This is a genomic window from Pedobacter petrophilus, assembly GCF_009674725.1.
GTDB classification, from domain to species: domain Bacteria; phylum Bacteroidota; class Bacteroidia; order Sphingobacteriales; family Sphingobacteriaceae; genus Pedobacter; species Pedobacter petrophilus.
Map to the genome: position 1 here is coordinate 57672 of NZ_WKKH01000010.1, position 57671 is coordinate 115342.

Annotated in this window: 57 protein-coding genes (2 of these 57 cut by a window edge); 35 read left to right on the forward strand and 22 right to left on the reverse strand. The window is 38.1% G+C overall.

What is annotated here, in order from left to right; translation table 11 throughout:
* The 8 genes from GJU39_RS08635 to GJU39_RS08670 form a co-directional block, all read right to left on the reverse strand.
* Positions 1-653: the 5' portion of a serine hydrolase gene (locus GJU39_RS08635; RefSeq protein ID WP_154280389.1), read on the reverse strand. The gene continues 928 nt to the left of window position 1, outside the view; 653 of the gene's 1581 nt are visible here — the first part of the coding sequence; its start codon is at positions 651-653; the stop codon falls past the left edge of the window.
* A 58-nt stretch (positions 654-711) separates the two neighbouring features.
* Entirely contained in the window at positions 712-1653 is a 942-nt protein-coding gene (locus GJU39_RS08640; protein ID WP_154280390.1) for a hypothetical protein, read from the reverse strand.
* 65 nt (positions 1654-1718) lie between these two features.
* Entirely contained in the window at positions 1719-2903 is a 1185-nt protein-coding gene (locus GJU39_RS08645; RefSeq protein WP_154280391.1) for a M20 metallopeptidase family protein, read from the reverse strand.
* On the reverse strand, positions 2890-3330 hold the full coding sequence (locus GJU39_RS08650) for an SPOR domain-containing protein (protein ID WP_245227739.1): 441 nt from the start codon (positions 3328-3330) through the stop codon (positions 2890-2892). The genes GJU39_RS08645 and GJU39_RS08650 overlap by 14 nt, the downstream gene beginning before the upstream one ends.
* A 108-nt stretch (positions 3331-3438) precedes the next feature.
* Positions 3439-3825 carry a type II toxin-antitoxin system VapC family toxin gene (locus GJU39_RS08655; protein WP_154280392.1) on the reverse strand — a complete coding sequence of 129 codons (387 nt, stop codon included), beginning with the start codon at positions 3823-3825 and terminating at the stop codon, positions 3439-3441.
* Positions 3816-4028 carry a hypothetical protein gene (locus tag GJU39_RS08660; RefSeq protein WP_154280393.1) on the reverse strand — a complete coding sequence of 71 codons (213 nt, stop codon included), beginning with the start codon at positions 4026-4028 and terminating at the stop codon, positions 3816-3818. Before GJU39_RS08660 ends, GJU39_RS08655 begins: the two co-directional genes overlap by 10 nt.
* Positions 4029-4098: 70 nt before the next feature.
* Positions 4099-4476, reverse strand: coding sequence for a PEGA domain-containing protein (locus tag GJU39_RS08665; protein ID WP_154280394.1), 378 nt, complete (start codon positions 4474-4476; stop codon positions 4099-4101).
* A gap of 282 nt (positions 4477-4758) precedes the next feature.
* The gene (locus tag GJU39_RS08670; protein ID WP_154280395.1) at positions 4759-8235 is read right to left on the reverse strand and encodes a preprotein translocase subunit SecA; all 3477 of its coding nucleotides are present in this window, start codon (positions 8233-8235) and stop codon (positions 4759-4761) included.
* 215 nt (positions 8236-8450) lie between these two features.
* Between GJU39_RS08670 and GJU39_RS08675 the strand changes: the two genes are divergently transcribed.
* From GJU39_RS08675 to GJU39_RS08710, 8 genes are all read left to right on the forward strand, one after another.
* A complete protein-coding gene (locus tag GJU39_RS08675; RefSeq protein WP_154280396.1) occupies positions 8451-9560 on the forward strand; it encodes a sensor histidine kinase in 1110 nt (369 codons plus the stop codon).
* The gene (locus tag GJU39_RS08680) at positions 9557-10264 is read left to right on the forward strand and encodes a LytR/AlgR family response regulator transcription factor (protein WP_154280397.1); all 708 of its coding nucleotides are present in this window, start codon (positions 9557-9559) and stop codon (positions 10262-10264) included. Before GJU39_RS08675 ends, GJU39_RS08680 begins: the two co-directional genes overlap by 4 nt.
* A gap of 128 nt (positions 10265-10392) precedes the next feature.
* A complete protein-coding gene (locus GJU39_RS08685) occupies positions 10393-11115 on the forward strand; it encodes a dioxygenase family protein (protein ID WP_154280398.1) in 723 nt (240 codons plus the stop codon).
* 64 nt (positions 11116-11179) lie between these two features.
* The gene (locus GJU39_RS08690; RefSeq protein WP_154280399.1) at positions 11180-11686 is read left to right on the forward strand and encodes a hypothetical protein; all 507 of its coding nucleotides are present in this window, start codon (positions 11180-11182) and stop codon (positions 11684-11686) included.
* 3 nt (positions 11687-11689) lie between these two features.
* Positions 11690-12388 carry a pirin family protein gene (locus tag GJU39_RS08695; protein WP_154280400.1) on the forward strand — a complete coding sequence of 233 codons (699 nt, stop codon included), beginning with the start codon at positions 11690-11692 and terminating at the stop codon, positions 12386-12388.
* A gap of 263 nt (positions 12389-12651) precedes the next feature.
* Positions 12652-13749 carry a vWA domain-containing protein gene (locus GJU39_RS08700; RefSeq protein ID WP_154280401.1) on the forward strand — a complete coding sequence of 366 codons (1098 nt, stop codon included), beginning with the start codon at positions 12652-12654 and terminating at the stop codon, positions 13747-13749.
* Between the two features lie 156 nt (positions 13750-13905).
* Positions 13906-15393, forward strand: a complete 1488-nt coding sequence (locus tag GJU39_RS08705; protein ID WP_154280402.1) for a sigma 54-interacting transcriptional regulator — start codon at positions 13906-13908, stop codon at positions 15391-15393.
* Positions 15394-15487: 94 nt separating this feature from the next.
* Positions 15488-16732, forward strand: a complete 1245-nt coding sequence (locus GJU39_RS08710) for a metallophosphoesterase (protein ID WP_154280403.1) — start codon at positions 15488-15490, stop codon at positions 16730-16732.
* 90 nt (positions 16733-16822) lie between these two features.
* Here the strand turns inward: GJU39_RS08710 and GJU39_RS08715 are convergent, their stop codons facing one another.
* The 3 genes from GJU39_RS08715 to GJU39_RS08725 all read right to left on the reverse strand — a co-directional run bounded on the left by GJU39_RS08715 (position 16823) and on the right by GJU39_RS08725 (position 21175).
* A complete protein-coding gene (locus GJU39_RS08715) occupies positions 16823-17512 on the reverse strand; it encodes a response regulator transcription factor (RefSeq protein WP_154280404.1) in 690 nt (229 codons plus the stop codon).
* A 105-nt stretch (positions 17513-17617) separates the two neighbouring features.
* Positions 17618-19285 carry a sensor histidine kinase gene (locus tag GJU39_RS08720; RefSeq protein WP_154280405.1) on the reverse strand — a complete coding sequence of 556 codons (1668 nt, stop codon included), beginning with the start codon at positions 19283-19285 and terminating at the stop codon, positions 17618-17620.
* 3 nt (positions 19286-19288) lie between these two features.
* On the reverse strand, positions 19289-21175 hold the full coding sequence (locus GJU39_RS08725) for a S9 family peptidase (protein ID WP_154280406.1): 1887 nt from the start codon (positions 21173-21175) through the stop codon (positions 19289-19291).
* 268 nt (positions 21176-21443) lie between these two features.
* Here GJU39_RS08725 and GJU39_RS08730 point away from each other — a divergent pair, with 268 nt between their 5' ends.
* A complete protein-coding gene (locus GJU39_RS08730; RefSeq protein ID WP_154280407.1) occupies positions 21444-23267 on the forward strand; it encodes a tetratricopeptide repeat protein in 1824 nt (607 codons plus the stop codon).
* Positions 23268-23412: 145 nt separating this feature from the next.
* Entirely contained in the window at positions 23413-23715 is a 303-nt protein-coding gene (locus tag GJU39_RS08735) for a DUF4286 family protein (RefSeq protein WP_154280408.1), read from the forward strand.
* Positions 23716-23743: 28 nt separating this feature from the next.
* Here the strand turns inward: GJU39_RS08735 and GJU39_RS08740 are convergent, their stop codons facing one another.
* The gene (locus tag GJU39_RS08740) at positions 23744-24070 is read right to left on the reverse strand and encodes a nucleotide pyrophosphohydrolase (protein WP_154280409.1); all 327 of its coding nucleotides are present in this window, start codon (positions 24068-24070) and stop codon (positions 23744-23746) included.
* Between the two features lie 96 nt (positions 24071-24166).
* On the opposite strand from GJU39_RS08740, the gene GJU39_RS08745 reads away from it, so the two are divergent.
* Positions 24167-25576 carry a hypothetical protein gene (locus GJU39_RS08745; protein WP_154280410.1) on the forward strand — a complete coding sequence of 470 codons (1410 nt, stop codon included), beginning with the start codon at positions 24167-24169 and terminating at the stop codon, positions 25574-25576.
* Positions 25577-25580: 4 nt separating this feature from the next.
* On the opposite strand, the gene GJU39_RS08750 is transcribed toward GJU39_RS08745, so the two are convergent.
* From GJU39_RS08750 to dtd, 4 genes are all read right to left on the reverse strand, one after another.
* On the reverse strand, positions 25581-26069 hold the full coding sequence (locus tag GJU39_RS08750; RefSeq protein WP_154280411.1) for a hypothetical protein: 489 nt from the start codon (positions 26067-26069) through the stop codon (positions 25581-25583).
* A 15-nt stretch (positions 26070-26084) separates the two neighbouring features.
* Positions 26085-27266, reverse strand: coding sequence for a hypothetical protein (locus GJU39_RS08755; RefSeq protein WP_154280412.1), 1182 nt, complete (start codon positions 27264-27266; stop codon positions 26085-26087).
* 107 nt (positions 27267-27373) lie between these two features.
* Positions 27374-28909, reverse strand: coding sequence for a glycosyltransferase family 39 protein (locus GJU39_RS08760; RefSeq protein ID WP_167515668.1), 1536 nt, complete (start codon positions 28907-28909; stop codon positions 27374-27376).
* A gap of 91 nt (positions 28910-29000) precedes the next feature.
* Positions 29001-29453 carry a D-aminoacyl-tRNA deacylase gene (gene dtd / locus GJU39_RS08765; RefSeq protein ID WP_154280414.1) on the reverse strand — a complete coding sequence of 151 codons (453 nt, stop codon included), beginning with the start codon at positions 29451-29453 and terminating at the stop codon, positions 29001-29003.
* Between the two features lie 30 nt (positions 29454-29483).
* On the opposite strand from dtd, the gene GJU39_RS08770 reads away from it, so the two are divergent.
* Complete coding sequence (locus GJU39_RS08770) at positions 29484-30509, forward strand: hypothetical protein (RefSeq protein ID WP_154280415.1); 1026 nt, start codon at positions 29484-29486, stop codon at positions 30507-30509.
* Complete coding sequence (locus GJU39_RS08775) at positions 30475-32919, forward strand: hypothetical protein (protein WP_154280416.1); 2445 nt, start codon at positions 30475-30477, stop codon at positions 32917-32919. The genes GJU39_RS08770 and GJU39_RS08775 overlap by 35 nt, the downstream gene beginning before the upstream one ends.
* A gap of 110 nt (positions 32920-33029) precedes the next feature.
* Here the strand turns inward: GJU39_RS08775 and GJU39_RS08780 are convergent, their stop codons facing one another.
* On the reverse strand, positions 33030-34082 hold the full coding sequence (locus tag GJU39_RS08780; protein WP_154280417.1) for a 3-oxoacyl-ACP synthase III family protein: 1053 nt from the start codon (positions 34080-34082) through the stop codon (positions 33030-33032).
* A gap of 145 nt (positions 34083-34227) precedes the next feature.
* Here GJU39_RS08780 and GJU39_RS08785 point away from each other — a divergent pair, with 145 nt between their 5' ends.
* Genes GJU39_RS08785 through GJU39_RS08795 form a run of 3 tightly spaced genes read left to right on the forward strand, consistent with a single transcriptional unit; the run spans position 34228 to position 35081 of the window.
* Entirely contained in the window at positions 34228-34509 is a 282-nt protein-coding gene (locus GJU39_RS08785) for an ATP-dependent Clp protease adaptor ClpS (protein WP_154280418.1), read from the forward strand.
* A gap of 46 nt (positions 34510-34555) precedes the next feature.
* On the forward strand, positions 34556-34762 hold the full coding sequence (locus GJU39_RS08790; RefSeq protein WP_154280419.1) for a hypothetical protein: 207 nt from the start codon (positions 34556-34558) through the stop codon (positions 34760-34762).
* The gene (locus GJU39_RS08795) at positions 34752-35081 is read left to right on the forward strand and encodes a type II toxin-antitoxin system RelE family toxin (RefSeq protein ID WP_154280420.1); all 330 of its coding nucleotides are present in this window, start codon (positions 34752-34754) and stop codon (positions 35079-35081) included. Before GJU39_RS08790 ends, GJU39_RS08795 begins: the two co-directional genes overlap by 11 nt.
* Here GJU39_RS08795 and GJU39_RS08800 read toward each other — a convergent pair.
* Positions 35071-35682 carry a thioredoxin family protein gene (locus GJU39_RS08800; RefSeq protein WP_154280421.1) on the reverse strand — a complete coding sequence of 204 codons (612 nt, stop codon included), beginning with the start codon at positions 35680-35682 and terminating at the stop codon, positions 35071-35073. The two genes, GJU39_RS08795 and GJU39_RS08800, sit on opposite strands and share 11 nt — an antisense overlap.
* 499 nt (positions 35683-36181) lie before the next feature.
* Positions 36182-36967 carry a 16S rRNA (adenine(1518)-N(6)/adenine(1519)-N(6))-dimethyltransferase RsmA gene (rsmA, locus tag GJU39_RS08805; RefSeq protein WP_154280422.1) on the reverse strand — a complete coding sequence of 262 codons (786 nt, stop codon included), beginning with the start codon at positions 36965-36967 and terminating at the stop codon, positions 36182-36184.
* Between the two features lie 180 nt (positions 36968-37147).
* Here rsmA and pdxA point away from each other — a divergent pair, with 180 nt between their 5' ends.
* The 19 genes from pdxA to ade all read left to right on the forward strand — a co-directional run bounded on the left by pdxA (position 37148) and on the right by ade (position 54956).
* Positions 37148-38227 (forward strand): 4-hydroxythreonine-4-phosphate dehydrogenase PdxA, encoded by a 1080-nt coding sequence (gene pdxA / locus GJU39_RS08810; protein WP_154280423.1) that lies wholly within the window; start codon positions 37148-37150, stop codon positions 38225-38227.
* 219 nt (positions 38228-38446) lie between these two features.
* On the forward strand, positions 38447-39595 hold the full coding sequence (locus GJU39_RS24190; protein ID WP_209437610.1) for an MFS transporter: 1149 nt from the start codon (positions 38447-38449) through the stop codon (positions 39593-39595).
* A complete protein-coding gene (locus GJU39_RS08820; protein WP_154280424.1) occupies positions 39589-40428 on the forward strand; it encodes a sulfurtransferase in 840 nt (279 codons plus the stop codon). The genes GJU39_RS24190 and GJU39_RS08820 overlap by 7 nt, the downstream gene beginning before the upstream one ends.
* Positions 40429-40689: 261 nt before the next feature.
* Positions 40690-41220 carry a YceD family protein gene (locus tag GJU39_RS08825; protein WP_154280425.1) on the forward strand — a complete coding sequence of 177 codons (531 nt, stop codon included), beginning with the start codon at positions 40690-40692 and terminating at the stop codon, positions 41218-41220.
* 15 nt (positions 41221-41235) lie between these two features.
* Positions 41236-41427 carry a 50S ribosomal protein L32 gene (gene rpmF, locus GJU39_RS08830; protein ID WP_010600130.1) on the forward strand — a complete coding sequence of 64 codons (192 nt, stop codon included), beginning with the start codon at positions 41236-41238 and terminating at the stop codon, positions 41425-41427.
* Positions 41428-41527: 100 nt separating this feature from the next.
* Positions 41528-42466, forward strand: a complete 939-nt coding sequence (gene plsX, locus GJU39_RS08835) for a phosphate acyltransferase PlsX (RefSeq protein WP_154280426.1) — start codon at positions 41528-41530, stop codon at positions 42464-42466.
* Positions 42467-42477: 11 nt separating this feature from the next.
* The gene (locus GJU39_RS08840) at positions 42478-43476 is read left to right on the forward strand and encodes a beta-ketoacyl-ACP synthase III (RefSeq protein ID WP_154280427.1); all 999 of its coding nucleotides are present in this window, start codon (positions 42478-42480) and stop codon (positions 43474-43476) included.
* Between the two features lie 151 nt (positions 43477-43627).
* The gene (accB, locus tag GJU39_RS08845) at positions 43628-44095 is read left to right on the forward strand and encodes an acetyl-CoA carboxylase biotin carboxyl carrier protein (RefSeq protein WP_154280428.1); all 468 of its coding nucleotides are present in this window, start codon (positions 43628-43630) and stop codon (positions 44093-44095) included.
* 105 nt (positions 44096-44200) lie between these two features.
* Positions 44201-45541, forward strand: coding sequence for an acetyl-CoA carboxylase biotin carboxylase subunit (accC, locus tag GJU39_RS08850; protein ID WP_154280429.1), 1341 nt, complete (start codon positions 44201-44203; stop codon positions 45539-45541).
* A 96-nt stretch (positions 45542-45637) separates the two neighbouring features.
* Positions 45638-45835, forward strand: coding sequence for a DUF2683 family protein (locus GJU39_RS08855; protein WP_154280430.1), 198 nt, complete (start codon positions 45638-45640; stop codon positions 45833-45835).
* Positions 45826-46092, forward strand: a complete 267-nt coding sequence (locus GJU39_RS08860; RefSeq protein WP_154280431.1) for a Txe/YoeB family addiction module toxin — start codon at positions 45826-45828, stop codon at positions 46090-46092. The genes GJU39_RS08855 and GJU39_RS08860 overlap by 10 nt, the downstream gene beginning before the upstream one ends.
* Before the next feature lie 106 nt (positions 46093-46198).
* The gene (gene tatC, locus GJU39_RS08865; protein WP_154280432.1) at positions 46199-47083 is read left to right on the forward strand and encodes a twin-arginine translocase subunit TatC; all 885 of its coding nucleotides are present in this window, start codon (positions 46199-46201) and stop codon (positions 47081-47083) included.
* Between the two features lie 46 nt (positions 47084-47129).
* Positions 47130-47567, forward strand: a complete 438-nt coding sequence (gene rpiB, locus GJU39_RS08870; protein ID WP_154280433.1) for a ribose 5-phosphate isomerase B — start codon at positions 47130-47132, stop codon at positions 47565-47567.
* 26 nt (positions 47568-47593) lie between these two features.
* Complete coding sequence (locus tag GJU39_RS08875; protein WP_154280434.1) at positions 47594-49228, forward strand: M28 family peptidase; 1635 nt, start codon at positions 47594-47596, stop codon at positions 49226-49228.
* 89 nt (positions 49229-49317) lie between these two features.
* A complete protein-coding gene (locus GJU39_RS08880) occupies positions 49318-50706 on the forward strand; it encodes a LutB/LldF family L-lactate oxidation iron-sulfur protein (RefSeq protein WP_154280435.1) in 1389 nt (462 codons plus the stop codon).
* Between the two features lie 63 nt (positions 50707-50769).
* Complete coding sequence (locus GJU39_RS08885; protein ID WP_154280436.1) at positions 50770-51003, forward strand: DUF4160 domain-containing protein; 234 nt, start codon at positions 50770-50772, stop codon at positions 51001-51003.
* On the forward strand, positions 50993-51235 hold the full coding sequence (locus GJU39_RS08890) for a DUF2442 domain-containing protein (protein WP_154280437.1): 243 nt from the start codon (positions 50993-50995) through the stop codon (positions 51233-51235). The genes GJU39_RS08885 and GJU39_RS08890 overlap by 11 nt, the downstream gene beginning before the upstream one ends.
* A gap of 19 nt (positions 51236-51254) precedes the next feature.
* Positions 51255-53231: an alpha-ketoacid dehydrogenase subunit alpha/beta gene (locus GJU39_RS08895; RefSeq protein ID WP_154280438.1), complete on the forward strand. Its 1977-nt coding sequence runs from the start codon at positions 51255-51257 to the stop codon at positions 53229-53231.
* Between the two features lie 87 nt (positions 53232-53318).
* Positions 53319-54956 carry an adenine deaminase gene (ade, locus tag GJU39_RS08900; protein WP_154280439.1) on the forward strand — a complete coding sequence of 546 codons (1638 nt, stop codon included), beginning with the start codon at positions 53319-53321 and terminating at the stop codon, positions 54954-54956.
* Positions 54957-55048: 92 nt separating this feature from the next.
* On the opposite strand, the gene GJU39_RS08905 is transcribed toward ade, so the two are convergent.
* The 3 genes from GJU39_RS08905 to GJU39_RS24100 form a co-directional block, all read right to left on the reverse strand.
* Complete coding sequence (locus tag GJU39_RS08905; RefSeq protein ID WP_154280440.1) at positions 55049-55657, reverse strand: SprT-like domain-containing protein; 609 nt, start codon at positions 55655-55657, stop codon at positions 55049-55051.
* Positions 55658-55704: 47 nt separating this feature from the next.
* Entirely contained in the window at positions 55705-56082 is a 378-nt protein-coding gene (locus GJU39_RS08910; RefSeq protein ID WP_154280441.1) for a GxxExxY protein, read from the reverse strand.
* Between the two features lie 313 nt (positions 56083-56395).
* Positions 56396-57671: the 3' portion of a helix-turn-helix domain-containing protein gene (locus GJU39_RS24100; RefSeq protein ID WP_154280442.1), read on the reverse strand. 992 nt of this gene lie beyond the right edge of the window; only the last 1276 of its 2268 coding nucleotides appear in the window; its start codon lies beyond the right edge, outside the window; the stop codon is at positions 56396-56398.

The window sequence follows — 57671 nt, forward strand, 5'->3', positions numbered from 1 at the left end:
GTTTTTGTCATGCCCAAGGGCTTTATAATTCTACTTTCAATAAAATTTTCATAAGTTGTTCCTGAAACCCTGGCTACAACATCTCCGGCAACGATGTACATCAGGTTATCATAATCGAATTTAGTACGGAAAGATGAAACAGGTTTTAAATAACGAAGGTTATGAATCAGTTGCTTTTTATCTACCGTTGATGAATCTGGCCAGATCATTAAATCCCCTGCTCCAAGCCCTAAACCACTTCTGTGTGTAAGCAGATCGCGAATGGTGAATTCACTGGTTACATAGGCATCGTACATTTTAAACTCGGGGATAACATCAGTCACTTTCGTATCCCAGGTAATTTTTTTCTCATCCACGAGCATACCGAGTGCAGCCGCTGTAAAGGCTTTCGTGTTCGAGGCAACACCAAAAAGTGTATTTTCGTCTACCTTCTTATTTGTTTTGATGGAGCTTACACCATAACCCTTTAAATGAATGATTTTTCCATCTTTGATGACAGAAACCGCAATACCGGGTACATTAAAGGTTGTGAGTGTTTTCTCTACAACGCTATCAATCTGTTTCGAGGTGAGGATTTGCGCCTGCAAATTGATACTCCAGCAGAAAACAAGGATTACGCTAATCTGAAGCTTAAAATAGGAACAGGATTTCATTTTTTCTGGTTTAAATAATCGCTTTAAAGATAGTAATCTTTTGAACGCGATTAAATCCTTACTTACCCTTCTCCAGCTTATAATCTTTATGTACAATTAGAAAACTGGCACGCTCCTCTTTTTTAAATGGATAATCCCAGTTTCCCTGGTAAGTAATTTTTGTAGGCAGCTTATCATCTCCAAAATAACCCATCTCAATATTCATCTGTACATTGAAATCAAACAGCATATTGCCGTATTTCATATCTACATAACGCCCGAGGATATTGAAATTTCGTTTATCAAATATGGTAACCAGTTCTTTGATCATTATCCCATCTTTTGTCCAGCTGCTTAGATCTGGCTTCACAGAAACTTTAAAGCGGTAAACGGGAATAGAATCCAGGTAAGTTCCGCTGGTAAAAGCGTAATCATAATACTGACGCATATTCGCCGTAAAAATTTCTGTTTTACTGCCGATAAAAGGAACCTTTACCGGACGGCCTGGATTAAAGATTAAAGTTTTCAGTTTGTCTTTATAACTTTCATTGGTTCCCCCCTTGCCGTCGCCGCTTGGCGCATTAGGTACAAAATCAGTGTTGTAGGCATTCATAAAAATATAATCGAACATTTCTACGGTATACAACTGGTATTTCCCGTTCTTTTTATACACCTTACCGGTATCTTGTTTAACCAGGTATTCCATTTTGTAAGGCCCGCTGTTGTTATGCTTTATTTTACGATAAATTTTTCCATCTACCTTATTTTTTTTATCATACGTATAGATCCTGTTTTCGGCGATAAAACTGTAACGTTTCATATCCCTGAAGGATTGATAAAAGGACGTATCGTTAATAACCTTATTGATAAAAGTTTCGATATTTAGCTTTTCCGCCTTAATGTTAACCGCAGAGTCTAAGGTGATGGTCTTAATCGTATCAGGATTGAAACGTGGAATCTCCTGGGCAAAACCCCTATAAAAAAAAGAGGAGATGATCAGGACTAATAATATTTTTTTCATGCTGGTGTAGCTTGGCAAAAACGATGCCTTGTTTATTTTTAGATGCAATGTCCGGATATCAGGAATCAATTACCCAATTGTTTTAAGGCAATGTAGGCCATTAATCCAGTAGAGATTTTCAACGCATCTTCATCAATATCGAACTTTGGTGTATGAACAGAATATTGGGTATCCTTTGCGGCATTGCCCGTGCCTAAACGGTAAAAGCAGGCATCTGTTAGCTGCGAGTAAAATGAAAAATCTTCAGCAGCCATCCAGATATCCAGATCAACCACATTATCCTTACCTAAAAAATCTTCTGCAAATAACCTTGCATTGGCCGTTAGTTTCTCCTCATTAATTAAAAAGGGATAGCCTTTATGGATATCAAAATCGCAACTCCCGCCCATGCTTTCAGCCATTCCTTCTGCCATTTTTTTCATACGCTGATGCGCTTCCGCCCGCCAGTCTTCATCAAGTGTTCTGAAGGTACCCTCAATTTTCACTTCATTCGGAATAATGTTTGTGGCTCCATTGGCGGTAACCTTACCAAAAGATAAAACAGAAGGGATGCGTGGATCAGCATTGCGACTAACGATTTGTTGCAAGGCGACAATGATATGGGAAGCAATTACCACCGGATCGATATTCTGATGTGGCTGCGCGCCGTGACCGCCTTTTCCGGTTACTGTAACATACAATTCATCTGTAGAGGCCATATAAATTCCAGATCGAAAACCAACTTTCCCGGCATCGATCAACGGCATTACATGCTGGCCAACGATATAATCTGGCTTTGGATTTTCTAATACTCCTTCTTTTATCATGATACTTGCACCACCGGGAAGTAATTCTTCAGCAGGTTGGAAGATAAATTTAATGGTACCCCCAAATTCTGCTTTCAACTGGTTTATAATATATGCGGTTCCCAATAACGAAGATGTATGTACATCATGACCGCAGGCGTGCATTACGCCTGTGTTTTTAGATGCATAAGGTTTATCGCTGATTTCAGTGATTGGTAATGCATCCATATCACCACGTAAAGCAATTACTTTATCTGATGGAAGATCTCCTTTAATTAAAGCAACAACACCTGTATTTGCACAACCGGTAAATTCGATGCCCCACTGTGTTAGTTTTTCTTTAACAAATGCGGAAGTTTGAAATTCGTGATAGGATAATTCCGGGTTTGCATGTAAGTGTTGGCGATAGCCAACCACATCGTTGAAAATGGCGCCTGCTAAGTCCTTAATTTTATCTTTGATCATTAGTGGTAATATCTAGTTGTGGTGCATTAATTTTCTCCCTGAAGATAAATAACGTAGGGAAGGTTGATCTTATTTCACTCATTAACCGCTGGGCCTCTAATCTTGTCCTGAAATCGCCTACCCGAACATAATAGTTTGGCTCTTTATAAATTAGATAAGTATTAAGTTTTGGATATAATGTTTTAAAACGAGCCTGCTGATTAAAAACTTCCCGTCTATCAGAACCATAAAAAATTTGTACGCGGTAACCATAAGAGGAAACGATGGGTTTTCCTGGCTTTACTTCTCCGGATGTTTTATATACTTCCATTCGTTTGGCTATTAAGCTGTCTATTAATGGATCTTTAATAACTATAACCTCTCCCTTTTGTGCAAAAGATGCTTTGGATAATAATAAACAGAAGATTAACGAATAAAATATTTTCATGATGGTATTAGAGCGGGCAAACGAAAAATTGTTTTTAAAACAAGAATGCCGGATTGGCTACAAAATTCGGCATTCTTTATGGGTTGTGCAAATGTATCTGATCACCTATTAAAATGGATTTGATAGATGAAGGTTTGATATTTTATCGAAGTCTTTAACGTTTCTTGTGATGAGTGTAAGTTTATTTACCAGGGCCGTTGCAGCAATGATTGCATCTGGTAATTTCAGGTTGTGATGCTTCCGCAACTCGGCAGTTTGATCCTTGATTTCCCGATTAAGTTCGTAAACGTAAGAATCACCGATAAAATTTCTCAAAAGTTTTAAATCGTTTTCACCCGCTGTTCTCCAGCAAAGCAATTCGATTTCTGTGATCGCTGATATGGCAGGTTGTGTGGTTAGCAGAATATTATCAATAAGCTTCTCAGCATCTTCACTTAATAAACCTTGCAGATAGTATATTACGGTGTTAGTATCCCATAGATAGTTTATTTCCATTCGTTACGAATATCATTTATCTGCTGATCTATTTCTGATAGTGATTGTTTCTGCATTGCGCCCTTATACTTTGAAATCAGATCCCCATTAGATGATTGAATATTGGCACTATCTTTCCGGAAACGGATTATATTAAGCAACTCTAAATCCTTTAACAAATTTATTGCTTTGTCATTTAAAATATCCAGGGTTACCGTTCTCATATATCAAAAATACTAAAATAAAACAACAAAAGAAAAGCCGAACTTCTTTCTGAAATTCGGCTTAGCAAAATTAATTAGACTTTTTCTTATCCAATTGAATCTCATAAACTTTGGGATCGTACTTCATCATTGCACCAGTTGCGGCATCAACGCCCCAACCTATCAAACCAATAAAGTTCAATACTGCTACAGCATTGAAGTCTGTTGTAGGTTGAAACATTTTAGTTTCATAACCATCTAATTTAAGCGTTACCGTTTGGCCGGTAAATCCCTTCTTCAAAGATACAGCCATTGGTGTAATACCTACTTTAATACCATCAACTTCGATATCTGCAGCTGGTGGAGAAGTGTTAATTTGAACATTTTGCCTTGTACCAGTAAAGATTGTTGCGCAGCTTGAAAACATCAACGTTGTAGAAACAGCGACTACGGTAAAAACTTTTTTCATTTGTGTGTGTGATTTATTTGTGTGTCTTACTCTTATGGCTTTTCAGTTCCGCCCTGTTTTAATGGTTTCAGCTCCAGTTCTCCATTAAGAGATCAATGATAAATTGCCTACCAATTTATTTCGATCGAGTTAATTCTTATGGAGTTACTTGGTTAAATTAATTGGAAATAGTGGTAAATCTTCCATCAATAAATATAGACATATTTACCACTATTAAAAATATGGCCGCAAAAAAAGGCCTTAACTAAAGTTAAGGCCTTAATAATGTATGATATAATTATTTTATAAATTTGCGCCGTGGCAGTTTTTGTATTTCTTACCACTTCCACAAGGGCAAGGTTCGTTACGACCTACGGTTGCTTCCTTGCGAACAGGTTGTTGCGGAACTGCTTCACGGGTATCACCAAATTCAATGCCTGGTTCTTCCCTGCCAAACTCTTGCTTAGTCGTTTGCAACTTAGGTTGTTTTACAGGCGCTGGTGCTTCTCTTAAATCTTCGGCCTCTTGCTGAACCGGAATACCACCTTTATATAAGAAACTCACTACCTCTTTATTCACCGCATTAAGCATGTTTTTAAATAAGTTGAAAGCTTCCATTTTATAAATTACCAATGGATCTTTTTGCTCGTAAACCGCATTTTGAACAGATTGTTTCAAATCATCCATCTCACGTAAGTGTTCTTTCCAGCTATCATCAATTAACGCAAGAACAATGGTTTTTTCGAATGAACGAACTACTTCTTTTCCTTTGTTATCAATCGCTTTCTTTAAATCAACAGCCACCTGAATACCACGAATACCATCGGTAAACGGAACAACGATTTGTTCGATATGCTCACCGCGTTCTTCGTAAACCTGGGTTAACACGGGTAACGACTGCTGAATTACTGCTTCTGATTTACGGGCATAGAAAGCTTCAGCTTCTTCAAATAACTTTTCAGTTAACTGTGCAATATTGGTTGATGCAAATTCCTTTTCAGTAATGGCAGTATCCAGAGAGAAGTTTTTAATAACCTCTAATTTAAATCCGTCATAATTTGCTTCTTCTTTGTATTCGGTTACGATATCTTCTGCAACATCATAAACCATGTTATTCATATCTACATCTAAACGTTCGCCAAACAAAGCGTTTTTACGCTTAGCATAAATTACAGTACGCTGCGAGTTCATCACATCATCGTACTCCAATAAACGTTTACGGATACCAAAGTTATTTTCTTCTACTTTTTTCTGTGCACGCTCAATAGACTTGGTAATCATAGAGTGTTGAATTACTTCACCATCTTCAATTCCCATACGCACCATAATGCCTGAGATTCTTTCCGAACCGAATAAACGCATTAAGTTATCTTCCAATGACACAAAGAACTGAGATGATCCGGGATCGCCCTGACGACCAGCACGACCGCGCAGCTGTCTATCTACACGACGAGACTCATGACGTTCTGTACCTACGATTGCTAAACCACCTGCTTCTTTTACACCAGCACCTAATTTAATATCCGTACCACGGCCAGCCATGTTGGTTGCAATGGTAACAGTACCTGCCTGACCAGCTTCGGCAACAATATCGGCCTCTCTCTGGTGCATTTTAGCGTTTAATACGTTGTGTTTAATTCCGCGAAGTTTAAGCATCCGGCTTAACAATTCAGAAATTTCAACTGAGGTAGTACCCACCAACACCGGGCGACCAGCTTGTGGTTCTATCTGACCAGTTTGAGGATTTACGGCTGGAATTAATGCCCCTTTAGCATCAAGCCTTGGCACAACTCTGCCTGTTGCATCAAATTTAACAACTGGTTTACCTTCTTTCTGCTTAACCTTACCATCTTTATCAAGCTCATATTCAGGCTCATAATGGGTGTAAGGGAAAACTAAGAATTGAATTTCGGCAGCAACGGCATTGTATTTTTCACGAACGGTACGATAAACATAATCCTGATCATCTTTTCTTGAAATATTTCTGTTAGTTGGAATTTCTACAACATCTAGTTTGTAAATCGACCAGAACTCACCTGCTTCAGTCGTTGCAGTACCCGTCATACCGCAAAGTTTGTGGTACATACGGAAATAATTTTGCAGGGTTACGGTAGCATAAGTTTGGGTAGCATCCTCAACTTTAACGTTTTCTTTAGCTTCAATCGCCTGGTGTAATCCGTCAGAATAACGACGGCCATCCATAATACGACCTGTTTGCTCATCTACAATTTTGATCTTTCCTTCATCGATGATGTATTCCACATCAATTTCGAACAAAGTATAAGCTTTTAATAACTGATTTACGGAGTGGATCCGTTCTGCTTTAACAGAATAATCGCGCATTAAAGCATCTTTGGTTGCAACTTTTTCATCTAAAGGCAAGTCAGATTTTTCTAATTCTGCAACTTCTGTACCCACATCTGGTAATACAAAGAAAGTTGGATCTTCTCCGGATTGGGTAATTAATTCAATCCCTTTTTCTGTCAACTCCACCTGATTGTTTTTCTCATCAATATAGAAATACAACTCTGAATCTACCTTAGGCATGTTCTTAGACTGATCTGCCATGTAGTAGTTTTCTGTTTTCAACAATAAACCACGAACACCGCTCTCACTTAAGAATTTAATTAAGGCTTTATTTTTCGGTAAACCACGGTAAGCACGTAATAATGCTAAACCACCTTCGCCTTCTTCGGTACCACTGTTACCGGCATTAATTAATTTTTTGGCTTCATTTAAAGCTTGGGAAACATAAGCTTTCTGAGCATTAACCAACCGCTCAATGCGTGGTTTTAACTCGTAAAATTCGTGCTGATCTCCATGCGGAATCGGGCCTGAAATAATCAAAGGTGTACGGGCATCATCAATTAAAACTGAATCGACCTCATCCACCATCGCAAAGTGTTGCTTACGTTGCACCAATTGGTCAGGAGTTTGCGACATATTGTCACGCAGGTAATCAAAACCAAATTCGTTATTGGTACCGTAAGTAATCCCTGCAGCATAAGCTTTTCTTCTTTCTTCAGAATTTGGCTCATGTTTATCAATACAATCAACACTAATTCCATGGAATTCGAACAATGGGCCATTCCACTCACTATCCCTGCGTGCCAGGTAATCATTCACGGTAACGATGTGTACACCTTGTTCTGCTAATGCATTTAAATAAGCTGGCAATGTACTCACCAGGGTTTTTCCCTCACCGGTAGCCATCTCGGCAATTTTACCGCTGTGTAAAACGATACCGCCAATTAACTGCACATCGTAGTGAACCATGTTCCATACCACTTCAGTTCCGGCAGCGTCCCAACGGTTTGCCCAAATTGCTTTATCACCCACAATTTTAACATTGCTTTTGCGTGCTGCATAATCCCTGTCATGTTGTGTTGCGGTAACTTCCAGAAATTCGTTTTCACTTAAACGGCGGGAAGTTTCTTTCACTACGGCGAAAGCCTCAGGAAGAATTTCTAACAATACTTTCTCTAATTCCGTATCACGGTCCTTGCCTAAAGCATCAACCTGATCGTAAATAGCAGTTTTTTGATGAAGATCTAAGTCATTGCTTTCAGCCTCAGCTTTCAATGCAGAAATTTTACCATCAATATCAGTTAAAAAAACAGAAATTCTACCTTTAAACTCTATCGTTTTTGCACGCAGTTCATCATTACTGATCGAAGATAACTTAGCGTACTCATCGTTTATCTTAACAACCAGCGGCTGTATCGCTTTTATATCTCTATCTGATTTACTTCCGAAAACTTTCGCTAAAAATCCTAACATTATATTTTAATCGTATTTATTAATAAAAACCGTTGTGTTACAACAACCAAGCCATTGTCTTGCTTAAGTCAGTTTGGCAGTTGCCAGCGGCTAAAATTAAGGATATATTCTAAATTATCACCCATCTTGATTGAGGATAAATGAAATCACCTACACAAAAGCCTAAATTATCGGTACTTCGAAGATAAATTGCAAGCGAATCGCTTAATTTGTTTATGTCAAGAAAATTAATGATTAAGAATTCTATTCAAGTCGTTACAGCGCTGTTCTTGCTCAGCTTACCGCTATTTATGATTTCCGATCAGAATCTTAACTACATGACCAGCACTACAGGTATCATCAAATACCTGATATTCTGCATAGTTTTCTTATTTCTTTATCTGGCGCATACCTATTATCTCTTCCCCAAATTTTATGAAAAATCGAATGTCTTCTACTTTACAAGTATTGGATTGGCTTTAGTTTTAATATTGTGGCTACGGCCATTTGATAGATTTGTATTTTCTTACCGGAATTTCAGAAATGAAAGCCGTGATTTTGAACGCTCATTGCCACCAGACAGTCGACAACAACCGCAATTTAATCCAACAGATTTTCGGCCGCCCTCAGGCAGGAGATTAGGAGAAGGGCCCAGATTAGATATTGCAAGTGTATTTCTATTCTTTCTCACCTTCATCATCGGCTTTACAAAACAAACCAATATACAGTTAAACCTCACCACGCAACGGGCACTACTTGCCGAAGCAGAAAAGGTACAAGCCGAATTATCATTCTTAAAAGCACAGGTAAATCCACATTTCCTGTTTAATACGCTAAATAATATTTATACGCTTGCCATTATTAAAGAAGACAATACCGGCCCATCAATCATGAAGTTATCAAACATGATGCGTTACATTACCGATGAGGCCGGGCATGATTTTGTTGATTTGCAACAGGAAATTGATTGTATTACTGATTTTATAGATCTACAAAAACTGAGGCTTACTAAAAAGACATTGCTTATTTTTGAATTGGAAGGAGATTTTAAAAACAAAACGATTGCACCTTTATTACTGATGGCTTTCGTGGAAAACGTATTTAAATACGGCGTGAGCAACCACAATGAAAATACCCTGATCATTAAATTATTCAGCAAGCAAAATTCTTTGATATTGTTTTGCCAGAATACAATTTATCCTGAGAAGGTAACCGCAGAAAGAAGTGGTATCGGGATGGAAAACACGAAAAGACGATTGAACTATCTTTATAAAGACCATCATATTTTATATATTGATACAAAAAACCAACTGTTTACCGTAAACTTAACCATTCAACTATTATGAGCAAGAGTTTAAAATGCGTAATTGTTGATGATGAACCGCTAGCCGCAGCACTGATTAAAAGTTATGTGGATGCATCTGAAGAACTGGAGATTGCAGGAGTTTTTGAAGATGCAATTGCGGCATCAGAATTTTTAAATCATCACCATATTGATTTGCTTTTCTCTGACATAAACATGCCGGATATTAGCGGAATAGACCTTTTCAAATCACTCGCTCACAAACCAATGGTAATCTTTACCACTGCATACAAAAACTTTGCCTTCGAGGGTTTTGAGTTGGAAGCCATTGATTATCTTTTAAAACCAATCGATTATGTTCGTTTTAAAAAAGCAGTTAACAAAGCCAAAGAGTTTTATCGTTACCAAAACGACAAGCAAATGCCCGCTGCTGAAGAAAGTATTTTTGTACACGCTGAATACAAACTTGTTAAAATAGATTTATCAGATATTTTATATATCGAGAGCCAGGAAGATTATGTAAAAATCCACCTGCAAAGCAGCAAAATGGTATTAACATTAATGCCATTAAAAAAGATGCTGGAAAAATTGCCGGCAAATAATTTTAAAAGAATCCATAGAAGTTTTGTCGTTTCTACACAAAAAATAAAATCGATCCATAAAAGGAAAGCAGAATTAATCAACGGCGAGATATTGCCAATTAGCGATACTTATGCCGAGGTAATTAACGAATGGAAAAACCCTTAATAACAAACACTTAACACTTTTTAACAAAATTAATTTCACCGATAGAAAAGCTTTTTCCATCGAGACCTGCTTGCCAGGTTCCGAAATTATATCAACCTTGGGGAACATTAAGCCAAACGAATCAAAACATGGAAAGAAAAAATTTTATCAGGAGTTTAATGATTGGTGCAATCTCTGCTCCAGTAATTATCGAAGCTTGCAAAAACAACAGCGTTGCAGATAGCAACACATCTGGTACGGCTGGAACCAACACCAGCACTAACGGCACCTGCTCCATTGCGCCAACCGAAACCGAAGGTCCTTTTCCAACAAAAGTTCCCACATCTTACGTGCGCAGCGACATTACCGATGGCAAAACAGGCTACAAACTCACCGCAAAAATTACTATTGGTAACTTAAATAACAGTTGCGCGGGGCTTGCCGGTGCCATTGTAGATATCTGGCATTGCGATGCTGAAGGAAATTATTCTGAATATGGCGGAACCAGCCTACAATCTACCAACTACCAATCGGTCCACTTTCTTCGCGGCCGCCAAACTACAGATGCCAATGGACTGGTTACTTTTACCTCAATTTTTCCAGGCTGGTATAGCGGACGCGCCACACATATTCATGTTCACGTTTACAACGCAGCAGGTACTTCACTAAAAGTAACGCAAATTGCTTTCCCGGAGGGAGCAGGCACAGGAGTAGCATTGGTAAATGGTTACAGCAAGGGAATGAACGGCTATACCTATAATAATGCCGATAATATTTTTAGTGATGATAAAACGGGCCTGGAAATTGCAGCCGTAAATGGATCTTTAACCCCGGGTTTCGACCTTACTTTCAAATTAAACGTTAGCGCCTAACATTTCTTTCTGTTTAATTTACCAGACGTTAGGGATTTCTTAACGTCTTTTTTACTTTTACGCCATGCCGAAGAATGTGATTACGCTTTGTTACCGAAAAATTATTGATACCACCAGCATCAACCATTGGGATAAATTTGTGCATGAAGATAGCTTTACCGAGTTCAGGATGCAGTCGCAACTTTACAACACTGAACAGAAATACCAAACCTTTGCCGAATTATTGCTGAACGCAGAAGGTGCAGAGAAACTTCACTTTCTGGTTAGTGCCGCAATAACAGGCTATTTAAGGCAGTTGAATGGAATTATCCCAGATATTTTGGATCAACTAGGCAGACGCTTTCTGACTTTTGAGCATTTCAAATTCGAAATCATCAACTCTGACATCAACGATATATCAAAACACAAAGTTGCCATTAATTTTTTTTCAAAGCCGCTTGTGTGGCATAATACCATAAACAACATGCTTTTGGTATCTCAATATACAGCTATCGCAGCAGAAGAAACGTTTACAAACTTGTTTCAAATTCAACCTTTTGTAAGCATCCATTCTATAAAAAACATCGATTAATTTATGGGCATTTCACCAGGAAAAATATATCTCGCTGATCAAAGAGGCTTAACCGAAACTTCTATTATCAGAAGATACAGTACCTTTAATTTCGATCAGTATTATAGTGAGCATAAAGAACCTTTTGGCGATTTATTTATATGCAATGATGAATATGTGGCTGCAGGTAAAATGGCTTTTTTCTTATCTAAGGAAGATTCCTATCAAATATTTATGCCTGTTACCGGCGGGATTGATGTGGTGCAGGGCAATAAGGAATTTACAATAGAAGCCGGACAAATTCAGGTTTTAAACTTAGGTAAGGGTGAGGTTTTGGAAATCAGCAATCCTTATCCAACCGATACGGTTAATTATATCCAACTCGGAATTAAGACTGATCTGTTTTTGCTCAAAGCAAGTGAAATGTTATTTCATTTTGATTTCGAAAAGAATCAGCATCAACTCATCGACATTATCTCTCATCCGAAACTTCCTTTTCGATTAACAGCTGGCCTTTTCGCAGGGCGGGAAGAGGTGATTTATCAGTTAAAAAACAGCCGGCATAAATTCTACACCTTTGTTATTGATGGGGCATTTGAAGTGGAAGGCAGATTGCTACATGCCAGAGATGGTTTAGCGCTTTGGGAGCTGGGGCAAATTGAACTGGAAGCACTTAGTAATAATGCCATTATAATTACATTGGAATTATTACCTCTTTTCTAAAAAACGGGCTTATGTGGTTTTATTCTTTGTGAGTACGGCGCAGTCGTGCTGATATTATGCACTCGCCAAAAACGAACGCAAGCAGCACAAGTTAAAAAGAGCGCAAGCGAATAATAAACAAGTCAGACTACCGCTAAACAACGATCAATTAAAAACGGTAAACGAAAAACCATTAACGTCTTCCCTACCACCTAAATATGACATCACGCTTAAATTAATCCAAATTGAAACTTTTACCTTCGGATATCCGTTATTAAAAACACATGAGAGGTTTTCGTTTTTCTGATTACAAGCCTGGCGATACGCCAAAAGGTGGGTTCGATGAGTTGCTGAAATTATTTAGCGAATTGCTAAATTATACAGCAGGAGATGCGGCAGAGGCTTTAAGCTGGCTGAATGAACTCGACAAGCAATATAAATTAACTAATAATGATTATGGCATCGGCAATTTTATTGATGAATTGAAGGATAAAGGCTACCTGACCGAAGATAATAAGTCGGGAGAATTTAAAATTACCGCCAAAACTGAACAAACGATTCGCAAATCTGCCCTTGATGAAATTTTTGGAAAACTAAAAAAATCTGGCCGTGGAAATCACAACAGCAATCAATCCGGTATTGGCGAAGAGAAGAATGCCGATAGAAGGGAATATAGTTTTGGCGATAGTTTAGACCAGATTGACATGACTGCCTCGATTCAAAATGCGCAGATTAATCATGGTATTGGCGATTTTACCCTAACGGACAGAGACTTAGAAGTTGAAGAAAAGGATTTTAAAACCTTAACCTCAACGGTGTTGATGATCGATATTTCACATTCCATGATTTTGTATGGGGAGGATCGGATTACCCCTGCAAAGAAAGTAGCAATGGCACTGGCCGAATTAATCAAAACCAAATACCCGAAAGACACCTTGGATATTGTAGTTTTCGGAAATGATGCCTGGCCAATTACGGTAAAAGATTTGCCTTACCTTCAGGTTGGTCCTTACCACACGAATACTTTCGCCGGATTGGAACTGGCAACCGATCTGCTTCGCAGGAGGAAAACGCATAATAAACAAATTTTTATGATCACAGATGGGAAACCAACCTGTTTGAAAGAAAATGGCAAGTATTATAAAAACAGCATGGGTTTAGACAGGAAGGTGATTAACAAAACCTTGAATATGGCGGCGCAATGTAAGCGCTTAAAAATTCCAATCACCACATTCATGATTGCCAAAGATCCATATCTGCAACAATTTGTCCGCCAGTTTACCGAAATTAATGGTGGAAGAGCATTTTATAGTTCTTTAAACGGCTTGGGCGAATACATTTTTGAAGATTACATTAAAAACAGAAGAAAAACAGTAAAATAAGGTTGAAGGTAGAAAGGCCGAAGGTTTAAGGTAATCACCACAGCCAGCATACAACTTTAGAAAAATATTTAAAACATGGGAAGATTTAGAGAGATTTTGGTGCACAATACAGGCCTTAAACCCTAAACCTTACACCCTAAACCCCTTTTTAAAAAGATGCAAAACACCACATTAGGTCAATTAAAAACAACAGGATATAAATCAAGATCGGTTAAAGAAGAGCTTAGAGAAAATCTAATTACCGTTCTCCGCGATAAAAAAACAGAGTTTGAAGGTATTATCGGTTATGATGAAACCGTAATTCCAGAGTTGCAAACGGCCATTCTTTCCCGCCATAATATTTTACTTTTAGGTTTACGCGGACAAGCGAAAACGCGGATTGCCCGTTTAATGGTTAACCTGCTGGATGAGTATGTGCCTTATGTTGCCGGAAGTGAAATTTTTGATGATCCACTGAATCCAATTTCCTGGTTTGCAAGAAATGAAATTGCAACCAAAGGTGATGATACAGAGATTGCCTGGTTGCACCGCAGCGACCGCTATACTGAAAAACTAGCCACGCCTGATGTTACTGTTGCCGATTTAATTGGTGATGTTGATCCGATCAAAGCGGCTACTTTAAAGTTAACCTATAACGATGAACGCGTAATTCACTTCGGATTAATTCCACGTGCACACCGTAGTATTTTCGTGATTAACGAATTGCCGGATTTGCAGGCGCGGATTCAGGTGGCATTATTCAACATGTTGCAAGAGAAAGACATCCAGATTCGTGGTTTCAAACTGCGTTTGCCTTTAGATATTCAATTTGTATTTACCGCAAACCCGGAAGATTATACCAATCGTGGAAGTATCGTAACCCCTTTGAAAGATCGGATTGAAAGTCAGATTTTAACCCACTATCCAAAAAGCATTGAAATTTCCCGTAAAATTACTTTCCAGGAAGCAAAGTTAACGGAGTCGCAACGTGCAAATATCGAGGCAGATGGCTTAGTGAAAGATTTAGTTGAGCAAATTGCCTTTGAAGCGCGTAAAAGCGAATATATTGATCAAAAATCCGGTGTTTCGGCAAGGTTGACCATTTCGGCTTACGAAAATTTAATCAGCACAGCTGAACGAAGAATGCTGATCTCCGGTGAAAAAAATACCGCTGTTCGCCTGTCTGATCTGGCCGGAATTATCCCTGCCATCACCGGGAAAATTGAACTGGTTTATGAAGGCGAGCTGGAAGGACCTGCACATGTAGCGACCACGCTAATTGGGAAAGCGGTAAAAACCTTATTTGCACGCTATTTCCCTGATCCTGAAAAAGCTAAGAAAACAAAAGAAGCAAATCCTTATACCGCAATTACAGAATGGTTTACTGAAGGAAACAATGTTGATGTAACCGATAGTTTAACCAATGCCCAATATAAAAAAGCATTGATGCTGGTACCAAACTTATACGATACCGTTAAAAAGTTTCACCCAAAATTAAGCGAAAACCAAACTTTGCTATTAATGGAATTCGTATTACATGGACTGGCTGAATATTCTCAACTGAGCAAAAACTTCTTAAACGGCGGTTTTAGTTTCAGCGATATGTTCGGCAGTTTATTTAATGCTGAGTTTGATGAAGAAGAGGACGAAGACGATTTTAGATAACATTTAAATTATACAAATGACTAGCTTTGACAGCTTTCTATCAAATAAGACAGAAAGCCGTCGAAGCTTTTTTTATTTATAAACCATATTCCAAATGGGAAGATTACCTTTTATCATTGCCGCCTGTATTTTTATTCTTGCTTTCGATATTTATTGCTTCAAGGCAATTATTTCAGTTTTCAAAAAGTGGAAACCATCAACAAAAAAAATATTTACCATTTTATACTGGAGTTATAGCATCCTGCTGATTATAGGCGTTTTTGCCGGAATTTACCTCAATCTTTTTTTAACATTAAGGGCAATAATTTTAGTAGCATTCTTTTTAACGGTTGCCTGTAAAATGGCCATGCTGCCGTTTTTAATTCTGGATGATCTGAGAAGACTTTTTATCAAGTTATTTAGGAAAAAAGAGGTTACACCAATAGCACCGATAGCCGAAACAGACCAGATTTCGCGTTCAGAATTTTTAGTTAAAGCAGGTTTAGTCGCCGCTGCAGTTCCTTTAACTTCTTTGAGTTGTGGAATCATTTCCGGCGCTTATGATTATCAGGTTAGAAAAGTAAATTTAATTCTGCCTAATCTTCCCAAAGCATTTGATGGGATTACCATGGCGCAAATTTCAGACATCCACTCTGGCAGCTTCTATAACAAAACTGCTGTTAAAGGAGGAGTTGAACTCCTGATGGCCCAAAAACCAGATTTCGTTTTCTTTACCGGAGATTTGGTAAACAACCTCACCAATGAAGTAAGAGACTATCAGGATATATTTTCAAAAGTAAAAGCACCGCTTGGGGTATATTCTTCCCTCGGAAACCATGATTATGGTGATTACTATTTTGGAAAGGAAACTTCTCCTGCCAAGGTAAAAAATCTGAAAGACATGGTAGATGTACATAAGGTAATGGGTTATGACCTGTTAATGAATGAACACCGCAGGTTAAAGGTTGATGGTGAAGAACTTGGCATTTTAGGAATCGAAAACTGGGGAATGGGCCGCTTTCCTAAATACGGCAAGATGGAACTGGCGGTTCAGAACACAGATGATTTACCAGTTAAATTATTATTAAGCCACGATCCATCACACTGGCGTGGCGAAGTATTGCAGAAATATCCCCAGATTGATGCCATGTTTAGCGGCCATACCCATGGCATGCAATTCGGCGTGCGCCTGAAAGAATATCAATGGAGCCCCGTTCAATACATTTACAAAGAATGGGCTGGTCTATACCAGGAGCAAAAACAGCAGCTTTATGTGAATGTTGGCTATGGGTTTTTAGGTTATCCTGGCAGAGTTGGTGTATTGCCGGAGATAACGATTTTTACATTGAAGAGAGGTTAAGGAATGAATAAATGAATGAGAGAATGAAAGGTATTGCACGAAAACACTCCTCATTCACTCATTCACTCATTCAAAACTCAATCATTTATATTATCCCGCATTAAAACGATAGCCAACACCACGAACGGTTTGCAGCAATTGCGGATTATCAGGATTCAATTCTATTTTCTTACGTAAGCGCACAATATGCATATCTAACGTACGGGTATTTACATCAGAGTTATAACCCCAAACCACCAACATCAGTTCATCACGGTTAATTACTTTGCCTGGGTTTCTCAAGAAATAAAGCAAGATTCTGTTCTCTAAAATCGTCAATTCAATTTTCTTCCCATCTCTGAATAACGTATGGATGTTTGGGTGATGCTCCATATTACCAAAACGGTGAATTTCGGCAGTATCTTTATTTACGATGAACTTCACCTTACTCTCCAGCATAGCCACCAATACATCCATGTTAAATGGCTTGGTGATGTAATCAGATGCACCAAAGTTGTAAGCATCAATTTTATCAACATCCTGAGCTTTAGCCGTCATCATAATTACCAGGTTTTCAAATCCCTGTTTACGAACACTCTCGCATACTTCGGCACCTTGTTTACCGGGCATCATCCAATCCAACAAAACGATATCAGGTTGATCAGCAATAATCATCCGCTCGCCCGATTCACCATCATTTGCTTCCAGGACGTGATAGCCTTCAGTTTTTAAACGATGTGCAACTAAAAAGCGAAGATTTTCATCATCTTCTACAATTAATATTTTTACTTCTTTAGACATTTATGTGTGTTTTATATGCGGTTGTAATGTTGAAACGTTGTAATGTTTAAAGGGTTAAACTCAACTTTACAACCTTCCAACCTTTAACTTTTCAACTCCTTAAATTTAACTATTATACGGCAGCACGATCTTAAACTCAGTACCCATGCCCACTTTACTTTTAACGGAGATTTCTCCATCCATAAAGTTAACCAGTTCTTTGCAAAAAGCCAAACCAAGGCCTACGCTTCCCATCTGGTTATATTCATTCTGGATTCTGAAAAACTTCTTAAAAATGTTATTCAATTCACTTGAAGCAATTCCGATCCCCTTATCTGCAAAACGAAATACCAGTACACCTTTAATGAGCTTGGCACTGATGTGAAGCTTCTTATTTTCTGGCTTGGAATATTTGTAAGCATTTTCAGCAAGGTTATCAAACAGACTACCTAACAACACCGGATCGGTAATGAAGGTTTTAAATCCAACCACTTCATAACTCATCTTAAAATCAGGGTGTTTCAAGGTATGCGATTCGATGGTGCTTTCGATAAAATCACGAATGTTAACCGTTTCCTGATTTAGTTTGATGGCCTTATTTTCAATCTGCGTAAAGGCCAATAGTTTATTCATCAAGCCATTCAGCTTATCGGCTTCTTCATCTAATATTTTACCATAAAGCTGCTGCTCTTTCTGGCTCAAAGCTGTTGCACTTTTGATGTTATTACCTGCGATCTTAATCACACTAACCGGCGTTTTAAACTCATGCGTAAGGTTATTTACAAAATCGTACTGGAGCTTGAACATTTTACTATTGATATTCAGGTTCCGGTAGATCAAAAAAGCAACCAAAAGCAGTACACCATAAACCAAAAGCAAAACGAGTGCAATCGGCATAAAATAGATGAATATCTCCTTTTTAATGTAAGATTTAGAACTGGTAAAATACAATTTAAAATCAGAGAAGGCACCTGGCAGGGCAATCTCAGTCGTCATATTTTCCTCTGAAGTATCTATTGGATCGTAAGTTAAAGGTTCTACCTGAATCTTCTGATACAACAAGGGCCGGGTGTTTTCTACTTTGATCTTATTTGGATCAAGTTGAAACACCAACATATCTTGTTGATACACCGGCAACAAATTAAGTTTGCGCCGCATCATGTCTTTATAGATTTTTAAGTCTTCTATTCTTGGAATATTCAGATAAGTAATCTTATTTGAATTTACGACGGAGAAATTAGTAAAAAGTGCTTCCTGCGTCGGAACAGCAGTAGTATCTAGCTGATCAACGAAGGTGACCAGTTTATAAGCCATGGCATTAAAGTCATCGCCTACGTTAAAAGAACGTGTATCGGCTTCAGAAAATAGCCTGATAGAATCTGGTGAAATACCTCGGCCAAATTGGAAAATAGATTTCGGACCAATGGATAGGTTTCCTACATTCATTCCATCTTTTACGGCAACATTTTTTACTTCTGTATCATAAAATGTAACCCTGGAAACAAATGGATATTTTACAATAATGGTATCTACAAATTTTGCAGCTGTGGCAGAATCCAAGAACCCGTTATAGTAGGAAATCTCAGGCATTTTATTCTGAAAGAAATCGTTATAGGGCTTTATGCTTTGCTCCAGAACATTTACTTTTTCTGATACAAACTCATTTTCTATAGATTTCTTACTGAAGTTGAAAGCCAAAAAGAGAGAGAGTATAAATAAGATCGAGATTAATACAATGAAAGTAACACCAAGCGAGAAATTTTTGCGATAGCCGCTTTTCTTATCGAGCGCCATAGCTTATTTTTTACTGATATTAGTTTTTAAAAATTCTTCTAACGCTTTGTACAAGGCGGTTCGCCCTTGCTGTCTTTTAACTGGATTCGGACCTTCTTCCTTTTCAATATAAGTTACGGGTACATTCCTTTTTTTAAGCTCTTTAATAAATTGAACGCCCTCGGCCACATTTACCCTTGGATCTTTAGGGTTCTGTGCAATAAAAATCGGCGATTTAAACCGGTCTGCATGGAAAACGGGAGATGCAAAACGCAGGTAATCTGTATCGGTTACCGGGTTGCCAATAATTTCATAGTACATCTGTAAGTTCGACTTTAAGAATGGCGGAATTCCTTTCAGGTAACTAAACAAGTTAATTACTCCAGAATTGGATCCTCCACAACTATAAATATCGGAATTTTTATACAAACAATTCAATGCAATATAACCCCCAAAACCGTTTCCATAAATGGCAATTTTTTTAGGGTTTGCGATCTTCTGCTTAATGAGCCAGCGCGCACCATCATTTACATCCTCCTGAATTTTATCGCTCCATTGTTTAAATCCTGCTGCATAAAAGGATTTTCCATATCCGGTTGAGCCACGATAATTTACCTGTAACACGGCGTAACCCCGGTTGGCTAAAAACTGCACCTCTGCATTGTAACCCCAGGAATTTCGCCCACCCGGACCATTATGTGGCAAAACAACTACTGGGAGATTTGTTTGCTTTTTACCTTTTGGAAACGTTAAATAACCGTTAATGGTTAAACTATCTGAGCTTTTGAAACTTATCGGTTTCATAGCGCTCATCGTTTCTTCCTTAATAGATGAATTAATATCTGTAAGTTTCTTAAGCTTATTTTCGCTGGCGGTATAGAGATAATAAGAACCTGGATTTTTATCTGTAAACGTTCTCACCACAAAAACATTATCCATTTTATCCTTATCCATGATCCGCCATTCTGTACCCGGCAAAAGTTTATCTATTTTGCTATAGGTGAATTTTGAACTGTCATCAAGGTAGTATTTCTGCTTTTTCCAGGTTTCGCAGGTTACGAACATAATCTTATTTTGCGTTCTGGAATAACTGGTTTCTACCACATTGAGCGTATCATTGGCAAACAATACTTTTTTCTCTTTACCCGTTTTTAAATCCAGTGCCACTAATGCATTTTTATCTCTGTTGGCATTAGAGATAGCATATAATACATTGGGTTCATTCTCCGGGAATGCCACAGGTTGAAATGTTGTTTCGAAATTATTGGTAATTACAGGCGCGAATGGTTTACTTTCATTTTCACGGTACAGCAAGGTTTCATTTACGCCATCACTTGCTACAGCGATCTTGAGAATCCCTTTATTATCGGTCATCCATTCGGTAATATTACCAGGATTTTTTGCCGCGATTTCCATTTTTCCATCACGTACATTTAAGCGGTAAACATCAAAAACGGTAGAATCTCTCCTGTTGGAAGCAACGATAATATACTTATCATCAATCAATTGATCTTCAATAACGCGCACGCGGGTTTTCTCATTCGAGCTAAGCTGAACTTGTTTACTACCATTTTTATTGATCACAAAAAGATCTGATTTACGCTCTTTAGTATCATCTTCCGTATAGTAAATCAATTCATTATTGCTGGTCCAGAAATGAAAACTGATTGATTTTTCTGTGAGGTGAGTGAGCTGAACACTCTTTCCCGTGGCCAGATTTTCTACGAAAAGATCTAATTTTTTATCTTGAAGCTTTAAATAAGAAAGGCTTTTTCCATCAGGAGAAATGCGGTAATAAGCCTTATCCTGCGTTTTAAAGAAATCATCCACCGGAATAATATTCACATTATCCGAACTTTTACAAGCACAGAGTACAGCAATAAAAATCAATAGAATAATTTGTTTTAGCATAAATAATTCCTCACCGGGACAACAAAAATAGGCATCCCAACCACTTAACTATGCTTTACACTAACAATGTTACTTTGATTGTGAATGCAGGCATGGTGGTCAATTTAGTATTTATCAGAAACAGACAAACCAAAATACAGGTAACATTCTTATTAGAATTTTCGGACATGCTGCACACTACAAACTAAATCCATTTAGCCAATCTTTAGTAGTAAAGCTTTTACCTTTGAGGGCTTTTTGCTACATTTAAAATTCACAAACCAGGATTATGACTCGTTTAATCGTCTTCGCTTTTTTTCTATTGAGCTTTAGTGTAAAGGCACAGATTTCACGCAACAATCAATCTTTCAACAACGATGAAACGGCTTTAGCTATACAATATTATCGGGATGGTGATTATGAAAAGGCCGCAGTTTTGTTAGAAAAAATCCTGGTCAATCCCAATAATCAGGGATATTTCGATGTTTATTTTAATACACTGATTAAGCTTAACCGTTATGAGGTGGCCGAAAAACTGGTGAAAAAAATTTTAAAGCAAAACCCGGGAGATGATGCTTATCCGATTGCACTCGGCAAACTCTATCAGGAAAAAGGTGATGTTGGAGCAGCGAATAAAATTTTTAATGAAATCATTGCCAAACTTCCAAAAGACGAATTCAAAATCAGAAATCTGGCCAATAACTTTTATCGGTTTGAAAACTATGATTTAGCGGTACAAACTTTTAAACAGGGAAGAAAATTGTTGGGCGATGATCAGCTCTTTGCTCCTGAACTGCTGAATATCTACCGTTTTAAAAAGGATAAGCCCATGCTGATGCAGGAATATCTGGATATTTTGAAATCAATCCCACAGCTGCTGCCACAAGCAGAAAGCACGCTGGCGATGATCTTCGAAGATAAAAATGATTATCAGGTTTTCCAGACTGCCATATTGAGAAAAATCCAAAAAGAGCCAGATGCAGAAGTTTACATCAAGCTTTTAACCTGGAATTACATCCAGCAACAAGAGTTCGATATGGCCTTGCGTCAGTTAATCGCCTTTGATAAACGTACCAAAGCAGATGGCGCAACCTTATTTAACGCGGTTTATACCTTTGTAGATAATGGTGCTTATGAAACCGCAATTAAGGCTTACGAATACCTGCTAACCAAAGGGAAGGAAAGCCAATATTACCTGCCAGCAAAGATTGAAATGTTAAGCACCAAATACAACCTTCAAACTTCTGGCAAATACACTGCAGCTGAACTGGCAGCTTTAGCTAAAGATTATCAGGTTTTGCTGGAAGAAAACGGCAAGAACAGAAACACATTATTCGCCATTAAAAAATTGGCGAATCTGCAGGCTTACTACCTAAATCAGCCGGGTAACGCAGAAAAAAGCCTCGAAGAAGCTTTACAGTTACCTGGAATGAATTCGACTGAAATTGGTCAGTTGAAACTGGATTTAGGCGATGTTTACATTCTAACCAATCAACCCTGGGAAGCATTTTTAGTTTATGAACAGGTAAGCAAGCAGTTTGAAGGACAGCCGATTGGCAACGAAGCCAGGTTTAGAAGCGCCAAACTTTCGTTCTATCAGGGTAATTTTGAGTATAGTAATAGTCAATGTCAGGTGCTTAAGGCAGCAACCTCACAACTTATTGCTAATGATGCACTTAATTTAAGCTTACTGATTTCTGATAATATTCAAACCCCAATAGACAGCAATGCATTGAAAATGTATGCTGATGCGGAGATGCTGTTGTTTAGAAATTTGCCTGTGCAAGCTGTAAAAAAATTAGACAGCATCGCAATTGCTTATCCCCAGAATGGTTTAGCTGATGCCATTTTAATGAGTAAGGCGAAGATTTTTATTAAATCTGGCGATTTTATAAAGGCTACAGAAATGCTGAAAAAGGTAGCAGACGGGTTTAAAGATGGCATCTGGACTGATGATGCTCTGTTTACGCTTGGCGATTTGTACGAAAAGAAACTTAATGATATGGAGCAGGCGAAGCACTACTTTCAGAAGCTGGTTACGGATTATCCAGGCAGTATGTTTAGCGCTGAAGCCAGAAAAAGATTCAGGAACCTACGCGGTGATGGCGTCTAAGTAAAGCCGTTACCGTGATTCCATTTCGGTACTATCACAATAGAGTTGCTGAGCCAAACTCAGCATAATGATTTTTAAATAATTATAGCGCACAGAATATAGGCGGTCAGTTTTTTCTTAAATTTTACTTAGCTATCTTTGCAACATGCTTTTATATAATGTTACGCTAATTTTAGAAGAATCAGCAGCTGATGAATGGTTGCAATGGATGGAGGAAACTCATATTCCAGCGGTAATGGCTACCGGAATGTTCGTATCTAACCGCTTGTTAAAAGTTTTGGATTCTCCGAACGAAGGCGTTACTTATTGCACACAATATGTGGCCGAAAATCAGGAAAATTACGACCAATATCAACAGGTTTATGCTCCCGCCTTACAAGAGGATTTAAACGAAAAGTTTAAAAACCGTTTTGTAGCTTATAGAACGTTGATGGAGTTTGTAGGCTAAACTCCGAACCCCGATTAAACCGAACTACCTATTTCAGCTTCTCGTTATTCTTGTGCCGGTCTGCATCGCGGATGCTTTTCTTTTCCAGGTTTTTTTCAAAGGCATCTGTTAAATTGATTCCGGTTTGGTTCGCCAGACAAATCAGCACAAACATTACATCGGCCATTTCATCGGCAAGGTTTACCTCTTCATCGCTTTTTTTGAATGATTGTTCACCATATTTCCGGGCCATAATCCGGGCCACCTCGCCAACCTCTTCCATTAAAATTGCCGTATTTGTGAGTTCATTAAAATACCTGATTCCTGTGGTATTGATCCATTGATCTACTGTTTCTTGCGCCTCGTTAATGGTCATGTTTTTCTTTTAATTTTTACTGGGTTAAATTTCATAATTTAGGCTGATATAAAAATTTTTATTTCTTAAAATAGTACGCTAATCAAAATTGATCTTATGACTACGCTCTTCAGTGAAAAACAACAAAAAGCAATCGAATCTATTTGGGTTTTAGGTGTAATTGTAGCCTTGCTGCAAATCAGCTGCTACTTCATCAATAGCTACGGACCTGAGACTGTTACATATGATTACTTATGGAGGGTGCTAACCTGGTTTCTGGAAAGTTTGATTTTTGCCTGGTATTTTTACAAGAATAAAATGTTCTCTAAAGCCATCATCATTCAATTATTATTCTCTCCTTATTATATTTTCAAAGAAGATTGGCCGAGTTTTATTGATTATCATTTCAATTTCACCAATAGCGCTTTACTTTATCAGGTTATTAATACGCTTTCTTTCCTGTTGCCAATTGCGATATTTGCTGTTTTCTACTTTAAAGCAGAAGCAAAACCTCCTCATATCTCTAAAATTAAGGCAACCATAATTCAACTTATCTTCACTCTAATTTTTTGTACAACCTTTTCTTCCGATCCAGATTCGTTGTATAATATTATCGGAAGTTTCAGCACCAGTAATCTCTATTTGAAAGATGCTTTAGTGTCTACTATATTTATCATCATCTCATTAAAAATGATCTCGGTTTTAGTCGGATTCTTTTATCTGTCCAATAGAATTTATAGTACAAAACAAATTTTACATCCTTTAGATGAACAGGCCGTTACCTCCAATTTCTTTAAATGGGGTTTTCTGATTAGTTACCCTATTTTACTGCTTTCGGTTTTAGATATGGGTTCTTCAGCCTTTTCAGTTTCTTTCTCCTTTTCATCTATCGGCTTCTCCACATTATTTTATATCACAGCTAATTTGGTTGTGCTTTTCCTCTGCGGAAGGTTTTTTGCCACGTTGATTCAATATCGAAACTTTACGCTAAAACGTTACTTTGGTGTGGTGAATACATTGTCTATTTTACCGGTAATTAATCTGGCTACCTTCTTCTCTTTACTTTTCTTTAAGCAAAACCCGGAAGCAACCAGCACCTATATCGATAAATTAAAACAGAATAGAAATGTGCACCTAATTATTTATTGTGCATTACTCACTTTGTATTACACCTATAATTATTTCTCGCTAAATGCAGATTACAGAACTTTTGAGCCGCTTTACAAATTGCTGGTGTTTGGCCTATCGGTTATACTGCTGGCAAGATTTAAATGGAGCACAAAAGTTATCCCATTTTTAGCCGTGATCATTTTATACTACGCTGACCTTAAAGACTTTTTCGACTTTGCAGATGGCCTCTGGCCTTTTGTTCAGAAAAAATTAATCTCGTTTGTGTGGATTGGAACCGTGGCTATGATGATTACCTATTATATTATAGATTATATTCTTCATAAGTGCTTTTACACACCATATTTTGGAAAGCAAAACCGAGATGAGTTTGAAATCTATATTGATAAATTTAAATAATTGTCTACGATTTTCGTAGTATAATGGCCATCTTACCTCCGAAAAGACTTCTGTTATTGGAACGGTCAATGAGTTTAAAATCGAAAGCATATTTTCCATCAGCTGGTGCAGTAAATTTCTTACTTTCCGTTTCATACTCGTGCACAGTGTAATGAACAGTACTGTCGCCTGTCGAACTGCTTTGATTATAAGATTCCTCCGTTTTTTTCGAATTGATCACATGATCTTCAGCATTTAAATTTAAGCTATCCAGAAGGAGGGATTTCCCCTTACTTTCTATATTGAACTTGACCTGGAATGCACCACCCTCATCTTTGCTACTTGTAGAAACTTTAGTCCAAATGGTTACTACATCACCCTTTTTTAAACTCACGTTCTCTGCCGATACAATTTCGCCGTTTGCCAGTTCTAGTACTGTTAATTCTTTGCCAACAGGGTTACAAGAACTAAAACCTAAAATAAATAGAACCGGAAATAAATAATTTTTAGACATATCAGGGCGGAATCGTTATGGGTTAACAGTTGTATTTAAAGTATAGTGCTTGCTAAAATGGCTGAACATTTTAACAAAAAAATCAGCGTTAGATGGCGTTAGCTCTTTATCCGTTTTGAGCATAAAATTTCTTCCCTTGTAATCAACCGGACAAAAAACAGTTGTGAAAGTATGGGCTGAATATCCATCATTAACTTTTGAACTATTTGTAACTACATAACAGCCTGTTTCTTCTTTTAATTGATAAGCATATTGGCTGTTTAAGTTTAAAATTAACTGAGAAGAATTATAGTCTGGCTCAATAACCTGATTATTTTTAATCTGATCGATGCTTTTATAGAAACTAAGTAAAGCTTCCTGAGAAGGACTAAACAACTCTACAAAAGTATAGTTACCCGGTGTTCGTGGAGAAACCTGGTCATTTGGATCAAGAAAAAATTTAAGCTCCTTTTCAATTTTCCTGAACATGTTATTTACCCAATTCACTTCTAAAACAGGCATATTTTGAACATACTCATTCCAGGATGTAAATTTAGCCGGCGGATAATTTGTAGCCGTTAAGCTTTTTGCATGTTTTAACAAATGTACAGCAAGTTCGAGCTTTTGCTTTTTAGGGTATTTTTGAGTCCAGCTGATTTCAGCTTTATAAAAGAGAAAACATTTTTTTGCCTCATCATATTGGATGTTATAGGTAAAGAACGTTTCGCCCTGATCGTAAATAATACTATTTTCATCTTCATAGTAAACTGCATCTATTCTTTCATCACCTTTTTTCAAATCAGCTATAGAAAAGCGTTTCGAATCATTTGCCGGGATGAAGTAAACCTGCTCTGAATAGAGCCCTTCATTTTTACTAAAAAAATCACCTAAATTTATACTTAGAAAACTGGTGTCGATCTTTGCAAGATCTATATTTCCTAATACAACTTCTTCGGGAGTAACTTTTTCCACTTCAAAATCACAACCCTCAGGGATGGTTAATGAATAAATTTTATCTATTAAAACTGTTTTTAAAGGCAGTTTTAAACTCATGATTCTTTGATATTCAACTTTAGAAACCTCTTCAATATCATCAACTGTAGAATCTTCACTATCATCCGATTTTACAATTCGTTTGCATCCACAAAAACATATGGCAAGTAATACTATAAAAACAGAGAATTTTTTAACGAAGAAATTGGAGCGTATATTCATCATAAGTTTTTTGAAGATAATCAAATATAGAATTAAAGCTGTATAATTCAATCCCTTCGCCAGTAAACAGCGCCTAAATCTTGCAGACCCTTTTTATAATCCTTAAATTGCTATTGTTGCTCTTCTATTATTTCGGCTTCAATGATTGGATTAATATTAATTTTGGCACCTTCCAATAAAAATACTCTGGTACCAAATTCTCTCGAATATGGATTTTTCACTTCGCCAATTTGGGTAATTCTGTTAAAAATAGGTTTTTCCTTTTCGCGCCTGGGGTCTTCCTCATCTACCGGACGAATCAGGATCAAATCCTTTATCGGCTTTTTCATCTCGAACCAATGCAAATAATCATCACTATAGGCTACTGCTCCGATATTGGGATATTTAGAATAATAATTTATCGCACCTGCCTGTCCGTAATTATCGGCACGTACCAGAACCACGCTTTTATCCTTAACTCTGCTATATGCCATATCTGTCAAATGTGCAATTTCCTTCCAACCTTGCATATCGGCATAATCCTGAGGAAGCTGATGGTTTTTTCCATCTTCCCATCGCAAGACCCCCACCCTTTCAAATCGCTGATGGCTTTTAATAATCTGAGCAGGTGAATATACTGGCATAAGCAAGGGGAGCACATATACAAATGACGCTATAGTAAAAAACACCACTATGCCCTGCAAGATATACCGTTTTGATAATACCCGGCCGAAAAACAGGGCACCAAAACACAGCAGTACCGGATAAAGCCCTAAAGTATAATAGTCTTTTCCTTTGAAATAGACAAATACCAACATGGTAAAAAGATAGGTAAATATTACCCAACGATATTTTACGAATGACTGATGCCAGATTAAAACGAAAATACCTGCAAGGAGGAAAAAGATGGAATTGATGAAAAACAAAAATTGGCCGATCAGGAAATTTTTTAAAGAAACGTTTACCAGCTGATATTTCTGCAACAGTTTCATATGGTGTAATACCGGGAAGCCATGGTTGATCTGCCAGATGATATTGGGAAGTGCAACTAAAACCCCGGCCAGAAGTGCAAAATAAAAATGTTTTTGCGTAAATATTTTCCTTTGCCTGCCGATTAAAATGGCGGGCAATAGGCCAATAACCAGAAACAGGATATTGTATTTATTCAAAAAACCAATGGCAATGGTAATGGCGACAAAATACAGATATTGTGGCTGCTCATTATCAAAATAACGGATCAGATAATAGAAAACTGCTGTCCAGGCCAAAACATCGAATGAATTTGGTTGATAAAGTGTATTTAACCTTAAAAAGACTGAGCAGATCATCGCAACGCAGACCAAACATTTTGACATCAAATTGCCGTTAATGGCGCCGACAATTTTCCAGCAATACACCATTGTCAATGCTCCGAAAAATGCCGGAACAAAACGTACAAGGTAAAACCCACCTCCAAATAACTTAATGAATATCGAAAAAACAGAAATTAACGGCGGTACTGAAGTAAATCCAAAGTCGGGGTGATGGGCCTGATCCAGATACAAGAATTCATCGCGGTGAAAATCGTAAACTGAATTTACCAGTACAAAAGATAAAACTAACTTTAAAACTATAAAAAATACAAGATAACTATACTCTTTCAACCGGTCCGGATTTGTGCCTTCCATATTCATTTAAACTCAAAAGTCTTGGAAATAATTAATTATGCGTTTTGATAGTCTTTTGTTTAAATAGTTACGGCTCTTGTGTTTAATTAATTTATTCCTTGCTTTTTGTATCAATTACAATTGTAACTGGCCCATCATTTAACAAAGCAATCTTCATATCCGCACCGAAAATTCCGGTCTGGATTTTCTTCCCCGTTAAAGCCGCCAGTTTCTCAATCATTTTTTCGTAAAGCGGAATGGCGAAATCCGGCCTTGCCGCCCTTGTAAAACCTGGTCGGTTGCCTTTTTTTGTGGCTGCAAATAAGGTAAACTGGCTAATTAACAAGATATTTCCATCTACATCTGCCAGGGCTCTATTCATCATCTCGTTTTCATCGTTAAAAATGCGCATGCCTACAATCTTTTGTGCTAACCAGTCTAAATCTTCATTCGTGTCCACAGCCTCAATACCTAAAAGCACCAGGAAACCCATTTCAATCTGGCCGGTAACTATTCCATCAACCGTGCAACTTGCTTGTGTAACTCTTTGTAAAACTGCCCGCATTTTATCTTACCTTTGCCCCATAACTTTGGTATGCGCAAGATAAGTATTTTAGTGATTGCTGTGTTTCTGTTATTCGGCTGTAAGCAGAAATCGATAGTTCATCCTACCTTTTATTTTTGGAAAACGGATTACCATAATACTAAATCTGAAACCCAATATCTTAATCAGTTCAAATCAAAAGCGCTCTATGTTCGGATCATGGATGTGGACTTCGATCCAGACCGACAGCAGGCTGTTCCTGTTTCTCCAATAAGATTTTCAGACCAATTGCCTCCGCAAGTAGAGATTATTCCAGTGGTTTTTCTGGTTAACCGAATATTTTATGATACGGACCCGAACAAAACTAAAATCCTCGCTAAACGGATTGCCAGTTTTGTAGATGCCAAAGTAAAGCAGGCGGGAAAACAGGATTATGCAGAACTTCAAATCGATTGCGACTGGACAAAAACTACCCGCGATCAGTATTTTGAATTTCTTAAACAGCTGAAAAATCAGCCCTTGCTGAAAGGGAAAATCATTTCAGTTACGCTCCGCCTGCACCAGGTAAAAAATGTGGTAACCAGTGGGATTCCACCCGTAGCAAAAGCAATGCTGATGTGTTACAATATGGGAAACCTGCGTAAATATGGTGATCAGAATTCTATTCTCGATCAACATGAAATGAATCTTTACCTGAAAGATTTTCTTAAAAACTATCCATTAAAACTGGATGTGGCGCTACCGCTTTTTGAGTGGGCCGTAGTATTCAGAAATAGAGAATATGCCGGAATTTCCAAACGGATTAATAAAACCCGACTTCAGGATAAAAGATTATTCAGGCAGCGGGGAAACTCAATTTTGTACGACCTGTTGATGGATGATCCTGCTGCGGGATTAAAACAAGGCGATGTGGTGAGATGGGAGGAAATTTCTGCTAAAGATTTACTTTCTACATCCACTTTTTTATCGCGATATTTGAAACCAGCAGAACGAAATCTAGTTTTCTATCACCTTGAAACCGATCTTTTAAAACATTTTACCCATGAAGACCTTCAAAAAGTTATCGCTAATTTTTAGCGTTTTCTTACTTACATTCTTTGGCGAAATCGCTGTTAACATTGCCTGCGGCGGAGAAGTTGATCCTTATGATTACTATATTTCTTACTTCCATAATAATGTACAGGGAGATGAATACACACCTTTTGCATTCAATCAAATGGCGTATTTAAATAGTGAGGAAAATATTGTAAGTGAGCCGGAAATTAACAGTGCCGAATGGGCTAAACACCTGGACGTTAAACCAGAAGACGTTCAGAAAATCATGTACAATGTAGATAGCGCTACAAATATTAAACTGAATCATTTCGACGGTGAGGTTTCATCCCTACCCGATAGCTTACAAAAAAATACTTTTATCCAGGCTTTAGGAAAAAATAAAAATGCACTGAAATATTATGATTTCGCTAAAAGTACTGAACCATTTGCCAATGTTAATTTTGATCTATGGGATCCCAAACCAAGGGATACCACTGCGATGAGTGACTTAGCAACAGTAGCCTTGAAACTAACTGCAGCGGAAAAGGATAACTTTTTAAAGATCCGTTATGCTTACCAGGCCGAAAGAATGTTTCATTATGCTGGCTTACATACCGAAAGCAAAAACGTTTATGATCAATTTATCAAAACGAATAAGACCAAAAGTGCGGTAAAAGGATGGGCGTTGGCGCTTTATGCGGGATCGATAAGGAGATTAGGAAATCCGGAAGAATCTGCTTTTCTCTTTTCGAAAGTTTTCACCACTAATCCCGAGCGAAGAATCCAGGCTTATAAAAACTATTATTATAATAGTGCTCCCGTAAATGGCGCTTTAAAATATGCCAAAACAAATGATGAAAAAGCAAGCATCTGGGCCATCAATGGTTTCGGAAATCCAGATTTTAATATCGAAAGCTTAACCAAAGTTTATCAGTACGAACCGAAAAGTCAGCTAAATGGTGCTTTGCTTGTTCGGGAAGTAAATAAATTGGAACAAGCTTTAATTAAAGATAGCGACCTTGCCAAAATCTCCTATCAATATTATTTTGATAATAGTGAGAACTCAAAATACAGGGATAGTGTTAAAAACCTCAACTTAAAACAGCTTCACCAGGTAAAGGATTTCGCCCTAAAACTGGCTTCCGAAAATAAATATCCACAACCAGAACTTGGCACTTTAACAGCCGCATACTTATCCTGGATGGAAAATAAAGATCTAGAAGCAGCAGATTATCTTGCAAAGCTGAACCCAAATAAACTTCCGGAAAAGTTACGCGATCAATACCGGATAACTGATCTATTGATCAAAGCCAAAAACATTAAAAAAGGCAATCTATTCAATGAGAATGACCTGTTACCTGCTTTGAAATGGCTGGATGAAAAACGATTTGCAGAAAATAAAACCGTAAGAAACGGACAATATGACGACTGGGGAAGTGAGGATAAACGCTTTACCAAAACCACCAGAAATTTTTATCAGCAAATATTAGCCCCTGCTTATTTGAAAATGGGCGATACCGCAAAGGCAGCTTTAGCGATGGTTAAGGGAGATCTATCCTATAACCTTATGAAGAATAATTCACTTTTCGATAACATGAGTTATCCGAGCACTTCATTTTGGCGACAATATTTGAGTCCGAAAAGTATGCAGGCCCTTGCAAACTATAAAACCAAAGCAAACGGCAATGATGTGGTTGCCTTATTGGCGAAAGCCTTAAATAAACTGAGCGATGATGAATTTTATGAGCTCTGGGGAACCACCTATTTAAGAACCCATCAATACGGCAAAGCGGTTCAAATGTTTGCGAAATTATCGCCTGGTTATAATTATTCAAGCCCGACCAATTGGTATGCCGATGATGCGAATGGCAAATTATATTCAAATCCGTTTATTCAAACCCTTAACGACTATCCGAAAAAATATGTGGTTGCAAAAGCTTCAGTCACTAAAAAAGCCTTTGCTGTAGAAATGCTCCGGTTACAAAAACTGACCATCAGTGATAAAAAGAATGCTGCGCTTTACTATTATAAAATGGCCAATGCGGTTTATCAAACGGGTTATTTTGGCAATAGCTGGTTTTTGATCAGTTATGATTGGTCATCATACGATAATAGCAGTGCTGCAAAGTTTGGCTACGATGTGGATTATAAAAAAGCACAAACCGCTAAAGCCTGGTATTTAAAAGCCAGAGCTTTAAGTACAAATGCAGATTTTAAGGCGAAATGTACTTTCATGCTGGCCAAATGCGCACAAAAACAAATTATCTTAAATTCCGGTCTAAACTCTTTCAGTTATTGGGACAAAAAAGATGTGAAGTACAAAAACTTCATCAATGCGAATTACAATAACCCGTACTTTAAAGAATTGAAGTTGAAGTACAGTAAAACGCCTTTTTATCAGGTTGCCGCCGGAGAATGTAGTTATCTTGGAGATTTTATTGCCGGGAAGTAAGGGTTAGCGCTTAAGGCGGAAAAACTGTCGCATAAAATCCGGCTAACAAACATTGACAAAAAACGATGAACAATGGACGAAAAACGATTAACGATAAACTATTTTCCTCCCTACCACCTAATCAACGCACTGGCCCAGGCAAAACCCGAACCGAAAGCGGCAAGGCAGACTAAATCGCCATCTTTAATTTTCCCGGCTTCCCAGGCTTCGCATAGGGCAATCGGAACCGATGCAGCTGTGGTATTTCCGTATTTTTGAATGTTGTTAAAAACCTGATCATCACTTAAGCCTAATAGATTTTGAACATACTGACTGATGCGAAGGTTCGCCTGATGTGGAACCAGCAGATTAATATCTTTTTCGGTAAGGTTATTAGCAGCTAACGCTTCACGAATCACTTCAGGAAATTTAACCACTGCTTTTTTGAAAACCGCCGGACCATCCATATAAGGTAAAACGGCTCCACTAGCCAGGATTTCTGGTGTCATAAATAATCCACCCAATTCCTGATCTGGGAAATCTGGCTTATCCTTCATCCATTTATTGGCATGAGAACCTGGATAATGCATCGCTAAAATTTCTGCATCTGCTCCATCGCTATGTAAATGTGTACTTAAAATCCCTTTCCCTTTTTCATCTGTAGGCTGCAGTACCACTGCTCCTGCCCCATCACCAAAAATTACCGATACATTTCTACTCCGGGTTTCAAAATCCATCGCGAAAGAATGCTTTTCACTTCCTACTACCAAAACATTTTTATACATCCCGGTTTTAACAAACTGATCAGCCACAGATAAAGCATAAACAAAGCCCGAGCATTGGTTGCGGATATCTAAGGCACCAATTTCACCCATTCCCATTTCACGCTGCAACAAAACACCGCAACCGGGGAAATAGTAATCTGGGCTTAGCGTAGCAAAAACAATAAAATCAACATCTTTAGCCGTTATCCCTGCGCGTTCAATTGCAATTTTTGCAGCTTCTATGCCCATAGTGGTAGTGGTTTCTTCATAGCGGTCTGCAAAACGACGCTCCCGAATACCGGTACGCTCCTGAATCCACTCATCATTGGTGTCCATAAAACGACTCAAATCGGTGTTGGTGTAAACATTTTTAGGAACGTAATAACCTATTCCTGCTATTCTCGATTGGTGCATGCTCATATTATGATTTGGTTAACAAATGTATTAAATAAATGTAAGCAGATAATGGAAGATATAGGAAAGAATTGCAGGATTGTATTCGTTAAAAAGCACAAATCTTGATACTTGATACTAAATACTTGATACTAATGATTATTTTTGCACCATGTCTACAGAAACCAAAGAAGAGACCTTTACGCTCGAAGAAATTTTAACTTCCATAAAAACCGTACATCGCCTTATTTTGTGGAATGATGACATTAATACTTTCGATCATGTGAGCTATTGCATGATGAAATACCTGGATTATAACGAGTCTCAATCTGAAAAAATTGCATGGAAAGTGCATAATGATGGAAAATGCCCGGTTCTGGAAGGTTCTTTTACAGAGATGGAAGTTTACCGTAAAATTTTACAACAGGAAGGCTTAACGGTTTCTGTTGATTAATGATCAAATGATTTTTAAAATCGTATCTTTAATAAAATAAGAAATTATGGAAATCACGCTGGAGATACCAAACGATGAAGTGTTTTCGATATTAGAAACATTAAAACGTATAAAAGGCATTAGAATTAAAAACATTGATCAGGTTAAAGAAACCTATTTGATGGAACTATCGGGGGCTTATAAGGAGACTGAATTATCTGAAAAAGGACAAATAAAATTAAAGCGTTTTGAGGATTTAGTGGATGAAATATGATGTACTCACATCATCCCTCTTCAATAAAGAATTTAAAAAACTGTGTAAAAAATATAAATATGCAAAAGATGATATCGTTGCTTTTGTAGCGCTTCTTCAAGAGCATCCCAGCCAAGGTACTCCATTAGGAAAAGACTGTTATAAAATCCGAATAGCCATTTCAAGTAAAGGAAAAGGGAAATCATCGGGAGTGAGACTAATCACCAGAATAAGAATTGTAAATCAAACTATTTATCTATTATCCATTTACGATAAATCTGAACAAAGCTCAATTACAAATCAGGAGCTTGACGCTATATTAAAGGGCCTCAGCAACTAGCGCACAACGGCTTTAATAAATCAACTAATTCCGCCTGTGTACTTTGCGTTTTATCCTTTGCATACCAGCCATGAAGTTTCTCTGCAATAACCAGCATTTCGGTTGTTGCCTTTTTCCACTCTTTTAAAAGCTCCTGTAAAACCTGTGGCCTTGGTGCCCAGGTGGCTAACACCTGATCTTCCGCTTCATTCAATACGATTAAAACAGGAATGGCTCTCCCGCCGTTGGTTAAATGTGCATCAATTAAAGGAAGATTTTTATCCCGGAGAACAAACTTTAAATCTATTTTTCCAAGTGAGGCTGTAGCGATTTTGTTGAATACAGGAATGATTTGTGCCGCATCGCCACACCAGCCTTCGGTAATGACTAAAAACTTATAATTTTCTTTCAATCCGTTGATAACAGCCGTTAATTCTTCGGTCAGGTTAGCTGTCTTGTCTACCCTGTTCATCCGTTGCACATTCATTTTACTGTAGTGTAACATCGCTTCAGAATTATCCGGACCGGTGGTTTTACCTTCTAATAACAGTTGATCAACCATTGCACGGTAAGTCAGATAATCCATTCCTTGCCCGTTAAAAATTTCGCTGTAATTAACCATGATTTATTAAAAATATGACGCAAAGGAAAGGAGAAATTAAGTGCCAATCATCATGTATTTGCAATTTCATATCAACACTATTAAACAAAAAAACATTAGCATCTACCTGATACTATCAAACTCATCCATCACCTTAGATTTATGGTTATAGATCCGCAATTCTGGTTTAATATTTCTATTAGAGATATTTAATAGTTCAATATTGGTGTTTGGAGGAACCGCTGTTGAAATCTTTCTTTTGATTATAATCTGATCGGTTGCGTTGGGTATTCTAAGTATTAAAGTATCCCTGGAAGAGTTTGTAACATCCAGATCAAACGCTGATTTGTCTTCCAGGTGTATTGATAATTTTGTAAGTGGCGCAAAGGTTTTCTTAATCTATAACGACTGTTGATCTCTGGATAAAACACAACCAGTCATTGCTATTATTAAAAGAATGCCATTAACGGCTATCATTCGATTTCTCATATAATTTTTCAGACATTAAAAAACTTGCTGGTTAAGCCTCCATCAATTTACTCAAATGTTGCGTTAAGGCCACAAAATCGTCAACCGTTAATTGCTCTGCCCTTTTCTCAAAGTAGATGTGATCATCCATTTTATCTTTCGGCATTACCGCAGAAACGGCATTACGCAAAGTTTTTCTCCGTTGATTAAAACCAGCTTTAACCACACGCCAGAACAATTTTTCATCACAATCTAGCGTCTCCACCTCATTTCGGGTTAAGCGAATAACGGCAGAGTTTACTTTTGGTGGGGGATTGAAAGTTCCGGGTTTAACAGTAAAGAGGTATTCAATTTTATAATATGCCTGGAGAAAAACACTTAATATTCCATACTCTTTTGTACCTGCAGGCGAAGCGCATCGTTGCGCAACTTCTTTCTGGAACATGCCCACCATTTCCACCACTTTATGGCGATTATCTAAAATCTTAAATAAAATCTGGGAGGAAATATTATAAGGGAAGTTGCCGATAATAGCGAACTGACCAGGAAAATTGGCATCAAAATCTAATTTCAGAAAATCACCATTAATTAAACGATCGCCCAATTGAGGATACTTTTCGTTCAGGAAATGATAAGATTCTGTATCGATATCAATTAAATAAGTTTGTAAATCTTCACGTTTCAACAAAAAATCAGACAAAATTCCCATCCCCGGACCAACTTCCAAAACCTGATTGTATTTTTCGGTGTTTACCAAACTTTCTACAATCCGGTTCGCAATGCCCTTATCAGTTAAAAAATGCTGACCTAAATGTTTTTTCGCTTTTACTAAACTCATGTTTAAAACTTAATGCCACGGAAACACAGAAAGCACGGAATAATTAAAAACATTTTATTCTTCCTTCCGTGAAGCCGTGTTTCCGTGACCCGGATATTTTCTACAAAATAACTAATTTTTATCCGGTAAGCACCTGTTTAATCGAAAATCAGTATTTTGCGCTAAAATATTCCAGTAATTATGAGCGATAAACTTAAAATAGGCATCAGTATAGGCGACGTGAACGGTATAGGTTTAGAGGTAATCATCAAAACATTATCCAATCCGGCAATCTTAAATTACTGCACACCAATTGTTTATGGCCATACTAAAGTTTCGTCTTTCCACAGGAAGGCAAATAACCTGGGCGATTTCAGTTTTAACGTGATTAATCAAGCCAATCAGGCCCAGGTTAAAAAGGCAAACATGATTAATTGCTGGGAGGAAGATGTAAAAATCGAACTCGGACAAGTTACGCCTACAGGCGGTAAATATGCGCTTATATCGCTCGAAAGAGCAACTGCAGATTTAGTAGCCGGAGAAATTGATGCCCTAGTAACTGCTCCAATCAATAAACACAACATCCAGTCAGAAACGTTTTCTTTCCCCGGGCATACAGAATATTTGCAGGAAAAAAGTGGCAGTAAAGATGTGTTGATGTTTTTAATCAGCGAGAATTTACGCGTGGGCGTGGTTACCGGCCACATTCCGGTTAAAGATGTTCCAACTTCGATTACAAAAGAAAAGATTTTAGGGAAATTAAAATTGATCAATGAAAGCCTGAAAAAAGATTTCTGGATCGAAAAACCTAAAATCGCAGTATTGGGTTTAAATCCTCACGCCAGTGATAATGGTTTATTAGGGGCGGAAGAAGCCGAAATCATTACGCCTGCCATTCAGGAGGCTTATGATAAAGGCATGATGGTTTTCGGGCCTTACCCGGCAGATGGTTTCTTCGGAAATAGCAGTTATAAAAAATTTGATGCTGTTTTGGCCATGTATCATGATCAGGGCTTAATCCCTTTCAAAACCTTAGCATTCCACAATGGCGTTAACTATACAGCAGGCTTAAATTTCGTTCGTACCTCTCCGGATCATGGAACAGGTTATGATATTGCAGGGAAAGACCTGGCAGATTCTACTTCGTTTACTGAAGCTTTGTTTTCAGCCATTCACATCGTCAAAAACCGCAGGGAACAAGAGGAAATGCTAAGCGGACAATTGCGTTCTGGTGGTAAAATAGTAGAGACCCAGTTTGATATTAAGGATGATGCTTCTTAGGGAAGAATAAGGATTAAAGAGAAAAGAACAAGGATTAAAGAGCAAGGAACAAAGATCAAAGACAATGTGTTTTGACACTTTAACTTCCGGCTCCCGACTTCAGACTTTTCACAATTGCGCCTTAAAATCCTGACCTCAGACCCCGGACATCCGACTTCAGACTTTTTACAATTAAAATGAAAGGGGGCAAAACCATCAGGCATACTACTACCTGTAATTGTGATTTCGCAGTTTCTTTGCACCTCACTTTGGTTTGCTGGTAACGCGGTATTGCCAGATATTATTAAGAATTTTCCACTTGAGATGAACCTGCTGGCAAATTTAACCAGCATGGTCCAGTTTGGATTTATCAGCGGCACCTTAGTATTTGCCGTTTTTTCTATTTCTGATATTTTCCCACCATCAAAAGTTTTCTTTATTTGCGGCATAACTGCAGCGTTATTTAACCTGGCCATTTGCCTCGAATTATCAGATGTCAGACTTTTACTTTTATTTCGGTTTTTAACCGGATTTATGCTGGCTGGGATTTATCCGGTCGGGATGAAAATAGCTTCAGATTATTTTAAGGATGGATTAGGCAAATCCCTGGGCTTTTTGGTTGGCGCATTGGTTCTGGGCACCGCTTTCCCACATTTATTAAGAACATTAACCACTGCATTTCCCTGGAAGTCTTTGATTTATGCTACTTCAGCATTATCCTTAATTGGTGCAGGCAGCGTTTTTATTTTCGTGCCTAACGGGCCATTCAGAATGGCGGGACAAAAATTCGATTTAAGTGCCAGTTTTAGCGGTTTCAAAAACAGCAATTTCCGATCAGTAGCATTTGGATACTTTGGCCACATGTGGGAACTTTACACGTTTTGGGCTTTCCTCCCGGGGATGCTTTTATTTTACAACAGCAAACATCCGGCATCTTCACTAAATGTTTCCTTATTTTCTTTTCTCATTATTGCCTCTGGAGCGCTTTCCTGCATCGCCGGCGGGCTACTTTCCCAAAAATTCGGCGCAAAGAGAATCGCCACCATTGCACTTGCGGTGTCAGGATTATGCTGTTTGCTATCCTCTCTCTTCCTCTTTATCGATTCGGTTTACCTCTTCGTAAGCTTTCTATTGATCTGGGGATTAAGTGCCACGGCAGATTCTCCGTTATTTTCATCATTAGTGGCCAAAAATGCACCAGAAAGGCTAAGGGGAACCTCCCTTACGTTAGTCAATTGTATTGGTTTTACCATTACTATTATCAGCATTCAAGTCATCAATTATTTAGCTAAAGCGTTCAATTCTCCTTATATTTATATGGTTTTGGCTATTGGCCCGGCCTTAGGGCTTTTAGCTTTATTAAAAGACAAAAATAAAAAGGTATGTTAAAATTATCCCCAATCATAAAACCAGAAGAATTAACCTGGTTAAATCAAGATGATGAAATCGTTCTAATAGACGCCAGTGCGGGTTCCAAAGCACGCTATGAGGAGCAACACCTCGCGGGTGCATTATTTGTGGATGTAAACGAGGATTTGGCTAACATTGGTGATTTTGCCAAAGGCGGCCGTCATCCGCTACCAACATTCGAGCAATTTTCCCGGGTTTTACAAAAATCAGGCATTACTGAGCATACACATGTTATTGTTTACGATGATAAAAATGGTGGCAATGCTGCAGCCAGATTATGGTGGATGCTCAGAGCCATCGGCCATGAAAAGGTACAGGTAATTGATGGAGGATTCCAGGCTGCGGTTAAGGCTGGATTTCCCACTACAAGCAAAGTAGAAAGTCCGAAATCCGTTGGCAACTATACGGTTAAATCATGGAATCTTCCGCTATCAAATCTTGATGAAGTAGAAAAAGTGGCAAAAACTGAAGATCACTTGGTGATTGATGTGAGAGATGCCAATCGATATGCCGGATTCATGGAGCCTATAGATACCATTGCCGGCCATATTCCGGGCGCAACTAATATTCCCTTCACAGAAAATTTAGATCCAGATGGTCACTTTTTATCTCCCAAGGATCTAAATCAAAAATACGCTGCTGCATTAGCGGGTATAGAACCAGAAAATGTGATTGTTCACTGCGGATCGGGCATTACAGCCTGCCATACGCTTTTAGCAATGGATTATGCAGGCCTGCCGATTCCTAAGCTTTACGTGGGTTCATGGAGTGAGTGGAGCCGAAATAATAAAGAGATGGTTTTGGCAGAGTAGGCATATCGTCATTTCGACCGAAGTGAAGAAATCATTAAACTTTAAGCCGATTATAAAGATCTCTTCGTTCCCCCATGCTACAATCGAGAAGAGCACATGAGCAATAATTTCCATCCAAAACCCAACGAAACCAATTTCAAAAAATTAAAGATTTGAGCCAACACTCCAGGATTTCGATATTTTAAGATGAACAATTTTTAAAAAACATTTTTAATCTAACAATTTTATCCCTACATTTGCAGGCTAAAATTTTACAGTACTTTGAACCCATTAAAGCAATTTTCTATACCGTTTACCGGACTAAAATTGGGAGCCCATCAGTTTGATTATGAGCTGGATGACACCTTCTTTAATGCTTTCGAGTATTCGTTAATAAAAAGTGGTAATTTAAAAGTTAACCTGGAACTTGATCGACAAGAGACCATGTTACTCTTAAAATTTAAAGTTATTGGAACTTTAAATTTGGATTGCGATAAATGTTTATCGGAGTTCTCTTATCCTGTTAACTTATACGAAAGACAGATAGTAAAGTTTGCAGAAGATGAATTAGAAAGTGACGATGAGGAGATTATCTCGTTAAGCCGTAAAGATTCTGAAATTGATATATCCAGGCCTTTATATGAAATGATAAATGTGGCCGTACCTTATATCAAAAACTGTGAGCAGGCAAATAAAGAGTGTGATCAGGAAATGATTGATCGCTTAACGCAACTCTCTATCGACAAGCAGGCAGAAGAAAACGAACAAACAAGCGACCCACGTTGGGAAGCCCTTAATAAGTTAAAAAAATAATTAGATTATACACCAATGGCACATCCAAAACGGAAAATCTCGAAACAGAGAAAGAATAAAAGAAGAACACACTATAAAGCAGTGACGCCTTCTTTAGCAACTTGCGCAGCAACAGGTGCTATCCACGTACCTCACCGTGCATACAACGTTGATGGTAACCTATACTATAACGGTAAATTGGTTATCGAAAATACTCAAATCGGGTAATTTTCTTAAGAAATTGTTTGTGTTTTCAGCGGCTTTAGTTATACCTTAGTCCACTGAAAATTTAGGATTTAACCTAACTTAACACAAACAGATTTTTTCTATGAAAATAGGCCTCGACATAATGGGCGGAGACTATGCTCCCAAAGCAATTGTTTTGGGAGCAATAGCAGCTCATCAATCGCTAAACGCTGGAGAACATTTAGTTCTTATCGGCGATACCGAACAGATTAAACCCATTCTTACAGAAGAGGGATTTAATCCGGATCATTTTGAATACGTTCATACTGATGAAGTTATTGGTATGGGCGAACATCCCACAAAAGCAATCGTTCAGAAACCGAATTCGAGCATTGCTGTTGGTTTTAACCTTTTAAAAGAAGGTAAAATCGATTCTTTTGCAAGCGCGGGTAACTCTGGCGCAATGCTAGTTGGCGCTGTATTCAGCGTTAAAACTATTCCAGGCATTATTCGGCCTTGTTTATGTTCTATTCTTCCCAAGCTTAAAGGTGGTACCGGTTTATTATTAGATGTAGGTGCCAATGCAGATTGCAAACCAGATATCCTCCTCCAATTCGGCGTTTTAGGCAGTTTGTACGCCGAAAACTTATTCAAGATAGATAATCCAAGGGTTGCTTTAATGAATATCGGCGAAGAAGATGAAAAAGGTAACATGTTAAGCATGGCCACCTTCCCCTTAATGAAAGAAACCAATCTTTTTAATTTTGTAGGTAACGTAGAAGGAAGAGATCTTTTTAACGATAAATCAGATGTAATCGTTTGCGATGGCTTTACTGGAAATGTAATGCTTAAATTAGCTGAATCTTTTTACGTAATTACCATCAAAAAAGGATTGAAAGATGAGTTTTTCGATCGGTTTAATTACGAACAGTACGGTGGAAGTCCGGTTTTAGGTGTTAACGCTCCTGTGGTTATCGGACATGGAATTTCTAGTCCGCTAGCGGTTAAAAATATGGTTCTGCAATCCAGAGAAATGATTACTACGGGATTGGTAGAAAAAATTAGAATGGCATTTAAATAAAAATTCTTAAAATGAGTAAAATTCATGCTGCTATTACGGCAGTAAATGGTTACGTTCCCGACTATGTACTCACCAACACAGAGTTAGAAACCATGGTTGATACTTCTGATGAGTGGATTACGAGCAGAACCGGCATTAAAGAGCGTAGAATTTTAAAGGGTGAGGGTTTAGGCACTTCAGATATGGCAGTTCATGCCGTTAATGGTTTACTTAAAAAGAGAGGAATTGATGCATCAGAAATCGAACTTATTATTTTTTGCACTACTACTCCCGATTTTACATTCCCTGCAACGGCTAACGTATTGGCTGATAAAATCGGCGCTAAAAATGCCTGGGGTTACGATCTTCAGGCGGCATGTTCAGGTTTTATCTTTGGCCTGGCAACCGGTGCTTCTTTCGTAGAATCTGGCAGGCATAAAAAAGTATTGGTAGTTGGGGGTGATAAAATGTCGTCAATTATTAACTATGAAGACCGTACCACCTGTATCATTTTTGGTGATGGTTGCGGTTGTGCTTTATTGGAGCCAAACGAAGAGGGCTTAGGGATTCAGGATTCTATTTTAAGAACTGATGGCGCAGGAAGAGATTTTCTGGGCATGAAAGGTGGTGGTTCCGTTCAGCCAGCTACGCATGAAAGCATTGACGCTAAGTTACATTACGCACATCAGGAAGGCCGCACTGTATTTAAATTTGCCGTTACCAATATGGCAGATGTTGCTGCAGAAATTATGGAACGCAATAACCTTACCCCGGATGATGTGGCATGGTTAGTTCCACACCAGGCAAACAAACGCATTATTGATGCCACTGCAAACCGCATGGGCGTAACTACCGATAAAGTAATGATCAACATTGAGCGTTATGGTAATACGACAAACGGAACCATTCCTTTATGTTTATGGGAATGGGAAGGCCAGTTAAAAAAAGGCGACAACATTGTATTGGCTGCTTTTGGTGGCGGATTTACATGGGGTTCAATTTACCTTAAATGGGCTTACGATACTGAATAGGAATTTGGGAATGGTAAATAGATAAAGCGAGTATTTAATACGCCTGGTCTATTTCTTATCCCCCTTCTCAATTTCCCACATAATTAAAAACAAAAAAAGTATAACTTAGTTAATTCATTAACACTATTTTTTACATAACAAGGATTAAAAAATGGATATCAAACAAATACAGGAACTGATTAAATTTGTTTCTCGTTCTGGAGTAAACGAAGTTGCTATTGAGCAAGAAAACTTCAAGATCACGATTAAAACAAACCAGGCACCAACTGTTGTGCAGGCTACCGTACCACAAGCGCCGCTTGTACAGGCTGCAGCACCTGTTGCTACAGCTCCTACTGCTCCGATTGCGGCTATTCCTGCTGAGGAAGATACCTCAAAATACATTACAATTAAATCTCCAATGATTGGTACATTCTACCGTTCAGCAAGTCCGGAGAAACCGATGTTTGTAAATGTTGGTGATGAAGTTGGTATTGGCAAAGTGGTTTGTATTATTGAAGCAATGAAACTTTTCAACGAAATTGAAAGTGAAGTTTCAGGCCGTATCGTTAAAATTTTGGTTGATAATGCATCACCAGTTGAGTACGACCAACCTTTATTTTTAGTAGAACCTATTTAGAAATTGATTTCACAGATTTAAGATAATTGCACTGATTAATATTAATTATAAGATCGAAAAATCGGTGTAATCCTATCCATCGGTGTAATCATCAATTAAAAAATTATGTTTAAAAAAATACTAATTGCCAACAGAGGAGAAATCGCCTTGCGTATTATCCGTACCTGTAAGGAAATGGGCATCAAAACAGTTGCTGTGTACTCTACCGCAGATCGCGAAAGTTTACATGTACGTTTTGCTGATGAGGCTGTTTGTATTGGCCCGCCTCCGAGTAAAGATTCTTATTTAAATATTCCAAATATCATTTCAGCGGCAGAATTAACCAATGCCGATGCGATACATCCAGGTTACGGTTTTTTATCAGAAAATGCTAAGTTTTCTAATATCTGCCGTGAATATAACATCAAGTTTATTGGTGCTACACCAGAACAAATCAATGGCATGGGCGATAAAGCTTCGGCTAAAGAAACCATGAAAATTGCTGGTGTGCCAACTATTCCAGGTTCGGAAGGCTTACTTACGAGCGTGAAAGAAGGAATTGCAATTGCCAATGAAATGGGTTATCCGATTATTCTTAAAGCAACCGCTGGTGGTGGTGGCCGTGGGATGCGGGTAGTTTGGAAAGATGAAGATTTTGAAAATGCCTGGGATAGTGCCCGTCAGGAATCTGGTGCTGCATTTGGTAATGATGGCTTATATCTGGAGAAATATATTGAAGATCCACGCCATATTGAAATTCAGATTATTGGTGATCAGTATGGTAAAGCCTGTCACTTATCTGAGCGTGACTGTTCTATTCAACGCCGCCATCAGAAATTAGTAGAAGAATCTCCTTCTCCGTTTATGACAGAGGAACTTCGTGTAAGAATGGGTGAAGCTGCCATTAAAGGCGCAACGGCTGTAAATTATGAAGGTGCCGGTACAATCGAATTTTTGGTTGATAAACACCGTAACTTCTACTTTATGGAAATGAACACCCGGATTCAGGTGGAGCATCCGGTTACGGAAGAGGTAATTAACTTCGATTTAATTAAAGAGCAGATAAAAGTTGCTGCCGGAATTCCGATTTCAGGTAAAAACTATTTCCCGGATATGCACGCAATCGAGTGTCGCATTAATGCAGAAGATCCGGCTAATAATTTCCGTCCTTCTCCAGGAAGAATTTCCAATTTCCACTCTCCTGGTGGACATGGGGTTCGTGTAGATACGCATGTATATGCCGGTTATTCTATTCCGTCTAACTACGATTCGATGATTGCAAAGTTAATTTGCGTGGCACAAACCCGCGAAGAAGCGATTTGTACCATGGAACGTGCCTTAGGAGAATTTGTTATTGAAGGTGTTAAAACAACTATCCCTTTTCATTTACAATTGATGAAAGACCCGAACTTTAGAGCCGGTAATTTCACAACAAAGTTTATGGAAACGTTTGAGTTCACAGAATAAAAACCATATTAAAAGATAATAGAATCCCATTTTGTATAAAAACAAAATGGGATTTTTCGCGATTTAAATTTTAGAATTATTTTATTAAATTTGATTATGGAAACATTAATTGTACATCCCGAAAATAAAGCTCAGTTGAATGCTGTGAAACAAGTTTTGAAGGCGATGAAAATTTCTTTTGAAAGGAAAGAGAAACCATATAATCCTGAGTTTGTGGCAAAAATTCAGGAATCTGATCAAAATTACAAGGCTGGCAAATTTAAAATTATTAAAGTTGAAGATTTATGGAAATAGCCTTTGATGAAGTTGCCGAAAAAGATCTTCTTTTTTGGAAAAAATCAGGTAATAAGGCTATTCAAAATAAAATTCAGGAATTAATACAATCAATTGCATTATCTCCATTCCACGGAATCGGTAAGCCAGAGCCGCTAAAATATAATCTGGGAGGAAAGTGGTCAAGAAGGATAAATTCTGAACATAGAATTATTTATGAAGTTTTAGAGGATGAACAGCTTATCAAAATACATTCATTAAAAGGCCATTATAATTAATATTCAAATCAGCCATTAAAATATTTCTAATAAAAGTTTAAACTATTTCTATATTTAACACGTACATACCATTCTATTCGTTTAGAATGGTATTTTTGTTTTCAACATGAGCGACACTACAGAAAAAACATCCCTTAAAAAAGCAATTGGACAAAAAGGTACAACCTTAGAGGCAGAAATGTCTTTTTTCGATCACCTTGATGTACTCCGCAAACATTTAATCAGAGCCGTAATTGCCATCGGCGTATTTACAGGTATCGCCTTTTATTTTAATGAAGATATTTTAGATAAAGTAATTTTTGGTCCAAAGAAACCTGATTTCTGGACCTACCGGATGATGTGTAACCTGGTAGACCGTTTTCCATCATTAGGTAAAGACATGTGTATTACCAAAATTAATGGTGAGATCATTAACACAGAAATGGCTGGTCAGTTCAATCTGCAGCTTAATGTGTGCGTAATGTGCGGTATTATTGCCGGCTTTCCATATCTGCTCTGGGAAATCTGGCGCTTCATTAAACCTGCTCTGCACGAAAATGAAAGAAAATCTGCCAGCGGTTTCGTATTCTTCGCATCCGTTCTTTTTATTGTAGGTATTCTCTTTGGATATTTCATTGTTTGTCCGCTTTCGGTTAACTTCTTAACAGGTTACACCGTAAGTGCTGAGATTAAAAATACGTTCACCGTTGATTCCTATCTTTCATCGGTATCTACTTTAACGCTGGGTACCGGAATTATTTTCGAACTTCCTGTCATTATTTTCATCCTTTCAAAATTAGGATTAATGACGCCGAAACTGATGAGATCAAGCAGAAGATATGCAGCCGTTATTATTTTAATTATTGCAGCGATTGTTACGCCAACTCCAGATATTATGACGATGTTAATTGTAGCAACACCGCTATTCTTATTGTATGAGTTAAGTATTTTCGTTTCTGCCTATATCGAAAGACAAAAGAAAAAAGCCGAAAAAGCATTCTACGCTAACTAACAAAAACATTACGAACAGATTTTATAATTTCTGTATAAATTTGCACATGTCTGAGACAAAAGTTAAAATCGCAATTGGCGGAGATCATGCAGGCTTTGAATACAAAGAAATATTAAAGGATTTTTTAAAAGAATACGAAATTAAAGATTTCGGCCCATCCTCATCAGCTTCGGTTGATTACCCGGATTTTGCTCATCCTTTGGCCTCCGCTGTAGAAAATGGCGAATTTGATTACGGCATTTTGCTTTGTGGCTCGGCCAATGGTGTAGCCATTACCGCTAATAAACACAGTGGAATAAGGGCTGGGTTATGCTGGGAAAATGAAGTGGCCGCTTTAGTTCGTAAACATAACGATGCAAATATTTTATGTATCCCTTCCAGGTTTGTCTCAGAAGAGCTGGCAAAAGAAATTACAACAACGTTTTTAAATACTGAATTTGAAGGTGGTCGCCATCAAAACAGAGTTGATAAAATTTCTTGTTAATTAAAAACTAATCTAACTATTCAATAATGAACAAAAAATTTCTAACCCTTGGCTTAGCGTCATTCTTTGCGCTTGGCTGCTATGCGCAGGTTAAGCCACTTGTACCCAACAAAGATGCCATGCGTTTCAGCAAGGCCATTAATAAGGATAACGCTTACAAACATCTTTCGGTACTCGCTTCTGATGCGTATGAAGGACGTGAAACCGGAAAAAAAGGTGCCTGGATGGCCGCAGATTATATCCGTGATTATTTTAAATCATTAGGTTTAAAAGGCCCTGTTGACGGAAGCTATTTTCAGAAAATTGATTTGGTAAGCTATGCCTTAAGCGAAAGCATGTTAACCATTAATGGCCAGCCAAAAGTTGCATATAAAGACTTTATAATTGCCAGCAATGCTGTAGGCACTAAGGGTTTTACATTCAGCAGCGATGATTTAATTTTTGCAGGTTATGGTGTATCTGGTGATAATTATAATGATTATGAAGGAATAGATGTAGCAGGTAAAATTGTGGTGATTTTTTTAAATGGAGACCCGGCAAAAACTACGGAACCAAATGACCGCCGTGCCGCAATGATGGCCAAATCAAGAAAAATAAATTACCTGGCACAAAATAAAGCAAAAGCAGTAATTCTGATTGATCCAACATTGGATAATCTTTCTGAAGAACGTAAGGTAGCTTTACAATCGGGCCAAATGGTGATGAAATCTAAGGAAACAGTAGAAAGGATGGAAAAAATGAATCCTTTTACTACCATTTCCATATCCACCGCTACCGCAGACGAAATCTTGAAAGTAGCCAATACTTCAGTAGCAGACATTCAGAAAAAAATTACAGAGACTAAAAAACCAGCTTCACAAACCATCAATATTGCACTTTCTGCAAGTGCAATGAAGAATGAAACACCACTTCGTTGCGAAAATGTATTAGGCTTTTTAGAAGGTTCTGATCAAAAACTAAAGCAAGAAGTTTTGGTTTTGACTGGTCATTACGATCATATCGGCATTACGCCGGATGCACCAGGTGCGGATAAAATCAACAATGGTGCTGATGATGATGGCTCTGGCACCACCGGCGTATTGCTAATGGCTAAAGCGTTTACTGATGCAAAGAAAGCAGGAAGAGGTCCTAAACGGAGTATTTTATTCATGACTGTAGTAGGTGAAGAAAAAGGACTTTGGGGTTCTGACTGGTATTCTGAACATCCTGTATTCCCGGTTGAAAATACAATTGCAGATCTAAATACGGATATGATTGGCCGTATTGGCGAAGAATATCTTGGCAAACCAGATTCGGCGAATTACATCTATTCTGTAGGCTCGAAAATGCTGAGTACTGAGCTTGGTCTGCTGAGTGAGCAGGTAAATGCAACCTATACCAAAATGAAACTGGATTATAAATATGATGATCCGAAAGATACCCAACGCATTTATTATCGTTCAGATCATTACAACTTCGCTAAGTTAGGCATTCCGATTATCTTCTATTATGATGGAATGTTAGAGCAGGATTACCACAAGCCGGGTGATGAGGTAAGTAAAATCAACTTCCCATTATTGGCTAAAAGAACACAATTAACATACTATACAGCCTGGGAATTAGCCAACAGAGCGAAAAGACCTGCTGTAGATTCAGATGGAAAAGGTAATTTAAAGAAATAATAAAGTCATAAAATTAAGCCTCCTGATATTCGGGAGGCTTTTTTATGCACATTACTTTCCGTGCCTGCTTAAATTCTTATCTTTGATTTATGATGAAAACTGCCGAGGAATTTTTAGAGAAATCTGATGAGAAAGCTTTCGATTTACCGCATCGTAAAACCATAAATTTTAACATTGGAAAATACAATACGGCTGTTGAACGTGGCTTATCAAAATTCGAAAACCTCGAAGCATCTAAGAAAAAAGCGCATGTGCTGAAATGGCGGGTAATGGAGAATCTTGATAAGTTCTTACCGGAGTTCGAATCGAATTTTCAGCGCCGCGGGGGCAAAGTAATTTGGGCTAATGATGCAGAAGAAGCGCAGAAAGAAATCTTAAACATCATCAAAAGAAATAACGGCAAAACGGTTATCAAATCCAAATCGATGACCACCGAAGAAATTCATTTAAATGATTTTCTGGAAAGCAATCAAATCGAATCTCTAGAGAGTGATTTAGGCGAATACATTGTTCAGCTGCTTGGCCAGGCACCTTATCATATTGTTACGCCGGCTATGCACCTCAGTGCAACAGACATTGCAAAACTATTTCATGATAAGTTTGGCACGCCTATAGATGCAACGCCACCACAACTCGTACAAAAAGCCCGCGAACTGCTTCGCGACAAATATTTGAAAGCAGATATAGGTATCAGCGGAGGAAATTTTCTGGTCGCAGATACCGGTAGCATTGCACTAACAGAAAACGAAGGGAATGCGCGCTTAAGTACAACCTTTCCTAAAATCCATATTGCAATTGTTGGTATTGAAAAGATTATCCCATCCATGGCTGATCTGGATTTGCTATGGCCCCTATTGGCTTCCCATGGAACTGGCCAGAATTTAACAGTCTATAACACTATTTTAAGCGGACCACGACAGCCAAATGAAACGGATGGCCCGGAAGAAATGTATGTGATCCTTTTAGACAATGGCAGAACCAATTTATTAGCTCAAAAAGATCAACGCCAGGGTTTATATTGCATCCGTTGCGGCGCGTGTTTAAATGCCTGTCCGGTTTATAAAAATATTGGTGGTCATACCTATAACACTACCTACAGCGGACCAATAGGCGCTGTCATCACCCCACATTTAAAAGGCATGGAAGAGTTTAAACACTTAAGCTATGCCTCTAGCCTTTGTGGAAAATGTTCTGAAGTTTGCCCCGTTAAGATTGATATCCATAAAATGTTATTGCTTAACCGCAGAGACGCGGCTGCAACTCACGAAAACGGTAAGGTAGAAGAAATGGGCTGGGGAATGTTTAACCGGATGATGCAAAAACGTAAATGGATGGATTTATTTGGCGGAAAGGTTAAAAACTTCATGCTGAAAACTTTCTTCAAAAAAAGCTGGGGCAAGTATCGTGAAATGCCCAAAGTGGCAGATAAATCTTTTGCAAAGCAGTATGAAGAGATGAAGAAAAGCCGGGAGTCTTAAGAATAATACCTCTTTGCTGCATATTTAGAATTTCAATAAGTAAATTAGAGATAAATTAATCTTATGCCAACACTCTTTATCGTTTTTGGATTGCGGTTTTTCTTTTACTCAAATGAGCACTTACCTATCCATGTTCATGTTAGAAATGCTGATGGGGAGGCAAAGTTTGAAGTAGAAGAAGTAAAACTGACATCCAATAAAGGTTTAAAAAATAAAGATATTAGCCTTGCAATAGCATTAATTGAGGAAAATAAGGAGATCATAATTAACAAATGGAATGAATATCATGGAAAATAACATCACTAAAGTGTGGATAGAAAATGATAGCATCCACATAGAAACAAAAACAGGAGAAACAAAAAGCCATCCTTTAAGCTGGTTTCCGCGGCTTTCTAATGCACCAAAGGAACTTTTAGAAAACTTTAGTTTATCTCCGTTTGGAATTCACTGGGAAGAACTTGATGAAGATTTAAGCTATGAGGGCTTCTTTACCTATACGCATCAACCTCCTGTTTTAGAGAAAAAATAGTTCCCCAGCCAAATTCCATATGCAATTTAACCGAAAAGATAAAGACGACAAATTCTTATTGAATTTATACAAAAGATTGCTTTATCCGCGAATGGTTGAAGAAAAAATGCTTAAACTTCTGCGTCAGGGTAGAATTGGCAAATGGTTTTCAGGCATTGGCCAGGAAGCAATTGCAGTAGGCTCTACTTTGGCTATGCAAAGCGATGAATACATTTTGCCCATGCACCGAAATTTGGGGGTATTCACCTCACGGGATATTTCCTTAAAAAAATTAATGGCGCAGTGGCAAGGCAAAGCTACAGGTTTTACCAAAGGCCGCGACAGATCATTCCATTTCGGAACTCAGGACTTCAAAATTATCGGGATGATTTCTCACCTTGGTCCGCAGATGGCCTTGGCAGATGGCATTGCACTCGCGGATATTCTGGATAATAAACAAAAAGCAACTTTAGTTTATACAGGCGAAGGCGCAACGAGCGAAGGCGATTTTCATGAAGCGGTAAACGTTGCCGCTGTCTGGAATTTACCTGTAATTTTTCTGATCGAGAATAACGGATATGGATTATCAACCCCAAAGTCTGAGCAATTCAGGTGTAAAAACCTGATTGATAAAGCGATTGGCTACGGCATAGAAGGTGTTCAAATTGATGGAAATAATATTCTGGAAGTGTATGACACCATTAACCAACTGGCTGCTGAAATTAGAAAAGATCCGCGTCCGGTATTAATAGAATGCATGACTTTCAGAATGCGTGGACACGAAGAGGCTTCAGGCACGAAGTATGTTCCGCAAGAATTATTTGAAGAATGGGAGAAAAAAGATCCGTTAAGTAATTATGAGTGCTATCTAATTGAGCAAGGTATTCTCACAACTGATTCAGTTATTGATATTAAAATTCAATTTAAAAAAGATATTGAACTGGATGTGGAAGAAGCATTTGACGAGCCTGAGCCCATAGTGGATTCTGCCAAAGAGGAAAGTGATATGTATTTTCCTCACGAACAAAAAGTAGTTGAGCCTGGAGAATCTTTATCAGAAAAAAGATATTTAGACGCCATTAGTGATGGCTTGGATTTAGCCATGCAAAAATACCCAAATCTCGTTCTAATGGGTCAGGACATTGCTGAATATGGTGGCGCTTTCAAAATTACCGATGGCTTTACCGATAAATACGGTAAAGAGAGGGTTCGGAATACGCCCATTTGCGAATCTGCGATTGTGGGGGCTGGTTTAGGGTTATCAATCAATGGATATAAAGCGGTAATTGAAATGCAGTTTGCTGATTTCGTAACCGTTGGGTTTAACCAAATTGTGAATAACCTGGCCAAAACACATTACCGTTGGGGAGAAAAGGCAGATGTTGTGGTAAGGATGCCGACAGGTGCGGGAACGGGTGCCGGTCCTTTCCACTCACAAAGCAACGAAGCGTGGTTTACCAAAACACCAGGGTTAAAAATTGTTTATCCGGCTTTTCCCGGAGATGCAAAAGGTTTGTTGCTTGCTGCCATTGAAGACCCGAATCCGGTACTCTATTTCGAACATAAATATCTATACAGAAGTTTAACTGCCCCTGTTCCTGAAGGTTACTACACTACCGAAATCGGTAAAGCGGCAACCTTAAAAACCGGCAGTAAGTTTGCCATCGTCACTTATGGACTGGGGGTTCACTGGGCTTTAGATTACCTCGAAAACAATCCTGAAAGCGATGCAACTTTGATTGATTTAAGGACGCTTCAGCCCTGGGATAAACAAACGGTTCATGATGCGGTAGAAGCAACGGGCAGAGTTATCATTTTGCATGAAGACACGTTAACCAATGGTTTCGGCGCAGAAATATCTGCATGGATCGGTGAACATTGCTTCAAATTTTTAGATGCTCCGGTAATGCGCTGCGCCAGTTTAGATACCGCAATTCCGATGAACAAGGCATTAGAAGATGATTTTCTGGCTAAAGCCAGATTAGCAGAAACGATAGATATATTATTAAAATATTAAATAGTTTTGCCAAGGAGACACAGAAATCATGGAGAATATTAATTCCGTATCAATCCGTGTTTCCGTGGCTAATTCATACAAACATCAATGAGCAATTTTAAAGTCAAAGGAAATATAGTTGATATCGCCCATAAAAATATATTTTTTGGTGAAGTTGAAGTAGAAAATGGAAAAATAAAATCCATTAATAACATTTCTGAAGCAAAAGATGAAATGCATTTTATCTTACCAGGATTTATTGATAGTCACGTTCATATAGAAAGCAGCATGTTGATTCCGAGCGAATTTGCCCGCCTGGCCGTAACACACGGAACCGTTGCAACCATCAGTGATCCACATGAAATTGCCAATGTTTGCGGAATGGCTGGCGTGGAATTTATGATTGAGAATGGAAAGACCGTTCCTTTCAAATTTAATTTTGGGGCACCAAGTTGTGTACCAGCCACGATTTTTGAAACCGCTGGTGCGGAATTGAATCATAATGATGTTAAAGCACTATTGGAACGGCCTGAAATAAAATACCTGAGTGAAATGATGAATTTTCCTGGCGTACTTCATCAGGATGAAGAGGTACTAAAGAAAATTGCATCGGCACATGAATTGGGTAAGCCTGTAGATGGTCACGCGCCGGGATTACGTGGTGATGCCGTTCAGCAATATATTGATGCAGGGATTTCTACCGATCATGAATGTTTTACCGCCGAGGAAGCTTTGGATAAGCTGCAAAGGGGAATGAAAATACTGATTCGTGAGGGAAGTGCTGCGAAAAACTTCGAAGCCCTAATTGATTTATTGAATGACTGGCCTGAAATGATGATGTTTTGCAGTGACGATAAACACCCTGATAGTTTAGTAGAAAGCCATATTAATGCGCTTTGTGCAAGAGCGGTTGCCAAGGGAATTGATCTTTTTAATGTGCTTCAAGCAGCCTGTATCAATCCCATCCTTCACTACAAACTGGATGTGGGCGCATTGAAAATTGGCGACGCAGCAGATTTTATCCTCGCTGAAGATTTAATAGATTTCAAGATTCATCAAACCTATATCGATGGTATTCTCCTTGCTGAGAATGGAAAAATTCAGGGCGATTGGGTAAAGCAGGTTGAGGATCAGGAAGCGGTTAACCAGTTCGATTGCAGCTTTAAGATAGAAAGTGATTTTGTTTTTCCTTTCTCAGGTCAGGATGAGATTTTGGCAATTGAGGCTTTGGATGGCCAGCTGATTACCAACAGGCTTTCTGTAAAACCTAAAATTTTAAATCAAAATATTGTTAGTGATATCGAAAATGATGTTTTGAAAATGGTGGTGGTTAACCGTTATCATGATGCGCCGGTTGCCGTCTCTTTTGTTAAAAATTTCGGATTAAAATATGGCGCTATTGCCTCAAGCGTAGCACACGATAGCCATAACATCATTGCAGTCGGTGCAGATGACAAAAGTATTTGCGAAGCAGTAAACCTCATTATTAAAGAAAAAGGTGGCGTAGTGGCTTTAGGAAATGGAAAGGAAGAGGTTTTAGCTTTACCTGTTGCAGGCTTAATGAGCAACCAAAATGGGTATCAGGTTGCAGATTGTTATACTTCTATTGATCAGTTTGCAAAGGATGTCGGATCGACCCTTCAGGCCCCTTTTATGACCCTTTCTTTTATGGCTTTACTGGTTATTCCTCGTCTTAAACTTAGCGATAAGGGTTTATTTGATGGGGACGAATTTAGGTTTGTGTAATCTAAAGCATTCGTCACCTTGAATTTATTTCAAGGTATTATTTAGCTAAAAGATGCTGAAACAAGTTCAGCAGGACGATCGCAAAAAAAAAATTATTCCATCATAAAAACCTCAGCCAGTGGATTAAAAAGATAAATCCGTTTATCATCCAGGCACACACATCGATATCGCTTTCTAATTCTTTCACCTTTGGTAAACCTTCTGCCATCTTTAATTTTGAAGTTGGTATCAACTGGTAGTTGCTCGAGATGCAAAGTTTCTACCTTTTTTGAATCGTATTTTTTTAAGGCTCTTGATAAATGCAAATCGGAACAACTGGAGGCTGCCGGATTGGACATATAATTATCAATTGCCCGATGAATATCTTCAGGAAAAATATTCATTTCAAAAAACGGAACCATCATTCTTTGAAAATTCTTCTTCCACTCCAAACCATGGGGTTTCACTTTGTTTTTAAAATCGTTCCAGGTGAGTAAATGTGCAAATTCATGCACTGTGGTAACTAAAAAAGCGTAATGGTTAAGATTATAATTTACAGAAATCCGATGGCCCTTATCACGGTAAGGATGGCGATAATCACCTAATTTCGTTGAACGTGTTTTAGCGATTTTAAATTCACATTGAAAATAATCTATCCATTTTGCAATTAGCGAGGCAGCTTCTCCAGGCATGTACTGTGCTAAAACGTTAACTTTCTCCATTTTAACCGCAAAGTTCGCAAAGTTTTTCGCAAAGAGAAGAAGAAAAGTTATAGTCCATTTACAACTCGTTTCAATCCATCCTTCAAACGATTAACATTAAAATTCATGAGTAGCCCCAATTTATAATTTCCCAACTTCATATAAGTCAAAGTTTGAGCCAGGTGAATATCGTTTAAAGCCTCAACACTTTTTAATTCCAAAACTAATCTGTTCTCAACTAATATATCAATTCTATATCCACAATTTAACCTAACATCCTCAAAAATCAGAGGCATAGCCTTTTCTTTTTCGACAAACAGACCGGATTTGGCAATTTTGTAAAATAAACACTCTTGGTATGCACGCTCTAATAAACCCGGACCTAAAGCATTATGAACTTCAATTCCTAAACCAATCACTATTTTTGATAATTCATTCTCATCCATATTCTAATTAGCTTTATGTTCTGTGCGCTTTTTCTTTTTATTCTTTGCGGTTAACCCCCTCGACTGAAATTAGCTTTGCGTTCTTTGCGCTTTTTTCTCTGCATTCTCTGCGGTTAACCCCCTCGACTGAAATTAGCTTTGCGTTCTTTGCGCTTTTTTCTCTGCATTCTCTGCGGTTAACCCCTAGACTGAAATTAGCTTTGCGTTCTTTGCGCTTTTTTCTCTGCATTCTTTGCGGTTAACCCCTAGACTGAAATTAGCTTTGCGTTCTTTGCGCTTTTTTCTCTGCATTCTTTGCGGTTAACCCAAATGCTTATTCTTCCGATGGAAACAACGAAGCCAGTACCATTTTAATTTCTCCAAAAGAATAATCCTTCCCTAAAAACTCCCGGATCGTTGCCATAGATTTCGTTTTCTGGCTCTCTACCGCATCACTGATATTCTTAATTTTATTTGACTTAACCAATTTAGAAACATCCACTTGCTGCGTAGAAACATAGTAAGCTAAATGCCCCTCAATAGTTCCGACTGAAAAACCGCGTTCCTTTGCTATTTCTTCCAGTGTTTTTCCCTGTTCATAAAGTTCAAAACTGACGAGCTTCGTATCAATTTTCGGCTCCTTCTTTTTCTTCTCAACTGCTGATTTTACTTTAAGCGTTTCGCCTTTCAGCTGAATGGCCTTTTGTAATTGTTGATTCCGTTCGGAAATATTCAATAACGCATCGGTATCTGCTTTACTAAATTCCTTCCCATCAATAATGGCCTGCAACAGCGCTTTACTTTTATGAATTTTTTTAAGCTGTTCATATACCAGAATCTCCAATTCCAGTAATTCAGTTAAATAAGTCTTAACTTGTTTTTCTTGCTTTATAGTTTCAATATGGTTCAATAGCCGATCTGAAACCCCTTTAATTAACGGACTAAAGTATTTCAATGCAGCTCCTACCCTTTTTGAAACATTAAATAACGTATGCTCTGTCTGCGCTACGAACAGCCCCTTTAACTGATTAATAAATGTATCTCCAGTAGCAGCAATTTTTTGGAAATCTCGATAAAGTTCCATTGTCCAATCATCATAATGCTGCTTGGTTGATTTTTCTCCTTTATCAAAAGTCTGAACATGCTCTTTCATGTAATAGCGAACCAGATTTAAATCAAAGGCCCCTAATAAATAAGTCCTGATAAAATCGTAGCTCTCAAAACTGATCTGCTGATTGAGCACATCGTTAGTCTGCTTGGTTTTAGAGAAGTAATGGATATTCTGATCCTGCTGCAGACCTGTTTCCCTTAAATGCGAAGTTAAAACCAAACCATTTAGTGAACGCAAGCGCGAAAGTGCAACATAAGCCTGGCCCGGTGCAAAAGCATCACCAATATCAATAATCGCTTTATCAAAAGTCAGACCCTGACTTTTATGTACCGTGATTGCCCAAGCCAGTTTAATCGGATATTGCACGAAAGAGCCGGCAACATTTTCAGCAATTTCATTAGTTGCTTCGTTCAATTTATATTTTACATTCTCCCAGGTATATGGAGAAACGGTTATGACTGTTTTTTCCTCCGGAAGTTCTATTTCGATTACATCCTTT

Excerpts from the sequence above, each read along its gene's own strand:
- GJU39_RS08840 (WP_154280427.1), top strand. The coding sequence starts at position 42,478 with ATGAGTAAAATTCATGCTGCTATTACGGCAGTAAATGGTTACGTTCCC.
- GJU39_RS08665 (WP_154280394.1), bottom strand. The coding sequence starts at position 4,476 with ATGAAAAAAGTTTTTACCGTAGTCGCTGTTTCTACAACGTTGATGTTT.
- GJU39_RS08685 (WP_154280398.1), top strand. The coding sequence starts at position 10,393 with ATGGAAAGAAAAAATTTTATCAGGAGTTTAATGATTGGTGCAATCTCT.
- rsmA (WP_154280422.1), bottom strand. The coding sequence starts at position 36,967 with ATGAGTTTAGTAAAAGCGAAAAAACATTTAGGTCAGCATTTTTTAACT.
- pdxA (WP_154280423.1), top strand. The coding sequence starts at position 37,148 with ATGAGCGATAAACTTAAAATAGGCATCAGTATAGGCGACGTGAACGGT.
- GJU39_RS08855 (WP_154280430.1), top strand. The coding sequence starts at position 45,638 with ATGGAAACATTAATTGTACATCCCGAAAATAAAGCTCAGTTGAATGCT.
- GJU39_RS08655 (WP_154280392.1), bottom strand. The coding sequence starts at position 3,825 with ATGGAAATAAACTATCTATGGGATACTAACACCGTAATATACTATCTG.
- tatC (WP_154280432.1), top strand. The coding sequence starts at position 46,199 with ATGAGCGACACTACAGAAAAAACATCCCTTAAAAAAGCAATTGGACAA.
- GJU39_RS08710 (WP_154280403.1), top strand. The coding sequence starts at position 15,488 with ATGGGAAGATTACCTTTTATCATTGCCGCCTGTATTTTTATTCTTGCT.
- GJU39_RS08795 (WP_154280420.1), top strand. The coding sequence starts at position 34,752 with ATGAAATATGATGTACTCACATCATCCCTCTTCAATAAAGAATTTAAA.
- GJU39_RS08640 (WP_154280390.1), bottom strand. The coding sequence starts at position 1,653 with ATGAAAAAAATATTATTAGTCCTGATCATCTCCTCTTTTTTTTATAGG.
- GJU39_RS08690 (WP_154280399.1), top strand. The coding sequence starts at position 11,180 with ATGCCGAAGAATGTGATTACGCTTTGTTACCGAAAAATTATTGATACC.
- ade (WP_154280439.1), top strand. The coding sequence starts at position 53,319 with ATGAGCAATTTTAAAGTCAAAGGAAATATAGTTGATATCGCCCATAAA.
- GJU39_RS08680 (WP_154280397.1), top strand. The coding sequence starts at position 9,557 with ATGAGCAAGAGTTTAAAATGCGTAATTGTTGATGATGAACCGCTAGCC.
- GJU39_RS08720 (WP_154280405.1), bottom strand. The coding sequence starts at position 19,285 with ATGGCGCTCGATAAGAAAAGCGGCTATCGCAAAAATTTCTCGCTTGGT.
- GJU39_RS08675 (WP_154280396.1), top strand. The coding sequence starts at position 8,451 with ATGTCAAGAAAATTAATGATTAAGAATTCTATTCAAGTCGTTACAGCG.
- rpmF (WP_010600130.1), top strand. The coding sequence starts at position 41,236 with ATGGCACATCCAAAACGGAAAATCTCGAAACAGAGAAAGAATAAAAGA.
- GJU39_RS08715 (WP_154280404.1), bottom strand. The coding sequence starts at position 17,512 with ATGTCTAAAGAAGTAAAAATATTAATTGTAGAAGATGATGAAAATCTT.
- GJU39_RS08750 (WP_154280411.1), bottom strand. The coding sequence starts at position 26,069 with ATGTCTAAAAATTATTTATTTCCGGTTCTATTTATTTTAGGTTTTAGT.
- GJU39_RS08645 (WP_154280391.1), bottom strand. The coding sequence starts at position 2,903 with ATGATCAAAGATAAAATTAAGGACTTAGCAGGCGCCATTTTCAACGAT.
- rpiB (WP_154280433.1), top strand. The coding sequence starts at position 47,130 with ATGTCTGAGACAAAAGTTAAAATCGCAATTGGCGGAGATCATGCAGGC.
- GJU39_RS08775 (WP_154280416.1), top strand. The coding sequence starts at position 30,475 with ATGAAGACCTTCAAAAAGTTATCGCTAATTTTTAGCGTTTTCTTACTT.
- GJU39_RS08650 (WP_245227739.1), bottom strand. The coding sequence starts at position 3,330 with ATGAAAATATTTTATTCGTTAATCTTCTGTTTATTATTATCCAAAGCA.
- GJU39_RS08730 (WP_154280407.1), top strand. The coding sequence starts at position 21,444 with ATGACTCGTTTAATCGTCTTCGCTTTTTTTCTATTGAGCTTTAGTGTA.
- GJU39_RS08770 (WP_154280415.1), top strand. The coding sequence starts at position 29,484 with ATGCGCAAGATAAGTATTTTAGTGATTGCTGTGTTTCTGTTATTCGGC.
- GJU39_RS08790 (WP_154280419.1), top strand. The coding sequence starts at position 34,556 with ATGGAAATCACGCTGGAGATACCAAACGATGAAGTGTTTTCGATATTA.
- GJU39_RS08785 (WP_154280418.1), top strand. The coding sequence starts at position 34,228 with ATGTCTACAGAAACCAAAGAAGAGACCTTTACGCTCGAAGAAATTTTA.
- GJU39_RS08670 (WP_154280395.1), bottom strand. The coding sequence starts at position 8,235 with ATGTTAGGATTTTTAGCGAAAGTTTTCGGAAGTAAATCAGATAGAGAT.
- GJU39_RS08695 (WP_154280400.1), top strand. The coding sequence starts at position 11,690 with ATGGGCATTTCACCAGGAAAAATATATCTCGCTGATCAAAGAGGCTTA.
- accC (WP_154280429.1), top strand. The coding sequence starts at position 44,201 with ATGTTTAAAAAAATACTAATTGCCAACAGAGGAGAAATCGCCTTGCGT.
- GJU39_RS08820 (WP_154280424.1), top strand. The coding sequence starts at position 39,589 with ATGTTAAAATTATCCCCAATCATAAAACCAGAAGAATTAACCTGGTTA.
- GJU39_RS08800 (WP_154280421.1), bottom strand. The coding sequence starts at position 35,682 with ATGGTTAATTACAGCGAAATTTTTAACGGGCAAGGAATGGATTATCTG.
- GJU39_RS08700 (WP_154280401.1), top strand. The coding sequence starts at position 12,652 with ATGAGAGGTTTTCGTTTTTCTGATTACAAGCCTGGCGATACGCCAAAA.
- GJU39_RS08745 (WP_154280410.1), top strand. The coding sequence starts at position 24,167 with ATGACTACGCTCTTCAGTGAAAAACAACAAAAAGCAATCGAATCTATT.
- dtd (WP_154280414.1), bottom strand. The coding sequence starts at position 29,453 with ATGCGGGCAGTTTTACAAAGAGTTACACAAGCAAGTTGCACGGTTGAT.
- accB (WP_154280428.1), top strand. The coding sequence starts at position 43,628 with ATGGATATCAAACAAATACAGGAACTGATTAAATTTGTTTCTCGTTCT.
- plsX (WP_154280426.1), top strand. The coding sequence starts at position 41,528 with ATGAAAATAGGCCTCGACATAATGGGCGGAGACTATGCTCCCAAAGCA.
- GJU39_RS08875 (WP_154280434.1), top strand. The coding sequence starts at position 47,594 with ATGAACAAAAAATTTCTAACCCTTGGCTTAGCGTCATTCTTTGCGCTT.
- GJU39_RS08725 (WP_154280406.1), bottom strand. The coding sequence starts at position 21,175 with ATGCTAAAACAAATTATTCTATTGATTTTTATTGCTGTACTCTGTGCT.
- GJU39_RS08755 (WP_154280412.1), bottom strand. The coding sequence starts at position 27,266 with ATGATGAATATACGCTCCAATTTCTTCGTTAAAAAATTCTCTGTTTTT.
- GJU39_RS08880 (WP_154280435.1), top strand. The coding sequence starts at position 49,318 with ATGATGAAAACTGCCGAGGAATTTTTAGAGAAATCTGATGAGAAAGCT.
- GJU39_RS08910 (WP_154280441.1), bottom strand. The coding sequence starts at position 56,082 with ATGGATGAGAATGAATTATCAAAAATAGTGATTGGTTTAGGAATTGAA.
- GJU39_RS08660 (WP_154280393.1), bottom strand. The coding sequence starts at position 4,028 with ATGAGAACGGTAACCCTGGATATTTTAAATGACAAAGCAATAAATTTG.
- GJU39_RS08705 (WP_154280402.1), top strand. The coding sequence starts at position 13,906 with ATGCAAAACACCACATTAGGTCAATTAAAAACAACAGGATATAAATCA.
- GJU39_RS08895 (WP_154280438.1), top strand. The coding sequence starts at position 51,255 with ATGCAATTTAACCGAAAAGATAAAGACGACAAATTCTTATTGAATTTA.
- GJU39_RS08760 (WP_167515668.1), bottom strand. The coding sequence starts at position 28,909 with ATGGAAGGCACAAATCCGGACCGGTTGAAAGAGTATAGTTATCTTGTA.
- GJU39_RS08740 (WP_154280409.1), bottom strand. The coding sequence starts at position 24,070 with ATGACCATTAACGAGGCGCAAGAAACAGTAGATCAATGGATCAATACC.
- GJU39_RS08885 (WP_154280436.1), top strand. The coding sequence starts at position 50,770 with ATGCCAACACTCTTTATCGTTTTTGGATTGCGGTTTTTCTTTTACTCA.
- GJU39_RS08735 (WP_154280408.1), top strand. The coding sequence starts at position 23,413 with ATGCTTTTATATAATGTTACGCTAATTTTAGAAGAATCAGCAGCTGAT.
- GJU39_RS08890 (WP_154280437.1), top strand. The coding sequence starts at position 50,993 with ATGGAAAATAACATCACTAAAGTGTGGATAGAAAATGATAGCATCCAC.
- GJU39_RS08860 (WP_154280431.1), top strand. The coding sequence starts at position 45,826 with ATGGAAATAGCCTTTGATGAAGTTGCCGAAAAAGATCTTCTTTTTTGG.
- GJU39_RS08905 (WP_154280440.1), bottom strand. The coding sequence starts at position 55,657 with ATGGAGAAAGTTAACGTTTTAGCACAGTACATGCCTGGAGAAGCTGCC.
- GJU39_RS08780 (WP_154280417.1), bottom strand. The coding sequence starts at position 34,082 with ATGAGCATGCACCAATCGAGAATAGCAGGAATAGGTTATTACGTTCCT.